The sequence below is a fragment of the Enterobacter sp. 342 genome (assembly GCF_036663495.1).
Lineage (GTDB): Bacteria > Pseudomonadota > Gammaproteobacteria > Enterobacterales > Enterobacteriaceae > Enterobacter.
In genome coordinates this window covers 171,510-214,618 of sequence record NZ_JAWUEI010000005.1, presented here as the reverse complement: position 1 = coordinate 214,618, position 43,109 = coordinate 171,510, and the positions used below count along the sequence as shown (strand labels likewise).

The 43,109-nt window shown below is 52.7% G+C and carries 44 protein-coding genes, 3 tRNA genes, 1 rRNA gene and 1 pseudogene (1 of these 49 only partly in view); 34 read left to right on the top strand and 15 right to left on the bottom strand.

What is annotated here, in order from left to right; genetic code table 11:
• The 3 genes from rrf to dkgB form a co-directional block, all read left to right on the top strand.
• A 5S ribosomal RNA gene (gene rrf / locus V6E55_RS25775) occupies nt 1-78 on the top strand; the annotation flags it as partial.
• 56 nt (nt 79-134) lie between these two features.
• Nucleotides 135-211, top strand: a tRNA-Asp gene (locus V6E55_RS06585).
• A gap of 160 nt (nt 212-371) precedes the next feature.
• Nucleotides 372-1,175 (top strand): 2,5-didehydrogluconate reductase DkgB, encoded by an 804-nt coding sequence (dkgB, locus tag V6E55_RS06580; protein WP_236920961.1) that lies wholly within the window; start codon nt 372-374, stop codon nt 1,173-1,175.
• Nucleotides 1,176-1,206: 31 nt separating this feature from the next.
• Here the strand turns inward: dkgB and yafC are convergent, their stop codons facing one another.
• The gene (yafC, locus tag V6E55_RS06575) at nt 1,207-2,112 is read right to left on the bottom strand and encodes a DNA-binding transcriptional regulator YafC (RefSeq protein WP_236920960.1); all 906 of its coding nucleotides are present in this window, start codon (nt 2,110-2,112) and stop codon (nt 1,207-1,209) included.
• A 104-nt stretch (nt 2,113-2,216) separates the two neighbouring features.
• Here yafC and V6E55_RS06570 point away from each other — a divergent pair, with 104 nt between their 5' ends.
• From V6E55_RS06570 to V6E55_RS06560, 3 genes are all read left to right on the top strand, one after another.
• The gene (locus V6E55_RS06570) at nt 2,217-3,392 is read left to right on the top strand and encodes an MFS transporter (protein WP_114977825.1); all 1,176 of its coding nucleotides are present in this window, start codon (nt 2,217-2,219) and stop codon (nt 3,390-3,392) included.
• Nucleotides 3,393-3,528: 136 nt separating this feature from the next.
• Nucleotides 3,529-4,326 (top strand): endonuclease/exonuclease/phosphatase family protein, encoded by a 798-nt coding sequence (locus tag V6E55_RS06565; RefSeq protein WP_114978085.1) that lies wholly within the window; start codon nt 3,529-3,531, stop codon nt 4,324-4,326.
• A 78-nt stretch (nt 4,327-4,404) separates the two neighbouring features.
• Nucleotides 4,405-5,178, top strand: a complete 774-nt coding sequence (locus tag V6E55_RS06560) for a class I SAM-dependent methyltransferase (RefSeq protein ID WP_236920959.1) — start codon at nt 4,405-4,407, stop codon at nt 5,176-5,178.
• 51 nt (nt 5,179-5,229) lie between these two features.
• Here the strand turns inward: V6E55_RS06560 and mltD are convergent, their stop codons facing one another.
• A complete protein-coding gene (gene mltD, locus V6E55_RS06555) occupies nt 5,230-6,594 on the bottom strand; it encodes a murein transglycosylase D (RefSeq protein WP_129996636.1) in 1,365 nt (454 codons plus the stop codon).
• Nucleotides 6,595-6,662: 68 nt separating this feature from the next.
• Nucleotides 6,663-7,421 (bottom strand): hydroxyacylglutathione hydrolase, encoded by a 759-nt coding sequence (gene gloB, locus V6E55_RS06550; RefSeq protein WP_129996635.1) that lies wholly within the window; start codon nt 7,419-7,421, stop codon nt 6,663-6,665.
• A 32-nt stretch (nt 7,422-7,453) separates the two neighbouring features.
• On the opposite strand from gloB, the gene V6E55_RS06545 reads away from it, so the two are divergent.
• The gene (locus tag V6E55_RS06545) at nt 7,454-8,185 is read left to right on the top strand and encodes a class I SAM-dependent methyltransferase (protein WP_114978086.1); all 732 of its coding nucleotides are present in this window, start codon (nt 7,454-7,456) and stop codon (nt 8,183-8,185) included.
• Here V6E55_RS06545 and rnhA read toward each other — a convergent pair.
• The gene (rnhA, locus tag V6E55_RS06540; protein WP_014882660.1) at nt 8,170-8,637 is read right to left on the bottom strand and encodes a ribonuclease HI; all 468 of its coding nucleotides are present in this window, start codon (nt 8,635-8,637) and stop codon (nt 8,170-8,172) included. The two genes, V6E55_RS06545 and rnhA, sit on opposite strands and share 16 nt — an antisense overlap.
• Nucleotides 8,638-8,701: 64 nt before the next feature.
• Between rnhA and dnaQ the strand changes: the two genes are divergently transcribed.
• The 9 genes from dnaQ (at nt 8,702) to V6E55_RS06495 (ending at nt 17,792) form a co-directional block, all read left to right on the top strand.
• A complete protein-coding gene (gene dnaQ / locus V6E55_RS06535; RefSeq protein ID WP_207220708.1) occupies nt 8,702-9,433 on the top strand; it encodes a DNA polymerase III subunit epsilon in 732 nt (243 codons plus the stop codon).
• A 131-nt stretch (nt 9,434-9,564) separates the two neighbouring features.
• Nucleotides 9,565-9,641, top strand: a tRNA-Asp gene (locus tag V6E55_RS06530).
• Nucleotides 9,642-10,017: 376 nt separating this feature from the next.
• A complete protein-coding gene (locus V6E55_RS06525; protein WP_114977830.1) occupies nt 10,018-10,737 on the top strand; it encodes a FadR/GntR family transcriptional regulator in 720 nt (239 codons plus the stop codon).
• Nucleotides 10,734-11,747: an ABC transporter ATP-binding protein gene (locus V6E55_RS06520; RefSeq protein WP_316942409.1), complete on the top strand. Its 1,014-nt coding sequence runs from the start codon at nt 10,734-10,736 to the stop codon at nt 11,745-11,747. Before V6E55_RS06525 ends, V6E55_RS06520 begins: the two co-directional genes overlap by 4 nt.
• A complete protein-coding gene (locus V6E55_RS06515) occupies nt 11,744-12,826 on the top strand; it encodes an ABC transporter ATP-binding protein (RefSeq protein ID WP_316942408.1) in 1,083 nt (360 codons plus the stop codon). The genes V6E55_RS06520 and V6E55_RS06515 overlap by 4 nt, the downstream gene beginning before the upstream one ends.
• Nucleotides 12,827-12,828: 2 nt before the next feature.
• Nucleotides 12,829-14,343 (top strand): ABC transporter substrate-binding protein, encoded by a 1,515-nt coding sequence (locus V6E55_RS06510; RefSeq protein WP_316942407.1) that lies wholly within the window; start codon nt 12,829-12,831, stop codon nt 14,341-14,343.
• A gap of 18 nt (nt 14,344-14,361) precedes the next feature.
• The gene (locus V6E55_RS06505; protein WP_028017733.1) at nt 14,362-15,303 is read left to right on the top strand and encodes an ABC transporter permease; all 942 of its coding nucleotides are present in this window, start codon (nt 14,362-14,364) and stop codon (nt 15,301-15,303) included.
• A gap of 2 nt (nt 15,304-15,305) precedes the next feature.
• Entirely contained in the window at nt 15,306-16,181 is an 876-nt protein-coding gene (locus V6E55_RS06500; RefSeq protein ID WP_114978088.1) for an ABC transporter permease, read from the top strand.
• Between the two features lie 9 nt (nt 16,182-16,190).
• Nucleotides 16,191-17,792, top strand: a complete 1,602-nt coding sequence (locus V6E55_RS06495; protein WP_316942411.1) for a gamma-glutamyltransferase family protein — start codon at nt 16,191-16,193, stop codon at nt 17,790-17,792.
• 40 nt (nt 17,793-17,832) lie between these two features.
• Here the strand turns inward: V6E55_RS06495 and V6E55_RS06490 are convergent, their stop codons facing one another.
• Both V6E55_RS06490 and fadE read right to left on the bottom strand, forming a co-directional pair.
• Nucleotides 17,833-18,603 carry an amidohydrolase gene (locus V6E55_RS06490; RefSeq protein ID WP_049007181.1) on the bottom strand — a complete coding sequence of 257 codons (771 nt, stop codon included), beginning with the start codon at nt 18,601-18,603 and terminating at the stop codon, nt 17,833-17,835.
• 108 nt (nt 18,604-18,711) lie between these two features.
• A complete protein-coding gene (fadE, locus tag V6E55_RS06485; protein ID WP_316942406.1) occupies nt 18,712-21,156 on the bottom strand; it encodes an acyl-CoA dehydrogenase FadE in 2,445 nt (814 codons plus the stop codon).
• Nucleotides 21,157-21,395: 239 nt separating this feature from the next.
• Here fadE and lpcA point away from each other — a divergent pair, with 239 nt between their 5' ends.
• Together lpcA and V6E55_RS06475 are read left to right on the top strand one after the other, a co-directional pair.
• Nucleotides 21,396-21,974, top strand: coding sequence for a D-sedoheptulose 7-phosphate isomerase (gene lpcA, locus V6E55_RS06480; RefSeq protein WP_010427884.1), 579 nt, complete (start codon nt 21,396-21,398; stop codon nt 21,972-21,974).
• A gap of 46 nt (nt 21,975-22,020) precedes the next feature.
• Nucleotides 22,021-22,788, top strand: coding sequence for a class II glutamine amidotransferase (locus tag V6E55_RS06475; protein WP_114977837.1), 768 nt, complete (start codon nt 22,021-22,023; stop codon nt 22,786-22,788).
• Here V6E55_RS06475 and dpaA read toward each other — a convergent pair.
• The gene (gene dpaA / locus V6E55_RS06470) at nt 22,759-23,499 is read right to left on the bottom strand and encodes a peptidoglycan meso-diaminopimelic acid protein amidase (protein ID WP_114977838.1); all 741 of its coding nucleotides are present in this window, start codon (nt 23,497-23,499) and stop codon (nt 22,759-22,761) included. The two genes, V6E55_RS06475 and dpaA, sit on opposite strands and share 30 nt — an antisense overlap.
• A 298-nt stretch (nt 23,500-23,797) precedes the next feature.
• Between dpaA and V6E55_RS06465 the strand changes: the two genes are divergently transcribed.
• From V6E55_RS06465 to dinB, 8 genes are all read left to right on the top strand, one after another.
• A complete protein-coding gene (locus V6E55_RS06465) occupies nt 23,798-25,141 on the top strand; it encodes a Na(+)-translocating NADH-quinone reductase subunit A (RefSeq protein WP_129996629.1) in 1,344 nt (447 codons plus the stop codon).
• 3 nt (nt 25,142-25,144) lie between these two features.
• A complete protein-coding gene (locus V6E55_RS06460; protein WP_316942405.1) occupies nt 25,145-26,380 on the top strand; it encodes an NADH:ubiquinone reductase (Na(+)-transporting) subunit B in 1,236 nt (411 codons plus the stop codon).
• Nucleotides 26,373-27,167 (top strand): Na(+)-translocating NADH-quinone reductase subunit C, encoded by a 795-nt coding sequence (locus V6E55_RS06455; protein ID WP_129996627.1) that lies wholly within the window; start codon nt 26,373-26,375, stop codon nt 27,165-27,167. Before V6E55_RS06460 ends, V6E55_RS06455 begins: the two co-directional genes overlap by 8 nt.
• Nucleotides 27,160-27,798 carry an NADH:ubiquinone reductase (Na(+)-transporting) subunit D gene (locus tag V6E55_RS06450; RefSeq protein WP_114977842.1) on the top strand — a complete coding sequence of 213 codons (639 nt, stop codon included), beginning with the start codon at nt 27,160-27,162 and terminating at the stop codon, nt 27,796-27,798. Before V6E55_RS06455 ends, V6E55_RS06450 begins: the two co-directional genes overlap by 8 nt.
• A gap of 6 nt (nt 27,799-27,804) precedes the next feature.
• Entirely contained in the window at nt 27,805-28,401 is a 597-nt protein-coding gene (gene nqrE / locus V6E55_RS06445; protein WP_114977843.1) for an NADH:ubiquinone reductase (Na(+)-transporting) subunit E, read from the top strand.
• Nucleotides 28,402-28,411: 10 nt separating this feature from the next.
• A complete protein-coding gene (gene nqrF / locus V6E55_RS06440) occupies nt 28,412-29,635 on the top strand; it encodes an NADH:ubiquinone reductase (Na(+)-transporting) subunit F (protein ID WP_114977844.1) in 1,224 nt (407 codons plus the stop codon).
• Nucleotides 29,636-29,637: 2 nt separating this feature from the next.
• Nucleotides 29,638-29,838: a (Na+)-NQR maturation NqrM gene (nqrM, locus tag V6E55_RS06435; protein ID WP_114978089.1), complete on the top strand. Its 201-nt coding sequence runs from the start codon at nt 29,638-29,640 to the stop codon at nt 29,836-29,838.
• Between the two features lie 108 nt (nt 29,839-29,946).
• Entirely contained in the window at nt 29,947-31,005 is a 1,059-nt protein-coding gene (dinB, locus tag V6E55_RS06430; RefSeq protein ID WP_316942404.1) for a DNA polymerase IV, read from the top strand.
• 54 nt (nt 31,006-31,059) lie between these two features.
• On the opposite strand, the gene pepD is transcribed toward dinB, so the two are convergent.
• Nucleotides 31,060-32,517 carry a cytosol nonspecific dipeptidase gene (gene pepD / locus V6E55_RS06425; protein WP_114977846.1) on the bottom strand — a complete coding sequence of 486 codons (1,458 nt, stop codon included), beginning with the start codon at nt 32,515-32,517 and terminating at the stop codon, nt 31,060-31,062.
• Between the two features lie 260 nt (nt 32,518-32,777).
• Here pepD and gpt point away from each other — a divergent pair, with 260 nt between their 5' ends.
• From gpt to crl, 3 genes are all read left to right on the top strand, one after another.
• Entirely contained in the window at nt 32,778-33,236 is a 459-nt protein-coding gene (gene gpt / locus V6E55_RS06420; RefSeq protein WP_003863205.1) for a xanthine phosphoribosyltransferase, read from the top strand.
• Between the two features lie 106 nt (nt 33,237-33,342).
• Nucleotides 33,343-34,587, top strand: a complete 1,245-nt coding sequence (gene frsA, locus V6E55_RS06415) for an esterase FrsA (protein WP_114977847.1) — start codon at nt 33,343-33,345, stop codon at nt 34,585-34,587.
• 57 nt (nt 34,588-34,644) lie between these two features.
• Nucleotides 34,645-35,046: a sigma factor-binding protein Crl gene (crl, locus tag V6E55_RS06410; protein ID WP_114977848.1), complete on the top strand. Its 402-nt coding sequence runs from the start codon at nt 34,645-34,647 to the stop codon at nt 35,044-35,046.
• 95 nt (nt 35,047-35,141) lie between these two features.
• Here the strand turns inward: crl and phoE are convergent, their stop codons facing one another.
• Nucleotides 35,142-36,194: a phosphoporin PhoE gene (gene phoE / locus V6E55_RS06405; protein WP_316942403.1), complete on the bottom strand. Its 1,053-nt coding sequence runs from the start codon at nt 36,192-36,194 to the stop codon at nt 35,142-35,144.
• 304 nt (nt 36,195-36,498) lie between these two features.
• Between phoE and proB the strand changes: the two genes are divergently transcribed.
• The 4 genes from proB (at nt 36,499) to V6E55_RS06385 (ending at nt 39,779) form a co-directional block, all read left to right on the top strand.
• Complete coding sequence (gene proB, locus V6E55_RS06400; protein ID WP_023334621.1) at nt 36,499-37,602, top strand: glutamate 5-kinase; 1,104 nt, start codon at nt 36,499-36,501, stop codon at nt 37,600-37,602.
• An 11-nt stretch (nt 37,603-37,613) separates the two neighbouring features.
• The gene (proA, locus tag V6E55_RS06395; protein WP_129996623.1) at nt 37,614-38,867 is read left to right on the top strand and encodes a glutamate-5-semialdehyde dehydrogenase; all 1,254 of its coding nucleotides are present in this window, start codon (nt 37,614-37,616) and stop codon (nt 38,865-38,867) included.
• 111 nt (nt 38,868-38,978) lie between these two features.
• Nucleotides 38,979-39,054: transfer RNA gene (locus V6E55_RS06390), tRNA-Thr, on the top strand.
• Nucleotides 39,055-39,620: 566 nt separating this feature from the next.
• A complete protein-coding gene (locus V6E55_RS06385) occupies nt 39,621-39,779 on the top strand; it encodes a hypothetical protein (RefSeq protein ID WP_316942402.1) in 159 nt (52 codons plus the stop codon).
• 42 nt (nt 39,780-39,821) lie between these two features.
• Here V6E55_RS06385 and V6E55_RS06380 read toward each other — a convergent pair whose 3' ends face one another.
• The 5 genes from V6E55_RS06380 to V6E55_RS25770 form a co-directional block, all read right to left on the bottom strand.
• Complete coding sequence (locus V6E55_RS06380) at nt 39,822-40,202, bottom strand: hypothetical protein (protein ID WP_129996616.1); 381 nt, start codon at nt 40,200-40,202, stop codon at nt 39,822-39,824.
• 139 nt (nt 40,203-40,341) lie between these two features.
• On the bottom strand, nt 40,342-40,476 hold the full coding sequence (yecR, locus tag V6E55_RS06375; RefSeq protein ID WP_316942401.1) for a YecR family lipoprotein: 135 nt from the start codon (nt 40,474-40,476) through the stop codon (nt 40,342-40,344).
• Between the two features lie 18 nt (nt 40,477-40,494).
• The gene (locus V6E55_RS06370; RefSeq protein WP_236921692.1) at nt 40,495-40,662 is read right to left on the bottom strand and encodes a YecR-like lipofamily protein; all 168 of its coding nucleotides are present in this window, start codon (nt 40,660-40,662) and stop codon (nt 40,495-40,497) included.
• A gap of 282 nt (nt 40,663-40,944) precedes the next feature.
• Nucleotides 40,945-41,616 (bottom strand): hypothetical protein, encoded by a 672-nt coding sequence (locus V6E55_RS06365; protein WP_129996615.1) that lies wholly within the window; start codon nt 41,614-41,616, stop codon nt 40,945-40,947.
• 287 nt (nt 41,617-41,903) lie between these two features.
• Nucleotides 41,904-42,086, bottom strand: a complete 183-nt coding sequence (locus V6E55_RS25770) for a hypothetical protein (protein WP_410493437.1) — start codon at nt 42,084-42,086, stop codon at nt 41,904-41,906.
• Here V6E55_RS25770 and V6E55_RS06360 point away from each other — a divergent pair.
• Nucleotides 42,000-42,365: pseudogene (locus V6E55_RS06360) on the top strand (radical SAM family heme chaperone HemW); the annotation flags it as partial. The gene V6E55_RS25770 and the pseudogene V6E55_RS06360 overlap by 87 nt on opposite strands.
• Before the next feature lie 105 nt (nt 42,366-42,470).
• Here the strand turns inward: V6E55_RS06360 and ansB are convergent.
• Nucleotides 42,471-43,109 carry the 3' portion of an L-asparaginase 2 gene (gene ansB / locus V6E55_RS06355; protein WP_129996613.1) on the bottom strand. The gene runs 408 nt beyond the window's last position, so only the last 639 of its 1,047 coding nucleotides appear in the window; its start codon lies beyond the right edge, outside the window; the stop codon is at nt 42,471-42,473.

Here is a 43,109-nt window from a genome sequence, read left to right as displayed (position 1 = left end):
GCCGAACTCAGAAGTGAAACGCCGTAGCGCCGATGGTAGTGTGGGGTCTCCCCATGTGAGAGTAGGGAACTGCCAGGTATCAAATTAAGTAGTAAGCCGGTGCATTAATCCGGTGGTTACAAGCAGTCTTCGGTGGAGCGGTAGTTCAGTCGGTTAGAATACCTGCCTGTCACGCAGGGGGTCGCGGGTTCGAGTCCCGTCCGTTCCGCCACTTATTAAAAGCCCTGAGTTAATGCTCAGGGCTTTTTTCTTATCTGACGTTTAATTATTGCTAAATCAGCAAAAATCCTCTGCATTTTGCGATCTTTTTCTCTATAACCCCGCCAGCGATAATCGTCCTCAGTCTACGAACATAACGATTGAGGAATATTATGACTATCCCTGCATTTGGTCTCGGCACTTTCCGCCTGAAAGACGACGTTGTTATCGCATCTGTAAAAACTGCTCTTGAACTTGGCTATCGCACCGTCGATACGGCACAAATTTATGAAAATGAAGCTGCTGTTGGTCAGGCTCTCGAAGAGAGTGGTGTACCGCGTAATGAACTGTTTATCACCACGAAAATCTGGATTGAGAATCTCAGCAAAGACAAGCTGATCCCCAGCCTGAAAGAGAGCCTGAAAAAACTGCGCACTGATTACGTCGATCTGACGCTGATCCACTGGCCTTCACCGAATGATGCTGTTTCAGTGGAAGAATTCATGCAGGCATTGCTGGAAGCGAAAAAGCAGGGCTTAACCTGTGAAATTGGTATTTCTAACTTCACTATTCCGCTGATGGAAAAAGCAATTGCGGCCGTTGGCGCAGAAAATATTGCGACTAACCAGATTGAACTGTCACCTTACCTGCAAAACCGCAAAGTGGTTGACTGGGCAAAACAGCATGGCATTCATATTACGTCTTATATGACGCTGGCTTATGGCAAAGCATTGAAAGATGAAGTGATTGCACGCATCGCAGCAAAACATAATGTGACTGCAGCGCAGGTCATCCTGGCGTGGGCAATGGGGGAAGGTTATGCCGTTATCCCTTCTTCAACCAAACGTGAAAACCTGGCCAGTAACCTGTTAGCACGGGATCTCCAGCTCGACGACGAAGACAAAAAAGCGATCGCCGCACTGGATTGCAACGATCGCCTGGTCAGCCCGGAAGGGTTAGCCCCTCACTGGGATTAAGTTTGACCCCACCCTTTGTATCCTGAAACCCTCACACAGCTCCTTTGGGAGCTGTTTTTACATGCTCGCTCAGAAAGTCGATAAAGGCACGAATGCGCGTACTCACCGCTCTGTCGCTGTAATATACCGCACTAAATGGCATTTCGACCGGCAGACGTTTATCTGCCATCAGTTCCACCAGTTCGCCACGCGCAATCTCCTTATCAATCATATAGTCAGACAAGCAAGCGATTCCATTCCCTTCGAGACACAACTGCTTTAGCGTTTCCCCACTGTTGGATGACAACCCACAAGCGATTTCATGCAACTGGCCATCATGACAAGCAACAGGCCAGGTGTTCAGCGACACAGGCTCCGTGAAGCCCAGACACAGATGCTGCTTTAACTCTTCAACTGTCTCAGGTTTGCCATGCTCTGCAATATACTGCGGTGACGCGATAATTTTGCGGTAGCTGGCAAACAGTGGGCGGGCACGCAGGCTTGAATCTGTGAGGGTTCCCGCCCGGATAGCCACATCCACTTTCCGTTCGATAAGATTGATAAACGTCTCTGAGGAGACCAGAGAGAGGGTCATCTCCGGATAGCGTTCGCGGAAAGGTTTGATCAGCGGCATCAGAAAATGAAGCACAACCGGTGTTGCTGCATCAATGCGCAGTAATCCACGTGGTGTGCTACGGGTTTCCATAATCTCCGTCTCGGCAGCGGCCATTTCTTGCAGGATGGATTGCACGCGGCGGAAATAACGCTCTCCTTCTTCCGTCAGGCTGAGCTGCCGAGTCGTTCGGTTGAGCAGACTGACTCCAAGTTTCATCTCCAGTTTTTTCACCGAGCGGCTAATGGCCGAGTTAGCCTGCCCTAACTGTTCAGCCGCACGGCTAAAACTGCCACTTTCGACGACGGCGACAAAGATTGCCAGCTCTTCCGATGTTGCTTTCATTGTTGCACCACCCGCAAAATTCTATTGATATTTTGACCATTTTTGTTATTTAAGCACTGGCGCATACTCTTTGTCATCTTAATCCTGAAGAGACGGAGTATTTTATGCCACTGGCGCTACTTGCCCTTACGATCAGTGCCTTTGCAATTGGCACGACCGAATTTGTTATCGTAGGACTGGTTCCTACCATCGCCGACCAGCTTGCGATTTCGCTGCCATCTGCCGGACTGCTGGTATCTATTTATGCACTGGGTGTTGCTGTCGGTGCGCCTGTATTGACGGCACTCACCGGACGATTCCCTCGCAAGCAACTGTTGGTGGCGCTAATGGTGTTGTTCACCGCGGGTAACGTTCTGGCCTGGCAATCCCCGGATTACACCACACTGGTGATTGCCCGCCTGCTGACCGGCCTTGCTCATGGTGTCTTTTTCTCAATTGGTTCTACTATTGCCACAAGTCTGGTACCCAAAGAGAAAGCGGCATCAGCCATAGCGATTATGTTTGGCGGACTGACTGTCGCGCTTGTTACAGGCGTACCGCTGGGGACATTTATCGGCCAACACTTCGGCTGGCGTGAAACCTTCCTGGCAGTTTCTTTACTGGGTGTGATTGCTCTGGTAGCTAGTCTTCTGCTTGTGCCATCGAATATACCTGGTCGTGCGAGCGCCAGCCTGCGCGATCAGCTAAAGGTTCTGACGCATCCGCGCCTGTTGATCATTTATGCCGTGACCGCACTGGGCTATGGTGGTGTATTCACTGCTTTTACTTTCCTTGCGCCGATGATGCAGGATCTTGCCGGCTTCTCCCCGAATGCGGTGAGCTGGATTTTACTTGGCTACGGCATCTCCGTCGCAATAGGTAACATCTGGGGCGGCAAACTGGCAGATAAACATGGTGCGGTTCCCGCTCTCAAATTCATCTTTGCAGCACTGGTTGTTTTGCTGCTGGTGTTCCAGTTCACTGCATCAATGCAATACGCCGCACTGGCCACGGTCCTGGTCATGGGGATCTTTGCCTTCGGTAACGTGCCGGGCCTTCAGGTTTATGTGGTACAGAAAGCAGAACTGTATACGCCGAACGCGGTGGATGTAGCATCCGGCCTGAACATTGCCGCTTTTAATATCGGCATTGCTATTGGCTCCATTGTGGGCGGGCAGACGGTTGAACATTTCGGGCTGGCGCAAACGCCATGGATTGGTGCTGCGATCGTGCTTGTCGCCTTCCTGTTGATTGGTCTGAGTGGACGCCTTGATAGACCAGCTCGGGTAGCACTGGGTTAACATCAGTAAGTGCTTGCTTACAAAACTGGAAAGCGGTTTCTCAGAAATTGCGTTGAAAGTATAACCTAAAGTCCCTATAACATTAGAACCAGTCCGTTTTCAGGGCTGGTTCATGTTACAGAGGCTGTTTCCAAAAGTGCGAAAAAATACCTATGCCATGCGTTATGTTGCCGGAATGCCAGCGGAGAGGATCTTGCCTCCGGGGTCGTTTGCGAGCATAAGCCAGGCTTTACCTGCCGGAACCCCGTTAAGCAGTGATGAAAAAATTCGGGTGCTGGTGTGGAATATTTTTAAGCAGCAACGTGCGGAATGGTTATCGGTACTCAAGAATTTTGGCAAAGATGCCCATCTGGTTCTGCTCCAGGAGGCGCAAACCACCCCTGAGCTGGTGCGGTTTGCCACCACAAACTATCTTGCCGCTGATCAGGTTCCCGCGTTTGTCCTGCCGCAACATCCCTCAGGTGTGATGACTCTCTCTTCTGCGCATCCGGTCTATTGCTGCCCACTGCGCGAACGTGAGCCCATCCTTCGTCTGGCGAAATCGGCGCTGGTAACGGTCTACCCGTTGCCGGACACCCGAATGCTGATGGTCGTGAATATCCATGCGGTAAACTTCAGCCTGGGTGTGGATGTGTATAGTAAGCAGTTACTTCCAATTGGCGATCAGATTGCTCATCACAGCGGACCTATCATCATGGCAGGCGATTTCAATGCCTGGAGTCGTCCGCGCATGAATGCCCTGTATCGCTTTGCGCGCGAGATGTCGTTGCGTGAAGTTCGTTTTAGCGATGACCAACGCAAGAAAGCCTTTGGTCGTCCTCTCGATTTTGTCTTCTATCGCGGTTTGAGCGTGCATGACGCCTCCGTTCTGGTGACGCGCGCCTCCGATCACAATCCTCTACTAGTGGAATTCAGTCCCGGCAAACCTGATTAAACATGGTGAGTCAGGTCTGCCGTGGGGCAGGCCTGTTCGGGTGCTGCCCTTTATTTTTTACCAACAAAGGACAGTACGATGACAACAACACACTCCCATCATGACAACGTAGAAAAACAGTTTGGCTCGCAGGCAAATGCGTATCTGAGCAGCGCCGTACATGCTTCTGGCCGCGATCTGGTGCGTCTCGGTGAGCGTCTTGCTGCGTTCCCGCAGGCACATGTGCTGGATTTAGGCTGCGGGGCAGGGCATGCCAGTTTTACGGCTGCACAACAGGTCGCTCATGTCACCGCGTACGACTTATCCAGCCAGATGCTGGCGGTTGTTGCAGAGGCGGCGAAGGTAAAAGGGTTGAACAATATTGATACGCGCCAGGGTTATGCCGAATCCTTACCTTTTGATGATGCATCTTTTGAGGTGGTTATCAGCCGTTATTCCGCACATCACTGGCATGATGTTGGCCAGGCATTACGTGAAGTAAAACGTGTCCTGAAGCCGGGTGGTGTTTTTATCATTATGGATGTGATGTCTCCGGGACACCCGGTACGCAACATCTGGCTGCAAACAGTGGAAGCATTGCGCGATACCTCGCATGTGCAAAACTACTCCAGTGGAGAGTGGTTATCGCTCATTACCGAGGCGGGGTTGATTTCTCGCTCATTAATAACCGATCGCTTACCGCTGGAATTCAGCTCATGGATCGCCCGTATGCGCACTCCGGACGCATTAAGTCACGCTATTCGGTTGTACCAGCAGAGTGCGTCGGCAGAGGTGAAGGCTTACTTTGAATTACAGGAGGATGGTTCGTTTACCAGCGATACCATCATGGCTGAAGCGCAAAAAGTGGGATAAACAAAAAGGCACCGAGGGGAATCGGTGCCTTTTTATCTTTCCATCGTGTTCTCAGGAGTCTGGCGTGGCGCTGTTCTTCACAAACAGCGTCAACTGGTCGCCTGGTTTCAGATTGTCAGTATCATTATTCCAGCGCATCACATCTTTGATGTTCACACCGTGTCGTTTTGCGATACTGGACAGTGAATCGCCTTTACGCACGCGATAGGTAATGCTATCGCTGTTGTTGGCGAGACGCTGTGCGCTGCTACCTGCACCCACCGTCAGAGTCTGACCCACTTTAAGACCTGAACTGCGCAGGTTATTCCACTGCTGCAGATCGTTTGCTGTCACGCCAAGGCGTGATGCAATGCCCGAAAGCGTATCACCTGAACGAACCTTATAACTGCGGCTGTTGACTGATGAAGCGTCCGCGATCAGCGTTGACTGGACGGCTGCAATTTCACCAGAAGCTAAAGACTCACGTAGCTGTTCGGCATGTTTCTGCGGAACCATTACGTACTGCGGGCCACTCGCCCCCAGCGTTGAGCCTTTAACGCCAGCATTAAAGGTTTTCAATTTACTTACCGACATACCCGTCATATCAGCAACTTGTTGAATATCAACTGGGTTGCTGAGGCGAACGCGCGCCAGTGCACGACTTTCGTCTGGTGTTGGCAGTTGTACACCGTAACGCTTGCTGTTCTTGAGAATATCGCTCAATGCCAGCATCTTCGGTACGTAAATCTTTGTTTCCTGTGGCAGTGAGAGCGACCAAAAATCGGTGGATTTACCCCGTGCTTTATTCGCTTTCATTGCCTTCAGTACACGACCTTCGCCGCTATTGTACGCTGCGACCGTTAACAGCCAGTCGCCGTCAAACATCTTGTTCAGACGTTGCATCATGTCGAGAGCGGCTGTCGTTGAAGCGACAACATCACGACGCGCATCATAGCTGCGAGTCTGTTTCAGACCATAGTTTCGCCCGGTGCTCGGAATGATCTGCCAAATGCCTGCGGCATTGGCGCCAGACGTTGCGTGTGGGTCAAAAGCGCTCTCCACTATGGGTAGGAGTACCAGCTCCATAGGCATGTTACGTTTCTTAACTTGCCCGGCTATCCAGTACATATACGGCTCTGCCCGTAACGTTACATCGTGGAGATAGCTCTTATTTCTTAAATACTTCTGTTTCTGTTCGCGAATCCGGCTGTTTTCCGGAATTCCCATCTTTAGCTCGTCGCCAATAGAGGTCCACAAGTCTTGATCCTGCGCGAATGATGTTCCATCGTCCATCCATCGCGCCGAACTTGTAAACTTCCCTGCTTCCCCTTGACCAGCTGCAGAAAGGCTCTGTGCGTGCTGTTGTACGTTGCTGCCGTTCTGCGACTGGCAACCTACAAGCAGGACAGAGGCGAGTAATATCGCTTTTGCCTTCATGTGTGTGTCAATAGTTGCTTAAAAGACGAGCGATAATAACGGCGAAATTTTGAAAAGGCAACCCGCAATTATCTGAAGTTATCTTTCTTTGACCTTAACCATGCAAATCGCTGCTCTGGTTGTTGCAAATTTGTTTCTTGGTTAATTTTATTAATTAAATCAATATCATCTGTTCGTAAAAATAAATTAATCTTGCGCTCATTTTTCAGAGTTACGGGGAGTGTATTTTGGTTTTTTACACGTAACTCCTTCACTTTGTGATAATAATCCTGAATCGCGCGATCCTCGGGTAAGATGTTAACGGAAAACTTCATATTTCCTAATGTATATTCATGTGCGCAACAAATGAGCGTCTCATCGGGTAGGGCATTAATTTTCTGTAAAGACTGGTACATCTGGCTTGCTGTGCCTTCGAAAAGTCTTCCGCAGCCTCCAGAGAACAGTGTGTCGCCACAAAAAAGATAAGGTTTGCTGTAGAAACACAGATGTCCCAAAGTGTGACCGGGTGTGGCAAATACGGAAAATTCCCACCCGTGTATGAGTATCTTTTCGCCTTCTTTGACTACCCGGGTTGTTCCCTTATCTTGTGTCTCTGCCGGTCCGTAAACCACAAGATGGGGAAAATGGGCCCGAAGTTCGGGAACGCCGCCTGTGTGATCGTGATGGTGATGCGTCAAGAGAATGGCTTCTGGCTGCCAGTTATTCTCTTTTATTGCACGTAATACAGGGGCGGCTTCTCCGGGATCAACAATGACGCATCGACGATCATCGTCAACCAAAACCCAGATGTAATTGTCCTCAAAAGCAGGAATACTGATAAGATTCATATATTACCTCTTATAGCGTGGCGGGTGTTTTGATGAAACCGGCAAGGATACCTCAGACTGTCGCAGCACCGGAACGTTGGGCGGAATTGCCCTGGGGTGAATACTATCGCGAGGCCTTAGAGCAACAACTGAAGCCATGGCTTGCGAAAATGTATGGTTTTCACCTGCTTAAGATTGGCAATCTCAGCGCGGAAATCAATACCGAAAGCTGCGCTATCTCACATCAGGTCAATGTCTCACTCGGCGGATCGCCGGTTCAGGTGAAAGCAGACCCATTGCATCTGCCATTTGCGGAAAAGTCCGTTGATGCGTGTCTGCTTGCCCATACACTGCCCTGGTGTAGTGATCCCCATCGCTTGCTGCGTGAAGCCGACCGTGTTTTGATTGATGATGGCTGGCTGGTACTCAGCGGGTTTAATCCTCTGAGTTTGATGGGTCTGCGTAAGCTGGTACCAGTACTACGCAAGACTCCACCTTACAACAGCCGGATGTTCACGATGATGCGCCAGCTCGACTGGCTTTCACTGCTAAACTTTGAGGTGCTCTGCTACGGCGGTTTTCAGGTGCTCCCCTGGGCGAGGCAGGGAGGTGTGCTGTTGAGCACGCATTTGCCCGCTTTAGGCTGTATGCAGTTCATCGTTGCGCGTAAGCGCACTATCCCTCTTACGCTTAATCCAATGAAGCAGAGCAAAACGAAAACGCATATCCGTCAAACTGTCGGTGCAACGCGGCAGTACAAAAAAACGAATCAGGATTCGGGTTGATACCCTGTATCTTCATGCGCAGGGTTTGATGCGGCTGCACGCGCCAGCTCGTCGCAGCGTTCGTTTTCCGGGTGACCGGCGTGGCCTTTTACCCACTCCCATTTAATCTCGTGCTGGCCCAGCGCTGCATCAAGACGTTTCCAGAGATCAACATTCTTGACCGGCTTCTTATCAGCGGTCTTCCAGCCGCGTTTTTTCCAGTTATGGATCCACTGGGTTATCCCCTGACGCACGTACTGGCTATCGGTGCTTAACACCACGTCACAATGCTCTTTTAACGCCTCCAGTGCCACTATGGCCGCCATCAACTCCATTCGGTTGTTGGTGGTCAGAAAATAGCCTTCGCTAAAAGTTTTTTCGTGCTGGCGATAGCGCATAATCGCGCCATAGCCGCCAGGCCCTGGGTTGCCGAGACAAGATCCATCGGTGAAAATTTCTACCTGTTTACGCATCTCTGGTAGACTTCCTGTAATTGAAACGTTCAGTTAAACGATAAGTCTGACATAAATGACCGCTATGAGCACTGCAATTACTCGCCAGATTGTCCTCGATACCGAAACCACCGGTATGAACCAGATCGGCGCGCACTACGAAGGGCACAAGATTATCGAGATCGGTGCCGTTGAAGTGGTGAACCGTCGTCTTACGGGGAACAACTTCCACGTCTACCTCAAACCTGATCGGCTGGTGGATCCAGAAGCGTTTGGCGTTCACGGTATTGCCGATGAGTTCTTGCTGGATAAGCCGACTTTTGCGGATGTCGCTGACGAGTTCCTGGAATACATCAAGGGCGCCGAACTTGTCATCCATAACGCCTCGTTCGATATCGGCTTTATGGATTATGAATTCAGTAAGCTTAATCGTGATATCCCGAAGACAAACACCTTCTGTAAGGTAACAGACAGCCTGGCGCTGGCGAGGAAAATGTTCCCCGGCAAGCGTAACAGCCTTGATGCACTCTGTTCCCGCTATGAAATAGACAATACCAAGCGAACGCTGCACGGGGCATTACTCGATGCCCAGATCCTGGCCGATGTCTATCTGACGATGACCGGTGGACAGACGTCAATGAAGTTCAGCATGGAAAATGAATCTCAGCAGACGCAAGGTGAGGCGGGAATTCAGCGTGTTGTCCGCCAGGCAAGTCGGTTGCGGGTTGTTTTAGCCAGTGATGAAGAGCTGCTTAATCACGAATCCCGACTCGATCTGGTGCTGAAAAAAGGTGGAAGTTGTATGTGGCGCGCCTGAAAAGCGCCGGAATGCTTGTAAAATCATCGTTTGGGCGATTTTTGCAGCAAACGATTCAAAACGTGAGAAAAAGCGTTGACGAGATCAGAGGCACACCGTAATATGCGCCTCGTTCCCCAAACGGGAACAGTGGAGCGGTAGTTCAGTCGGTTAGAATACCTGCCTGTCACGCAGGGGGTCGCGGGTTCGAGTCCCGTCCGTTCCGCCACTATTCAGAAGGCCTGAATCAGAAATGATTCAGGCCTTCGTCGTTTCTACTTTCTGAATTTCCTTTCCTTCTTTTATTAACAAAAAGTTAATTTTAGCGGTGCAATTAATTAACATATGCACAACATTAGTGCATTATTTGCACTGGTAGTGTGCATTTAACCTCCTGTTGTCTCTTCTGGCATCTGACGGGGTGTGTCACTTTGTAAATATAAATCACGAAAAATCATCCTCTTATCACTCACTTTCCAAAAATTACCTGAACCAATTGAATATTGGTTTGGTTATTGCTTAATCATTAGCACGATAAGCTTCATTCCATATCAATAACTTATCGTTAATAAAAATAAAGTAATGATGAAAGCGAGCGAACCAATATGGAAAAACCGTCACGGTTTCTGGCAAATTCCAGCACCGCGCTTGAACAACTGCGCGGGCTAATCAACCAGCACGAGTCAACACCAGGCACTCCGCTGCCCACAGAACGTGAGCTATCGGAAACTCTCGGCGTAGGACGACGTGAAGTGCGTCGTGCGCTGGATGTGCTGGAAGAAGAGGGGCGCATCTGGCGTAAACAGGGCAAAGGGACCTTTATCGGTCCGGCTGCCCCGGTTGAACCGCTGGCCCTTCAGGGATTGGTTCAGCAAACTAACCTTCTGGAAGTGATGGAAGCTCGTCTGCAGCTCGAACCCGGCCTTGCCCGGCTTGCGGCACTGCGTGCCACCAGGGAAAACCTCGCGCTGATGCAGCGCATGCTGGAACGCATTGATAAGGTCAACCCGGATGACCGTGATCTCAACGAACTGTGGGATAGCGCATTTCACCGGGCGATTGCAGAGGCTGCGGGCAATCGCCTGATGCTCGGTCTGTTTGATGCCATTGATGCCGTCAGACGTGAACCGGGCTGGCAGCATCTGCGTGAATTAGCCCGCACACCCGAACGTGTCGATAGTTACAACGACCATCATCACAAGATCATGTCCGCGATTATCCATCGCCAGCCAAATGAAGCAGCGGCGGCCATGCGCGAGCATCTGCTTTGCCTGCAAACCGCTCTGATTCAGGCGATCCACCTTGAGGACGACTTCACGCTATGACGACGATCCCGTTTAAGGACACTGCGCCTGTACTGAACTTGCATAATCTCAACGTTAAATTCGCCGGCTCGCCGGTGAGCGTACTTGATGGTATTTCACTGACGATTAAAGCGGGCGAAACTCTGGCGCTGGTGGGGGAGTCTGGCTGCGGCAAAAGTATCACCTCACTGGCGTTAATGGGTTTACTCCCCTCCAGCGCGCAGATCGTCAGCGGGGAGATGCAGTTTCGCCGTCATGATCTCCGCAAGCTTTCGCCACGGGAATACGCCAATCTGCGTGGTAGCGAACTGGCGATGATTTTCCAGGAGCCGATGACTTCGCTCAATCCGGCGTTTACGCTGGGCGATCAACTCAGCGAAGCAGTGATACGCCATCAGAACGTGCCGCGTACAGAAGCGATGAACGTTGCGCTGAAAATCCTGGAAAAGGTTCAGATCCCGGCGCCAGAGATGCGGCTCAAGGCATATCCCCACCAGCTTTCCGGCGGTATGCGCCAGCGCGTGATGATTGCCATGGCGTTGATTAACCATCCCAAACTGCTGATTGCCGATGAGCCGACCACGGCGTTGGATGTCACCATTCAGGCGCAAATCCTCGCCTTGCTCAACACCTTAAAAGCAGATACGGGTACCGCGGTGTTGATGATCACCCACGATTTAGGTGTGGTGGCAGAAGTCGCTCAGCAGGTGGCGGTGATGTATGCCGGTCAGGTGGTGGAGCAGGGAAGCGTTGAGGCGATCTTTGCCGATCCGCAGCATCCGTACACCATCGGTCTGATGGGGTCGATTCCTTCTCTTGGGGCACGTAAGGGGCAGCTTTCCACCATTCCTGGCTCGGTGCCACTGCCAGAATCCATGCCGAAAGGCTGCCGTTTCGCTACCCGTTGCCCGTTTGCGCAGCCGCGCTGCCATGATGAAAAACCTTCGCTCAATACACTCGGCGCGGGTCATCAGGTTGCCTGTTTCCGTGTGCCGCTGGAGCAACACATTGCCCTGGGAGAAATTGCATGACTACGCCCATCCTCGAAGCCCGTGACCTGAGCAAGATCTTCCCCGGCCCGAAAAAACTGTTTACCCCGGCGAGGTTTGTCACGGCGGTCGATCGCGTTTCGCTTGCCGTTATGCCGGGGGAAACGCTGGCGATTGTGGGGGAGTCAGGTTCCGGAAAATCCACCTTGGGTCGTCTGCTTCTGCGTTTGCTTGCCGCCAGCGAAGGGCGCGTGTTTTATCAGGGCGAGGAGATCACCCACGCATCGGGGGCACGCCTGAATCAGCTCCGGCGCGAGCTGCAAATTATTTTCCAGGATCCCTTCGCTTCGCTGAACCCGCGTATGACGGTCGAGCAGATTGTCGGTGAACCACTGTGGTTGCACCAGAACATGAAAAAAGTCGATCGTCAGTACCGTGTTGCCGAGTTGCTTAAAACCGTTGGCCTCCCTGCCGCCTGGGCCGGGCGCTACCCACATGAGTTTTCGGGAGGACAGCGTCAGCGTATTGGCATTGCACGAGCGCTGGCTTCGGGGCCGAAACTGCTGTTGGGCGACGAACCCGTCTCGGCGCTGGATGTCTCGGTGCAGGCGCAGGTAGTGAACCTGCTCGAAAGCCTGAAGCACCAACTGGGGCTGACGATGGTGATTGTCGCCCACGGCCTGGCCGTTATCCGCCACATGAGTGACCGCGTGGCGGTGATGTATCTTGGGCAAATTGTTGAGCTTGCGACGGTTGACGAAATTTTTGATGCGCCGCTACACCCTTATACCCAGGCATTGATCGCCTCTGCGCCCCAGATGCAGCCAGGTGTTGAACGTGACGCGCCGCTGCTACAGGGGGATTTGCCCAACCCGGCCAACCCGCCGTCCGGCTGTCGCTTCCACACCCGTTGCCCATACGTCACCGACGAATGCCGCCAGGTTGAGCCGATTAATCAGGTGCTTGAAGGCGGACGTCAGGTTGCCTGTCATCGCTGGCAGGACATTAATCGCGATCGCAGTGTAATTCAGATAGCACCGCCATCTGCTGCCTTTCTGCGCCGCCGCGCGCTGTTTGAATACGCGGCATCTCACTCCTCCCTTCCTTCAAGGAACTCATGATAATGACAATGCGTAATTCTCTTTTGACCGTACTGGGAAGTGTAATGTTGCTCGGCGCGGTGCTGCCCGCCCATTCTGAAAGTGTGCTGCGAATTGGTCTGGGGGCCGATCCGGACATGCTCGACCCGCATCTGGCGCGCACTTACTATGGCCGCTTCGTGTTTGCCTCCCTGTGCGACAGGCTGGTGGACGTGGATGAAAATCTGAAGGTTGTCCCCGGTCTGGCTAAAGACTGGGCGTGGAGCGACGACGGTAAAACCCTCACCCTGAATTTGCGCGAGGGCGTCACCTTCCACGACGGTGAGAAATTCGATGCTGCCGCCGCAAAATACAACCTCGACCGTGCCCTGACCTTAAAAGGCTCCCTGCGTAAAAGTGAGATTTCCTCAGTGGAGTCGGTTGAGGTCACGGGCCCGATGCAGATTGCCCTGCACCTGAAAACGCCGGACGCCGCGCTGCTGATGCAACTCACCGACCGCGCGGGCGCGATGATGGCACCCGAAGCGGCAAAAAAACAGGATTTTACCGCGCATCCGGTCTGTTCTGGCCCGTATAAGTTCGACAGCCGTGTCTCTCAGGATCGTATCGTTCTGACGCGTTTCGACAACTACTGGAATAAAGGCGCTTACCACTTCGACAAGATTATCTATCTGCCGATCCCGGATGCCTCTGTGCGTCTGGCGAACCTGCGAGCAGGCGATCTCGATCTGACGGAAGGCATTGCCGCCAGCGACGTGAAGACTGTGGAGGCTGACAGCAAGCTGGCGCTGGCGAAGGTCACCGGTCTGGGTTATCAGGGGATTACCTTCAACATTAATAACGGGAAGGTGCCAGCGAACGATCCGTTCAAAGACGCCCGGGTGCGTGAAGCGTTCTCGCAGGCAATTGACCGCGATGCGCTAAACCAGGTGGTCTTTGAAGGGCTGTATTCGCCAGCCAACCAGGCGTTTTCAACGGTGAGCCCGTATCACGTCAACCTGCCGATACCACCGCGCGATGTCGACAAAGCCAAAGCGCTGCTGAAAGCGGCAGGCGTCACCACGCCGCTGACCGTCAACCTGCTGGTGCCGAACAACCCAACATCGCAGCAGGTCGGTCAGGTGCTGCAGGCGATGGTGGCGGAGGCGGGCTTTAACCTCAATCTGCAAATGACGGAATTCGCCACGCTGCTGGATCGCCAGCAGAGCGGTGACTATCAACTGAGCTTCTCCGGCTGGTCCGGTCGTCCCGATCCGGATGGCAGCATCTTTGGCTTCATTAACAGCAAAGGCACTTTAAACGACGGCCGTTACAGTAATGCTCAGGTAGATGAATGGTTGACTCAGGCGCGTCAGAGCACCGATCAGGCCGCACGCCAGCCGTTGTACGAGAAAGTGGTGAAGCAACTGCAAACCGATATGCCGATTGCCTACCTCTACTTTGAGCCGCGTATTTTTGGTCTGAACAAAAGCGTACAGGGCTTTAAACCTTACCCGGACGGCATCGTGCGTCTGGCCGGTTTGACGCTGGCAAAATAAACGTCCTGAGGAGAACCCATGCTGGAACTGATTTGCAAACGTCTGCTGCTGGCCATCCCGACGCTTCTGTTGGTGAGCATGATGGTCTTTGGCTTGCAAAAGCTGCTGCCTGGTGACCCGCTGATTGCGATGGCCGGGGAGGAACGCGATCCGGCGGTCATCGCTCAACTGCGTGCGGAGTTGAACCTCGATGCGCCGATCCCCGTGCAGTATTTTAACTGGCTGACGCGCGCGCTACAGGGTGATCTGGGCGTCTCCTTACGCACGCATGAGCCGGTGACTCAGCTGATAGCCAGTAAGTTGCCGGTGACGCTGGAGTTGTCTCTGCTGGCGATGATCATTGCGCTGGTGTTTGGCATCAGCATGGGGATCCTCGCAGCGGTAAACAAAAACAGCTGGGTCGATCATGGGGCTAACTTTGTGGCGATCTCAGGGATCTCAATACCGCACTTTTGGCTGGGGATCCTGCTGATTCTGGTCTTTTCGGTGAATCTGCAATGGCTACCCGCGTCCGGCTACGTGCCGTTCAGTGAAGATCCGCTCCAGAACCTGCGCACGTTGCTGCTGCCCGCGTCCGTGCTCGGAACCGGCCTGGCGGCGACGCTGATGCGCCATACCCGTGCGTCGATGATTGCGGTGCTGAAAGCCGATTACATCCGTACCGCACGGGCTAAGGGGCTGCTGCCAAAAGCGGTGATCTTAAAGCATGCGTTTCGCAATGCACTGGTGCCGGTGATCACTCTCACCACGCTGCTGTTTGGCGAGTTACTGGGTGGTGCGGTGCTGACCGAGCAGGTCTTCACTATTCCGGGTTTCGGCAAAATGATCGTCGATTCGGTGTTTAACCGTGACTACGCGGTGGTGCAGGGCGTGGTGCTGATTGTGGCGATTGGCTTCCTGATGCTCAACCTGTTGGCCGATGTGCTCTACGTTCTTATCAACCCGAAAATGCGAGGTTAATGATGGCAGAACTGACGACTCAAACCGTTGTGCCTGCACTGCCGCGTGCGCAAAACCGGGTGCTGAAAAAATTCCTCGCGAACAAAAGTGCGGTGATTGGTGCGGTGATTGTGGGCTTCTTTGTATTGCTCGCGCTGCTGGCGCCGTGGATTGCGCCGTTTGATCCGGTCAAAGCCAACTTCCTGGCGGTGCGCAAAGCACCGTCGGCGATGTACTGGTTCGGCACCGACGAGCTGGGGCGCGACATTTTATCTCGCATTATCTGGGGAGCACGCACCTCGCTGATGGCAGGCTGTATGTCGGTGGTGATTGCCGTTGTCATCGGTGTGCCGCTGGGGCTGGTGGCGGGTTACTTCCAGAAAATGTGGGATGGCGTGATTTCGCGCTTTATCGAAGCGCTGCTGGCCTGTCCGTTCCTGATCATGGCGATCGCGCTGGGGGCATTTTTAGGCCCAAGCCTGACGAATGCAATGATCGCCATTGGTCTCTCGGCGATGCCAATCTTCGCCCGGCTGACACGTGGGCAGGTGATCGCGATTCGCAATGAAGAGTACATCGACGGCGCTCGGGCGATCGGCCTACCGGACCGCTGGATCATCATCAAATACGTCCTGCCGAATGTGATGTCGCCAATCCTGGTGCAGGCTACGCTGGCGATTGCCTCGGCGATTATCGCTGAAGCCAGCCTGTCATTTTTGGGATTGGGACAGCAACCGCCAAATCCGTCATGGGGCTCGATGCTCAATACGGCGAAAGGTTTCCTGGAGCAGGCTCCGTGGATGTCGGTATTCCCCGGCGTGGCGATTTTCCTTGCCGTGCAGGGCTTTAATTTACTCGGCGACGGGCTGCGCGATGCGCTCGATCCGCGCCACGACTAAGGAGTCATGATGACCAAAGCGCTTGATTTCACTTCCGGTTATGATTCACGACGCCCACCGATGATGGGGTATAACGCTGTTGCGACCTCGCAGCCGCTGGCGGCACAGGCGGGCATGAAGATGCTGCAGCTGGGCGGGAATGCCGTTGATGCGGCCGTTGCTACGGCGATGGTGCTGACAGTGGTCGAGCCCACCGGGAATGGTATTGGTAGCGATGCCTTTGCCATTGTCTGGGATGGGGAAAAGCTCCACGGTCTTAATGCATCGGGCCGCTCACCTGCCAGCTGGCATGCCGATCTATTCGCTGGCAAAACCGCGGTACCGGAAATTGGCTGGGATGCAGTGACGGTACCGGGTGCGGTATCCGGCTGGGTCGCACTGGCGGAACGCTTCGGCACACTACCGCTGACCACGCTGGCACAGCCTGCCATTGATTACGCGCGCAACGGTTTCCCAGTCTCCCCGCTGATTGGTCATCTGTGGCAACGCGGCTATAACAAGCTGAAAGATCAGCCGGGCTTTAGCGCCTGCTTCGCCCCGGAAGGTCGTGCACCGCGCGTGGGGGAAATCTTCCGTAACCCGGCGCAGGCAAACTCACTGGAGCTGATTGCCAAAACCAATGGCGAAGCGTTTTATCGTGGCGAGCTGGCGCAGAAAATTGCCGCTTTTGCCAAAGAACATGGCGCACATCTTACTGCCGACGATCTGGCAAACCATCGCGTAGACTGGGTTGAACTGTTGTCGTGCGATTTTGCGGGCGGTTCGGTGCAGGAGCTTCCACCCAATGGCCAGGGGATCGCCACGCTGATTGCGCTCGGCATTCTGGAACAGTGCGGCATTGAGAAATATCACCCGGATTCCGTGCAGTCTCTGCATCTCTCCATCGAGGCGATGAAGCTGGCGCTGGCGGATCTCGACCGCTACGTGGCGGATGAAGAACACATGGAATTCGCTGCCAAAGCGCTGCTGAGCGATAGCTATCTGAAATCGCGGGCTGCGTTGATCGATCAGGATAACGCCTCTGATTTCGTCTATGGATCGCCGACGCAAAGCGGCACGGTCTACATCAGCACCGCGGACGCCAGCGGGATGATGGTCTCGTTTATTCAGTCCAACTATATGGGCTTTGGCTCCGGAATTGTAGTGCCTGACACGGGGATCAGCCTGCAAAACCGGGGCTGTGGTTTTTCGCTGGATCCGAATCACCCGAACGCGCTGGCGGGTGGCAAACGTCCGTTCCACACCATTATTCCTGGCTTTGCGATGGACGGTAATGGAAAACCGCTGATGTCTTTCGGCGTGATGGGCGGGCCAATGCAGGCGCAGGGGCACATGCAAATGGCGTTACGCATCATGCTGCACGGGCAAAACCCGCAGGCGGCAATTGATGCCCCGCGCTGGCGCGTGGTGCAGGGCAGGGAGGTGATCGTTGAGTCGACGTTCGATCGCAATACGATTGCCGCGCTGCGCGAGCGCGGACATCAGATCGTGGTGGAAGATCCGCTTCAGGATTACAACTTCGGCGGTGCGCAGGTGATTTACCGTCTGCCGGAAGGGCACTACGTGGCCGCGACGGAAAGCCGAAAAGACGGGCAGGCGCTGGTGAGTTAATGTTTTATCCTCCCTCTCCCTTTGGGAGAGGGGGAAAATTTCAGCCAATGCTAAACGGATCCGCATCCTGCCATGCCGGAAACTTCTCCCGGTACTCCTGCAACGCCGTCAACGACAGCTCCGCATCAATGCGCGTCGCCTGATGCGGCTCGGCGGTGGCAATGATCTCACCCTGCGGATTCACCACCCGGCTGTCGCCACGGTAGTGATGCCCGTTGCCGTCAGTCCCCACGCGGTTACAGCCCACCACGTATGCCTGGTTTTCAATCGCGCGAGCCACCAGCAGCGACTGCCAGTGCAGGGAGCGTGGCGCAGGCCAGTTGGCGACATACAGTGCTACGTCGTAATCGTTGCGGTTGCGTGACCACACCGGGAAGCGCAGGTCATAGCAGACCAGCGGCAGAATACGCCAGCCGCGCCATTCAAACACCACGCGCTCATTTCCGGCTTCATAGTGATGATGTTCATCCGCCATACGGAACAGATGGCGTTTGTCGTAAAAATGCACTTTCCCTTCTGGCTCAACCAGCAGGAAGCGGTTCACCGGCCCGCGCTCGGTTTGCAGGGCGGCGCTGCCCGCAATCAGCGCGTTGGTCTGCTGCGCTTTGGCATGCATCCAGGCAACCACCTCTTCCTGCGGCATCGACTGTTTAGCCGCTTCCATCGCGAAGCCGGTGGTGAACATCTCCGGCAGGACAATCACATCACGCCCGGTAATACCTTCCAGTTGACGATCAAAGTGACGCAGGTTGGCGGGGCCATCCATCCACACTAACGGTTGCTGCAAAATCGAAATCTTCAGACCAGGCACAATTCAGACTCCTCAAACGACCACTTTTTGACACTGTAGCACGACATAACGAGAAAATGTGGCAATAAAAAACCCCGCGCAGGGCGGGGTTCGTGCAAGCGAAACGCGTTACGCAGCTTCAGGTTTGCTGTGTTTCTCCGGCAACTTTACTGGCTGCGTCGCCAGCTCGTCCGGTTCGAAATCATCCACGTTAATACTGCGCAGACGGCTCTCTTCAGCTTTCACCAGCAGGGCAGCTTCATCTTTATTGATAATGCCACCTTCGAGTGCCTGTTTTGCCAGTTCGTCCAGACGGGTAAACGGCAGGTTTTTGCCCAGCTGTTTGCAGATCTTCTGGTGAATTGGATCGGCAGCCATTACGTCCAGCAGCGCCTCTTCCAGCAGACCCACCGGGTTATGCGGGGTTGGAGCCAGATACTGACCACGACCGATACGTGAACGGGTTGCGCTCGGGACCTGCAGGATCTTCGCTACTTTGTGATCCAGCTTGTCGGATGGTGCCTGGTGATGACGACCGGTCGGGAAGATCACCACGCGCAGGGCCCCAGCCACAAAACGGTTCGGGAAGTTCGCCAGCAAATCGTCAATAGCCTGTTCTGCCTGATACATCGCATCCTGTACGCCCCAGTGGACCAGCGGCAGATCCGCTTCCTGACGACCTTCATCGTCGTAGCGCTTCAGGACCGCAGAGGCCAGGAACACCTGACTCAGCACATCTCCCAGACGAGCAGAGATACGTTCGCGACGCTTCAGGCTACCACCCAACACCGCCATAGAAACGTCAGACAGCAGAGCCAGGTTAGCGCTCAGACGGTTCAGCTGTTGATAGTAACGTTTCGTCGCATCACCGGTTGGCGTAGCGCTGGTACGGCCATTGGTCAGACCGAGCCAGAAGCTGCGCATCTTATTGCTACCCACATGACCGATATGTTTGAACAGCAGCTTATCGAAGGCATCTACGTCGTTGTTCTGCGCAGCGGCCATCTCTTCCAGCACGTATGGATGGCAGCGAATGGCACCCTGACCGAAGATCATCATGCTGCGGGTCAGAATATTCGCCCCTTCAACGGTGATCGCGATAGGCGCACCCTGATAACCACGGGCGAGGAAGTTGCCTTCACCGAGCATAATGCCTTTACCGCCCGCGATATCCATCGCATCAATGATCGACTGCTGCGCACGGTGGGTACAGTGGTACTTCACAATCGCGGACAGTACGGCTGGTTTCTCGCCCAGCATAATGCCGTAGGTAATCAGGGTGGCGGCAGCATCCATCACATAGGCGTTACCCGCGATACGTGCCAGCGGCTCTTCAATACCTTCCATTTTGCCGATGGAGATTTTGAACTGACGGCGGATGTGAGCGTACGCACCAATTCCCATCGCCACAGATTTCAGACCACCGGTGGAGTTTGACGGCAGGGTAATACCGCGACCTACAGACAGACATTCCACCAGCATGCGCCAGCCCTGACCGGCCATTTTCGGACCACCGATGATGTAATCAATCGGTACAAAGATATCCTGGCCGCGCGTTGGACCGTTCTGGAACGGTACGTTCAGCGGGAAGTGACGACGACCAATTTCAACGCCTGGGGTCGAGGTTGGGATCAGGGCACAGGTAATGCCCAGATCTTCTTCGTTGCCCAGCAGTTTTTCCGGGTCAGAGAGTTTAAACGCCAGACCCAGCACGGTGGCAATAGGCGCCAGAGTGATATAGCGCTTGTTCCAGGTCAGGCGCATGCCGAGAACCTGCTCGCCCTGCCACTCACCCATGCAAACCACGCCGGTATCCGGAATCGCGCCCGCATCGGAGCCTGCTTCCGGGCTGGTTAGCGCGAAGCAAGGGATTTCCAGACCACGTGCCAGACGCGGCAGGTAGTGATCTTTCTGCTCTTCCGTACCGTAATGCTGCAGCAGTTCGCCCGGGCCTAAGGAGTTAGGTACGCCGACAGTGATGGCCAGGATCCCAGAGACGCCAGCCAGTTTTTGCAGGACACGAGCCTGAGCGTAAGCGGAGAATTCCAGACCACCGTACTCTTTCTTGATGATCATCGCGAAGAAGCGATGTTCTTTCAGGTACGCCCACAGTTCTGGCGGCAGATCGGCCATTTCATGGGTGATGGCGAAGTCATTTGCCATACGACACGCTTCTTCCACGGGGCCGTCAATAAAGGCCTGTTCTTCAGCAGTCAGACGTGGCTGCGGGTAGTTATGCAGCTTTTTCCAGTCCGGGTTGCCCTGGAACAGGTCGCCTTCCCACCAGGTCGTGCCGGCATCAATCGCTTCTTTTTCAGTACGCGACATTGGCGGCATCACTTTGCGGAAACCTTTGAACACCGGTGCAGAGATCATGGATTTACGCATCGGGGCAAAGTTAAACGGCAGAAGAATGATGGCAAGAGGGACTAAAAGCCAGATATTCCAGAGACCTGCGACGCCAAGCGCAGCCGTCCAGGCCAGAAGAATCAGGCTGCTCAGGAATAAACTTACACGGTGATAGAACAACACACCGAGCAGAACAACGGTTGCGAGAATGCTCAAAATCATCATAAAGAAAAGCTCCCTTGCTTGTAGGAGGTCTGACCACTTGTGATGATATGGTTGTAGTTGATGTTATTTCCTTTAGCAATGTGTTTACAAAATAATTACAACCTGGTTCACATTGTTCGTGTCTTAACGGGCACGAAAACGCAAAACGCCGGGCGATTCGTATGGCTTTAGCTTCTCGCTTTTCCCGCTATCCGGTACACTCCACTGTGTTATTTCATCAATACTGAAGGATTATCCTCATGTACCAGGATCTTATTCGTAACGAACTGAACGAAGCGGCGGAAACGCTGGCTAACTTTCTGAAAGATGATGCCAATATTCACGCTATTCAGCGCGCGGCGGTCCTGCTGGCCGACAGTTTCAAAGCCGGGGGCAAAGTGCTCTCATGCGGTAACGGTGGCTCCCACTGTGACGCCATGCACTTCGCAGAAGAGCTGACCGGGCGTTATCGCGAAAACCGTCCGGGCTACCCGGCGATTGCGATCTCTGATGTGAGCCACATCTCCTGCGTAGGTAACGACTTTGGTTACGACCACATTTTCTCCCGCTACGTTGAAGCGGTCGGTCGTGAAGGCGACGTGCTGCTGGGTATCTCTACCTCTGGTAACTCCGGTAACGTGATCAAAGCGATCGCTGCCGCGCGCGAAAAAGGGATGAAAGTCATCACCCTGACCGGTAAAGATGGCGGTAAGATGGACGGTACGGCGGATGTTGAAATCCGTGTTCCGCACTTCGGTTATGCTGACCGCATTCAGGAAATTCACATCAAAGTGATCCATATCCTGATCCAGCTGATCGAAAAAGAGATGGTTAAGTAAGACTTCGCTGGGGGCTGAAATGCCCCCGCTGTTGTGGAGGTGATGTATGTGCGAATTGCTCGGGATGAGCGCCAATGTGCCAACCGATATCTGCTTTAGTTTCACCGGGCTGGTTCAGCGTGGTGGAGGAACCGGGCCGCATAAAGACGGCTGGGGCATCACTTTTTACGAAGGCAAAGGGTGTCGCACGTTCAAAGATCCACAACCCAGCTTTAACTCACCGATAGCTAAACTGGTGCAGGACTATCCCATTAAATCCTGTTCGGTGATTGCCCACATCCGCCAGGCAAACCGCGGCGAAGTGGCGCTGGAAAATACCCATCCGTTTACCCGGGAACTGTGGGGCCGTAACTGGACCTATGCGCACAACGGTCAACTTACGGGCTATAAGTCACTGGAGACGGGTAATTTCCGCCCGGTCGGCGAAACCGACAGTGAGAAAGCCTTCTGCTGGCTACTGCACAAGCTGACGGAGCGCTATCCCCGCACGCCCGGTAACATGACCGCTGTGTTTAAATACATCGCGACGCTGGCGTCGGAGCTACGCGAAAAAGGCGTGTTTAACATGCTGCTCTCTGACGGGCGTTATGTGATGGCGTTCTGCTCTACAAATCTGTTCTGGATCACCCGTCGTGCACCCTTTGGCGTTGCGACGCTGCTCGATCAGGATGTGGAGATAGACTTTCAGAAGGAGACCACACCGAATGATGTGGTCACTGTTATTGCAACGCAGCCGCTGACGGGCAACGAAACCTGGCAAAAAATTATGCCAGGCGAGTGGGTGCTATTTTGTCTCGGGGACCGTGTAATTTGACGCCAGCTGTGGATGGACGACTTCGTGGCTCAGCGGTTTGCTGACCACGTAACGGCCATCTACGATAGAGACTACCGGCGGCTTGTGGGTTTGCTCAAAGTAGTCGTAACCGGGTTTCAGCTGTTTCCAGAAGTCCGCGTAGTAAGAGTACTTGTGGCGTGCCATGTTGGCATCGGTCATGCGGAACGGATAGATGCTGACCTGAACGTTAGGTTGCCCAAAGACCAGCGCACCCGTCACGAACTGGAAAATCTCATCAATGCCGGAATCGGTCATCGCATAACAGCCGATAGACACGCAGGCACCGTGGATCATCAGGTATTTACCTTCATAACCGTGAGCACGGTCATAGGCATTCGGGAAGCCGATGTTAATGGCTTTATAGAAGCGGCTGTCAGGTTTGAGCTGGTTACGCTGAACGCTGTAAAACCCTTCCGGACTTTTGAAATCGCCCTGACGCTGTTTTGGCCCCAGCCCGCCGGAGTAGTTACAAATTTTGTAGCTATCAAGCAGCTGATAAGTCTCGCCCATTTTTACAAACAGATCGAGAGTGCGCTCTTCCTTGAAGATCTGAATATAAACCGGCGATCCCATTAACTGCTGTTTATATTCTTTGCTGATCGGCGTCGTTGAGCTGTTACTGCTGAGCAGCCCGGCAAACGACATGCACGGCATCAGAAGCATCGCAATGAACAATGCGATTTTACGCATACTACTAGTTCCTTGATAAAACTATGACCAACTTGCCAGGACGGCAAAAGAGACCCGAAATCAGATTATTCTGTTAGGAGCGCTCACATTAGCACCGCCAGAGATTTTCGCAAGAGCCGGGCGGTGAGTTTACAAATTAGTTTTACTTTATAAACCATCACAATCACGTTTGCGCCAGGAACTTTGCGTAATACCTCGCACTTTGGCGTAAGCAAACGCGGATTTCGTCCCCGACAAAAGGCGAAAATGGTACACTCCACCCCTTCTGGATTGTTGTTCATGGAAACCTGCTAACCACATGTTTAAAATCAAAAAAGGACTTGAACTGCCGATTGCAGGCGTGCCAGTGCAGCACGTTTCGACAGGCGCAAGTGTTCGTCATGTCGCCATTTTGGGCGACGACTATCTGGGAATGCGTCCTTCTATGCTGGTACAGGAAGGCGATCGTGTTATCAAAGGCCAGGTGCTCTTTGAGGACAAAAAAAATCCTGGCGTCATGTTCACGGCACCCGCAAGTGGCACCGTGGTGGCGATCAATCGCGGCGAACGCCGTATTCTGCAGTCGGTGGTTATCCGCATTGAAGGCGATGAGCAGTGCGAATTTGCTCATTACGATGCCGCAGACCTCGCATCGCTAAGCCGTGACGCTGTTCAGGCTCAGCTCCTGGCGTCCGGTTTATGGACCGCGCTTCGCACGCGTCCCTTCAGTAAATCACCTGTTCCGGGTACGGAACCGGCCGCTATTTTTGTTACGGCAATCGACACCAACCCGCTCAGCGCAGACCCGCAACCGGTGATTCTGGCTCAGCGAAAAGCCTTTGATGCCGGGCTGACCATTTTAACCCGTCTGACGTCAGGGAAGGTCCATGTCTGCCAGTCTGGTGGCGGTAAGCTCGGTGGGCACCCACAGGGGCAGGTGACATTTAATGAGTTTGCGGGCCCACATCCCGCGGGTCTGGTCGGGACGCATATTCACTTTCTTGAGCCCGTGAGCCTGACGAAACAGGTCTGGCACCTGAATTATCAGGACGTCATTGCCATCGGTAAGCTGTTTACCACGGGTGAACTCTGCGCTGAACGGGTGATCGCCATCGGCGGGCCGCAAGCGGCCAACCCGCGTCTGGTGAAAACGCTGCTGGGTGCAGATATTAATGAACTGCTGGTGGGGGAAATAAAAGAGGGTGAAAACCGCCTGATCTCTGGCTCGGTGCTCAGCGGCCGTCATGCCGTGAATGCGCACGCTTATCTGGGGCGTTTCCATCTGCAGGTCAGCATTGTGCAAGAAGGACGCGAGAAAGAGCTGTTCGGCTGGGTTCTTCCGGGAGCCGATAAGTATTCCGTGACCCGCACAACGCTTGGGCACTTCCTGCGCCACAAACTCTTTAATTTCTCGACCAGCACGAATGGTGGAGAGCGCGCGATGGTACCCATTGGCAACTACGAACGCGTCATGCCACTGGATATTCTGCCGACCATGCTGTTGCGCGATCTGCTCGCCGGAGATACCGACAGCGCGCAGGCATTGGGTTGCCTGGAGCTGGACGAAGAAGATCTGGCGCTTTGTACCTATGTTTGTCCGGGAAAATACGAATACGGACCCGTATTGCGCGAGGTGTTAACCCGCATTGAGCAGGAAGGATAACCGATGGGCTTAAAACACCTCTTTGAAAAAATTGAGCCGCACTTTACTGAAGGGAAGCTCAAAAAGTACTACCCGTTATATGAAGCGACGACGACCATTTTCTACACACCGGGGCTGGTGACGAAGGGGGCGGCGCACGTTCGTGACGCTATCGACCTGAAGCGAATGATGATCCTTGTGTGGTTTGCGGTCTTCCCTGCCATGTTCTGGGGCATGTACAACGTAGGGCTGCAGACCATTCCTGCCCTGCATCATCTGTACGATGCTCAGCAACTGGCGCAGGTGATCCAGTCTGACTGGCACTACCGTCTGGCGCAGTCGCTGGGCGTGAGCTTTGCGCCAGACTCGGGCTGGGTCAGCATGATGACGCTGGGGGCGGTGTTCTTCCTGCCGATCTACATCACGGTATTTATCGTGGGTGGCTTCTGGGAAGTGCTGTTTGCCATCATTCGTAAACATGAGATCAACGAAGGCTTCTTTGTTACTTCCATTCTTTTTGCCCTGATTGTCCCGCCAACGTTACCGCTCTGGCAGGCCGCGTTGGGGATCAGCTTTGGTGTGGTCATTGCGAAAGAGATCTTCGGGGGGACCGGGCGTAACTTCCTCAACCCAGCGCTAGCGGGACGTGCGTTCCTGTTCTTTGCCTATCCCGCGCAAATCTCCGGCGATCTGGTATGGACGGCGGCGGATGGTTTCTCCGGTGCGACACCACTGTCTCAGTGGGCGGCACATGGGGGCGAAACGCTGGTTAACAACGCGACAGGCCAGCCTGTTACCTGGTTTGATGCCTTTATTGGCAACATACCGGGCTCCATTGGGGAAGTCTCTACGCTGATGATTTTGCTGGGTGGTGCGATCATACTTTTCGGTCGCGTGGCCTCCTGGCGGATTGTTGCCGGTGTGATGATCGGCATGGTGCTGACCGCCACGATGTTCAACATGATCGGTTCGACTACCAATCCGATGTTCTCCATGCCCTGGTACTGGCATCTGGTGTTGGGGGGCTTCGCATTCGGCATGATGTTTATGGCGACCGATCCCGTCTCTGCCTCGTTTACTGATAAAGGTAAATGGAGCTATGGCGTGCTCATTGGTGCGATGTGTGTCCTGATTCGTGTGGTCAACCCGGCGTATCCGGAAGGGATGATGTTGGCCATTCTGTTTGCCAACCTGTTTGCGCCACTTTTCGATTATCTGGTCGTGCGCGCCAACATTAAGCGGAGGAAGGCGCGTGGCTGAAATCAAAAATAACGACAGCATCGGTAAAACGCTGCTGGTGGTGCTGGTGTTGTGTCTGGTCTGTTCCATTGTGGTGGCCGGTTCTGCCGTGGGGTTAAAGCCGCGACAGCAGGAGCAGCGCGCACTGGATAAACAGCGCAATATCCTGGCTGTCGCCGGGTTGATGCAGGAAGGAATGAGTGCAGACGATGTCTCTGCAGTCTTTGCTGAGCGCATTACCGCGCGTCTGGTGGATTTAAAAACCGGGCAACTGCTGGATAAAGATCCGGCGAAATACAACCAGTCGCTGGCATTAAAAGACCCGCAGATGAGCCTGACGCTGGACGCCTCACAGGATCCGGCTGGTATCAAGCGTCGCAGTAATCTTGCTGAAGTCTATCTCGTGCGCGATGAACAAAAACGGGTGCAGGAAGTGGTAGTGCCTATCTACGGCAACGGTCTGTGGTCGATGATGTACGCCTTTGTGGCGCTTGATACGGATGGTCGCACTGTGAAAGGCATTACGTACTATGACCAGGGCGAAACGCCGGGGCTCGGCGGTGAAGTAGAGAACCCTAACTGGCGGGCACAGTTTGTCGGCAAGAAAGTGCTCGACGATAACGGTCTGCCTGCGCTGAAGGTAATGAAAGGGGCTGCTCGTCCCGGTGACGACTACGCCGTCGACGGGCTTTCCGGTGCCACGCTCACCTCAAAAGGTGTGCAGCACAGTTTTGATTTCTGGATGGGCGAACTGGGCTTTGGTCCTTTCCTGAAAAACGTACGTGAAGGAGCGCTGAACAATGGCTGATACCGGTGAACTGAAAGAAGTCAAAAAGGTGCTCATTGGCCCGTTGCTCGCCAATAACCCGATCACGCTGCAGGTACTGGGTGTCTGTTCAGCTCTGGCGGTGACGACCAAGCTGGAAACGGCGGTAGTGATGACGTTGGCAGTAACGCTGGTCACCGCGTTTTCCAGCATGTTTATCTCCATGATCCGTCACCACATTCCCAACAGTGTGAGGATCATTGTGCAGATGGCGATCATCGCCTCGCTGGTGATCGTGGTCGATCAGTTACTGCGCGCCTTCGCCTATGAAACCTCAAAACAGCTTTCGGTATTTGTTGGTCTGATTATCACCAACTGTATCGTGATGGGACGTGCAGAAGCCTACGCCATGAAAATGCCGCCGCTGGCGAGCTTTATGGATGGCATCGGCAACGGCCTTGGTTATGGTGTGATCTTGCTGACCGTGGGGTTCCTGCGTGAGTTGATTGGCAGCGGTAAGCTGTTTGGCATCACGGTGCTGGACACGGTGCAGAACGGCGGCTGGTATCAGCCAAACGGCCTGTTCCTGCTGGCACCCAGCGCATTTTTCATTATCGGTTTGCTGATCTGGCTTATTCGTACGCTGAAGCCAGAACAGCAGGAAAAGGAGTAACCGACAATGGCTCATTACCTGAGTTTATTTGTGCGTGCGGTGTTTGTTGAAAACATGGCGCTCGCGTTCTTCCTCGGCATGTGTACGTTCCTTGCCGTGTCCAAAAAGGTGTCGACGGCATTTGGCCTGGGCGTAGCGGTTACCGTGGTGCTCGGCTTATCGGTGCCGATCAACAACCTGGTATACAACTTTGTGCTGCGGGATAGTGCGCTGGTAGAGGGGATCGATCTCAGCTTCCTGAACTTCATCACCTTTATAGGTGTGATTGCGGCGCTGGTGCAAATCCTTGAGATGATCCTCGATAAGTATTTCCCGTCACTCTACAACGCGCTGGGGATCTTCCTGCCGTTGATCGCGGTGAACTGCGCCATCTTCGGCGGCGTCTCGTTTATGGTTCAGCGTGATTACAACTTCAGTGAATCTGTGGTGTACGGTTTCGGTTCTGGCATTGGCTGGATGCTGGCGATTGTCACCATGGCGGGGATCCGCGAAAAAATGAAATATGCCAACGTGCCTGCAGGCCTGCGTGGCTTAGGGATCACCTTTATCACCACCGGACTGATGGCATTGGGGTTTATGTCCTTCTCCGGTGTGCAGCTATAAGGGCTAACTGATGGAAATTATGCTTGGCGTGGCGATGTTCACGCTGATTGTACTGGTGTTATCAGGGCTTATTCTGGTGGCACGTGCGAAGCTGGTGAATTCCGGCGACGTGGTGATTGATATTAACGACGAGCCGCAGAACCAGATCCGCACACCCGCCGGAGATAAACTGTTGAATACGCTCTCCGGCAACGGGATCTTTGTCTCTTCGGCCTGTGGCGGTGGTGGCTCCTGCGGGCAGTGCCGCGTTACGGTGAAAGAGGGCGGAGGAGATATCCTGCCAACCGAACTGGCACATATCACAAAGCGTGAGGCAAAAGAGGGCTGCCGTCTGGCCTGCCAGGTCGCTGTACGTCAGAACATGAAAATAGAGCTGCCGGAAGAGATCTTTGGCGTTAAAAAATGGGAATGTGAGGTTATCTCTAATGATAACAAAGCCACGTTTATCAAAGAGCTGAAGTTGCGGGTGCCTGAAGGCGAGAGCGTTCCGTTCCGGGCGGGGGGCTATATTCAGATTGAGTGCCCGGAACACACCGTGGCATATGCTGACTTCGATGTCCCGCATGAATACCGGGCCGACTGGGACAAGTTCAATCTTTTCCGCTTTGTGTCGGAAGTGAAAGAGCCAGCGCTTCGTGCTTACTCCATGGCTAACTACCCTGAAGAAAAGGGCATCATCATGCTTAACGTGCGTATCGCCACACCGCCTCCGGCGGTACCGCATGCGCCGCCAGGGATCATGTCATCGTATATCTGGTCTTTAAAGCCGGGCGACAAGGTAACTATCTCCGGTCCCTTTGGTGAGTTCTTTGCGAAAGAGACGGAAGCCGAAATGGTGTTTATCGGTGGTGGCGCAGGTATGGCGCCGATGCGTTCGCACATTTTCGACCAGCTCAAGCGGCTTAGCAGTCAGCGTAAAATCAGCTTCTGGTACGGGGCGCGTTCGCTGCGTGAGATGTTCTACGACGATGAGTTCGAACAGCTGGCACGTGAAAACCCAAACTTTACCTTCCATGTGGCGCTCTCCGATCCGCAGCCGGAAGATAACTGGACTGGCTATACGGGCTTCATCCACAACGTGCTGTATGAAAACTACCTCAAACAGCATCCTGCGCCGGAAGACTGCGAGTTTTATATGTGTGGCCCGCCAGTAATGAACGCCGCAGTCATTAAGATGCTTAAAGATCTGGGCGTGGAGGATGAGAACATCCTACTGGACGATTTTGGAGGCTGATGATGCTGACGTTCCTGGCAACCTTTGTGGTTTTCGTGCTTGTTATCCTCGGCATGTCGTTAGGCTGGATCATTAAGCGTAAAAGCATTCAGGGGAGTTGCGGCGGTATTTCTTCCATTGGCATGGAAAAAGTCTGTGATTGCCCGGAGCCATGCGATGCCCGGAAAAAAAGAATGGCCCGCGAACAGCACCGTATTATCTAAATTTTTACAGGCCGGGTAAGGCAAAGTCGCCACCCGGCATTTTTACATCTGCTTCTCAATCCTCATTTATTTACTGTATACTTATCCAGTGATGAGTGAGGACTTACTATGCGCAAAATAATCCATGTTGATATGGACTGCTTTTTTGCCGCAGTGGAGATGCGTGACAATCCGGCGCTGCGGGATATTCCCATAGCCATTGGCGGCAGCCGCGTTCAGCGTGGTGTCATCAGCACCGCCAACTACCCTGCGCGCAAATTTGGCGTGCGTAGCGCCATGCCTACCGCAATGGCCCTGAAGCTTTGTCCTCATCTTATTCTTTTACCTGGTCGCTTCGAGGCTTACAAAGAGGCCTCAATTCATATTCGGGAAATCTTCTCCCGCTACACCTCTCTGATCGAACCGCTGTCGCTGGACGAAGCCTATCTTGATGTGACCGACAGCGTACACTGCCACGGCTCAGCAACCCTGATGGCACAGGAAATCCGTCAGACCATCTTTAAAGAGTTAAATCTTACCGCGTCGGCAGGAGTCGCTCCGGTGAAATTTCTTGCCAAGATAGCCTCTGATTTAAATAAGCCCAATGGCCAGTATGTCATCACGCCTGAAGATGTGCCTGCGTTCTTAAAAACGTTGCCGCTTGGCAAAATACCTGGTGTGGGAAAGGTGTCCGCTGCAAAGCTGGAAAGTATGGGATTACGGACATGTGAAGATGTGCAGCGAAGCGATCTGGCTATGCTACTTAAGCGGTTTGGAAAGTTTGGGCGCGTGCTGTGGGAGCGCAGCCAGGGGATTGACGATCGCGATGTGAACAACGAACGGCTACGGAAATCCGTTGGTGTTGAGCGAACGCTGATTGAAGATATTCATGACTGGTCTGAATGCGAAACCATCATTACGGAACAGCTCTATCCTGAGCTGGAGCGACGCTTGCTCAAGGTGAAACCGGATCTGCTCATTGCCCGTCAGGGTATCAAATTAAAATTCAACGACTTCCAGCAGACCACGCAGGAACATGTCTGGCCGCGTCTGAATAAAGAGGATCTCGTTGCGACGGCGAAAAAGGCATGGGAAGAACGAAGAGGAGGGCGAGGGGTGAGGCTGGTGGGATTGCACGTCACGCTGCTGGATCCGCAGTTAGAGCGACAGCTAGTATTAGGGTTGTAGATTGTTTTAATCGTAGGCCCGGAAGCGAAGCGCCACCGGGCATCAAACGACTAATTACTTAACAGGAATTGCTTTCAGCAGCTCAGTCAGCAGCGTCCAGTAATGACCCACGCTTTCGATATGAACCTGCTCATCCGGAGAGTGTGGCCCGGTAATGGTTGGCCCGATAGAGACCATGTCCATATTCGGATACGGTTTCTTGAACAGACCACATTCCAGACCCGCGTGGATCACCTGAATGTTCGGCGTGCTGTTGAACAGACGCTGATAGGTTTCACGGACCAGTGCCATCACTGGAGAACTTGCATCCGGCTGCCAGCCCGGGTAGCTGCCTTTAGCCGATGTTTTCGCACCGGCCAGCGTGCCCAGAGATTCCAGCATGCTCACCACGTACTCTTTGCCTGTGTCGATAAGCGAACGGATCAGGCAGATGATCTCTGCACTGTCGTCACTCATGGTCACCACGCCCACGTTCAGAGAGGTTTCAACCACGCCTTTGGCCACGTCAGAGTTGCGGATCACACCGTTTGGCGTCGCATTCAGCAACTGAACGAAGGTGTCACGAGACTGGGTCGTCAGTGCAGCTTTATCCGTGGATACGGGTTCCAGCACCACGGTCAGGTTCTTCTCTTTGGCTGACAGTTCGTTTTTCAGGATATCCAGATACACGCTGGAGAGTTTTTTCAGCTCGTCAGCTTTTGCTGCCGGGACTGCCACAGTGGTGAATGCTTCACGCGGGATCGCGTTACGCAGGGTACCGCCGTTGAAATCTACCAGACGCAGATCCAGCTCAGCCGCATGGCCGGCCAGGAAGCGCGCCAGCAATTTATTGGCGTTGCCCAGGCCTAAGTGAATATCACCGCCAGAGTGACCGCCTTTCAGCCCTTTCAGCGTCAGCTTGAACGTCTGGAAACCGGCAGGAATCGCTTCGCGTGACAGCGGCAGGGTAGAGATGAAATCAATCCCGCCCGCGCAACCCATGTAGATCTCACCTTCTTCTTCTGAGTCGGTGTTGATCAGAATATCTGCCTGCAGCCAGTTTGCCTGCAGACCGAATGCACCGTCCATACCCGCTTCTTCGGTCATGGTCAGCAGCACTTCCAACGGACCATGTTCAACGCTGTCGTCTGCCAGCACGGCCAGTGCAGAGGCCATACCGATGCCGTTATCCGCACCAAGAGTGGTGCCGCGTGCTTTCACCCAGTCGCCGTCGATATAGGGCTGAATAGGATCTTTGGTGAAGTCGTGAACGGTGTCGTTGTTCTTCTGCGGCACCATGTCCAGGTGCGCCTGCAGTACAACCGGTTTGCGGTTTTCCATGCCAGCGGTTGCTGGTTTGCGGATCAGAATGTTACCAACCTGGTCACGTTCAGCATGCAGGCCTTTTTCCTTCGCCCAACCCATAATGTGTTCGGCAAGCTGTTCTTCATGGTAGGAAGGGTGTGGAATGGAACAGATTTTGGCAAAAATATCCCACAGTGGCTGCGGAGATAATTGAGACAGTTCAGACACGATAAGTCTCCTTGTCGATGCACTGCAAACAGGGTTGCAGGTCACAGGGTTAGCAGGTTAATAGTTACCACAAGTCAGACTTGCGAGATGAAACCGAGAATACCACTTTCTCCGCTGGCTGGTAGCATAAAGCATGTAAAAACTCGGGCTCAGGGCGCTAAACACTGGTTTTTAGTGCGTCAGATCTCTATAATCTCGCGCAACCTATTTCCCCCTCGAACACTTTTTAAGCCGTATAAAAACAGGCTGGGACACTTCACATGAGCGAAAAATACGTCGTCACCTGGGACATGTTGCAGATTCACGCCCGCAAACTGGCTGCGCGTCTGATGCCTTCCGAACAGTGGAAAGGCATTATTGCCGTTAGCCGCGGCGGTCTGGTACCGGGGGCGCTGCTGGCTCGTGAGCTGGGTATTCGTCATGTCGATACCGTCTGCATCTCCAGCTATGACCATGACAACCAGCGTGAGCTGAAAGTGCTGAAACGCGCGGAAGGCGACGGTGAAGGTTTCATCGTTATTGATGACCTGGTGGATACCGGTGGTACTGCGGTGGCCATTCGCGAAATGTATCCAAAAGCCCACTTCGTCACTATTTTCGCCAAGCCTGCAGGTCGCCCTCTGGTTGACGATTATGTGATCGATATTCCGCAGGACACCTGGATTGAACAGCCATGGGATATGGGCGTGGTCTTTGTACCACCTATCTCCGGTCGTTAATTCCGAACCGACATTATTTTAACGCCCGGTGATACCGGGCGTTGTTTTTTTTAGTCTGGCGCGCGTTACAATAGTCTCTATATGACGATTCATGGAGGCAACGTAAATGACGCAGGCGAATCTCACCGAGACTCTCTTCAAACCCCGTTTCAAACACCCCGAAACGTCGACCCTGGTGCGCCGCTTTAATCCGGGGACCATGCCTGCCATCCAGTCTGCATTAGACGGTAAAAACGTGCCCCACTGGTATCGCATGATTAACCGCCTGATGTGGATCTGGCGGGGTATTGACCCCCGTGAAATTCTCGACGTGCAGGCGCGGATCGTGATGAGTGACGCCGAGCGCACCGACAGCGAACTCTACGATACGGTAGTGGGTTACCGCGGCGGTAACTGGATCTACGAGTGGTCTAAACAGGCGATGCTCTGGCAGCAAAAAGCCAGCCAGGAAGAGGACGCCACGACCAGCGGGAAGCACTGGCTGCATGCTGCAAACCTTTATGGCATTGCCGCGTATCCGCACTTAAAAGGAGACGAGCTGGCTGAACAGGCCCAGGCGCTGGCGAATCGTGCCTATGAAGAGGCTGCTCAACGCTTGCCGGGGCGGATGCGCGAACTGGAATTCACCATTCCTGGCGGGGCGTCCGTTACCGGATTCCTGCATATGCCGGAAGGGGAAGGTCCGTTCCCGACCGTACTCATGTGCGGTGGGCTGGATTCACTGCAGATCGACTATTACAGCCTGTATGAGCGTTACTTCGCACCAAAAGGGATCGCGATGTTGACGCTTGATATGCCCTCAATTGGCTTCTCATCCAAGTGGAAACTGACTCAGGATTCCAGTTTGCTGCACCAGCATGCGCTTAAAGCGCTGGAGAATATTCCGTGGGTGGATCACACCCGTGTTGCTGCATTCGGTTTCCGTTTCGGGGCGAACGTCGCGGTGCGTCTGGCTTACATTGAATCATCCCGCCTTAAAGCCGTTGCGTGCCTTGGCCCGGTGGTTCATGCGCTACTAAGCGATCCCGCACGTCAGGGCAGCGTACCCGAAATGTATCTGGATGTGCTGGCCAGCCGTCTTGGCATGCATGATGCATCAGACGAAGCGCTACGTGTTGAACTCAATCGTTACTCGTTAAAAACGCAAGGTCTGCTGGGGCGTCGGTGTCCAACACCGATGCTATCGGGTTTCTGGAAAAACGATCCGTTTAGCCCGGAAGAAGAATCCCGCTTAATCACTTCGTCATCTGCGGATGGTAAATTACTTGAGGTGCCGTTCAGCCCGGTTTATCAGAATTTTGACAAAGCCTTGAAAGAGATCACGCGCTGGATCGCTCAGAGATTGTGTTAATAGATTGCTAAATTTTTCTGGTTTGGTAAAACAGTGGCTTCACAAAAGGAGATCGCAATGACGTTACCGAGTGGACACCCGAAAAGTAGACTGATTAAGAAATTTATGGCTCTTGGCCCGTATATTCGAGAAGAGCAGTGTGAAGAGAATCGCTTTTTTTTCGACTGTCTGGCTGTATGCGTCAACGTGAAGCCTGCACCCGAAAAACGTGAATTCTGGGGCTGGTGGATGGAAATGGAAGCAGAGGAAAAACGTTTTACATATAGCTACCAGTTTGGCCTGTTTAATAAAGACGGCAAATGGCAGGCTACCTCCATTAAAGATCAGGAAGTGATTGACCGCCTGGAATATACCCTGAAAGAGTTCCAGGACAAGGCAAGTGCACTGCTGGCTACTTTGGATCTCAAGTTCGAGCCAGCGGATGACTTCTCCAGCGAAGCGGTGAAGCTGACTGCCTGATGGCTTTCTCCCTCTCCTTGTGGGGGAGGGCATCATACTGCATTAATCCCGACCCAAAAAAACCGGCATTAAGCCGGTTTTTTTATTTCTCATAATCAGAACTGGTAAGTCATCCCCATGGCAACGATGTCATCGCTGCTCACGCCCAGTTTATTATTGTCATCAATCTGGTTGATTTTATAATCAACAAACGCAGACATATTTTTGTTGAAGTAATAGGTCGCGCCAACATCAATGTATTTCACCAGATCTTCGTCACCAATACCTTCGATATCTTTACCTTTAGACTGGACATAACCCAGGGAAGGACGCAGACCAAAGTCGAACTGATATTGTGCGACAACTTCAAAGTTCTGAGCTTTATTCGCAAAACCACCTGAAATTGGCGTCATATTACGAGTTTCTGAATACATTGCTGCCAGATAAATATCGTTAGCATCATATTTCAGACCGGTTGCCCACGCTTCAGCTTTGTCACCCTGGCCACGAGTCAGCAGGTTCTGAGCATTGGTGCGGTCAGAGTTGGTGTATGCGCCGCTGATGGCGAAATCGCTGCCACCGAAGTCATACGTCAGAGAAGTACCAAAGCCGTCACCATTCTGCTTCTTGGCGTCACGGTTTTCGTTTTTACCCTGGTATTGCAGCGTCATATCCAGACCATCAATCGCACCGAAGAAGTCGGTATTGCGGTATGTGGCGAGACCGCTTGCACGTTTGGTCATGAAGTTATCGGTCTGCGCGGAAGAGTCACCGCCGAACTCAGGGAACATATCGGTCCAGGCTTCCACGTCATACAGGGCACCCAGGTTACGACCGTAATCCAGAGAGCCGAAGTCTTTCAGTTTCAGACCGGCAAACGCCAGACGTGTTTTCTGAGTAGAATCGCTCTCTGCTTTGTTGCCTGAAAACTCAGCTTCCCAACGGCCATAGCCCGTCAGCTGATCGTTAATCTGTGTTTCGCCTTTAAAACCGAAACGAACGTAAGTCTGGTCACCATCTTTGGTGGCATCATCACTGATGTAGTGCATGGCTTTAACTTTGCCGTACACGTCCAGTTTATTACCATCTTTATTATAAACTTCAGCTGCGTGAACAGATGCAGAAGCCACGACGCCCATAACCACTAATGCCAGAGTGCTCTTTTTCATTTTCGATCCTGTCTTATAAACGCGCTAAAAAATTCGCTGGACGATAAGCTCATGCTTAAGTCCCGTGAAAAAACAGGAAGGGTTTTATCGTTCTGGAGTGAAACTTTTATGACAAACTAAGAATAATTTTAAAAAACTGTGATTTATTATTTCAGTAATAAAATTGTCAAACTTTGCCGCTACGCTTCCTGATCCCGAGCAATAAAGTGTTTCGTGATGTGCTATGGCAGTTGGCAACGGGGCTGACTCCTGTTAAAACGTTCGTTTGACATTACTTTCCCTTATCGTTGAACGGCAGAGAATCATGAGTGACAGCCAGACGCTGGTGGTAAAACTCGGTACCAGTGTTTTAACAGGCGGATCGCGCCGCCTAAATCGCGCCCACATTGTTGAGCTTGTACGTCAGTGCGCTCAGTTACATGCCGCAGGGCATCGTATTGTGATTGTAACCTCCGGGGCGATTGCCGCCGGGCGTGAACACCTTGGCTACCCCGAACTCCCCGCGACGATCGCCTCTAAACAGCTGCTGGCCGCCGTGGGACAAAGCCGACTGATTCAACTCTGGGAACAGTTGTTCTCTATTTATGGTATCCACGTCGGGCAGATGTTGCTGACGCGTGCGGATATGGAAGACAGAGAGCGTTTCCTGAACGCCCGCGATACCCTGCGCGCGTTGCTGGACAATAATATTGTTCCCGTCATTAACGAAAACGATGCCGTTGCCACCGCTGAAATCAAAGTGGGTGATAACGACAACCTCTCAGCGCTGGCCGCGATTCTGGCGGGTGCCGATAAATTACTGCTTCTGACCGATCAGCAGGGTCTGTTCACTGCTGACCCGCGTTCTAACCCTGAAGCTGAATTGATTAGCGATGTTCACGGCATTGACGATGCGTTGCGTGCTATCGCTGGCGACAGCGTCTCTGGCCTGGGAACCGGCGGCATGGGTACCAAGCTGCAGGCCGCTGATGTAGCGTGCCGCGCCGGTATCGACACCATTATTGCGGCGGGCAGCCGCCCAGGTGTGATTGGCGACGTGATGGAAGGTATCTCCGTCGGCACCCGTTTCCACGCGCAGGAATCCCCGCTGGAAAACCGTAAACGCTGGATATTTGGTGCGCCTCCTGCTGGTGAACTCGTCGTTGATGAAGGGGCGACAGCCGCGATTCTGGAACGAGGGAGTTCATTACTTCCTAAAGGAATTAAAAGCGTGACAGGCAACTTCTCCCGTGGTGAAGTGATCCGCATCCGTAACCTTGAAGGTCGCGACATTGCCCACGGTGTAAGTCGCTATAACAGTGATGCCTTACGCCGCATTGCCGGTCACCACTCGCAGCAGATCGACGCCATCCTCGGCTATGAGTATGGCCCGGTTGCTGTGCATCGTGATGACATGATTATTCGTTAAGGAGCCAGAAAATGCTGGAACAAATGGGCGCAGCTGCGAAAGCCGCCTCTTACAAACTGGCGCTCCTTTCCAGCCGCGAGAAAAACCGCGTGCTGGAAAAAATCGCTGATTATCTGGAATCGCAATCTGCTGAGATTTTGCGAGCTAATGAACAGGATCTGGCTGAGGCACGTGTAAACGGTCTGAGCGAGGCCATGCTTGACCGCCTGGCACTGACGCCGGCACGTCTTAAAGGCATCGCTGATGATGTCCGTCAGGTTTGCAATCTTGCCGACCCGGTTGGGCAGGTGATTGACGGTGGCCTGCTCGACAGTGGTTTACGTCTTGAGCGTCGCCGTGTGCCGCTTGGCGTAATCGGCGTGATTTATGAAGCTCGCCCAAACGTCACCGTTGATGTCGCCTCTCTGTGTTTGAAAACCGGCAACGCCGCCATTCTGCGCGGCGGGAAAGAGACCTGGCGTACCAATGCTGCGACGGTAAACGTTATTCAGCAGGCGCTGGAAGAGTGTGGTTTACCGGCGGGTGCCGTCCAGGCTATCGAGAGTCCGGACCGCGCGCTGGTGAACGAAATGCTGCGCATGGACAAATACATTGACATGCTGATCCCACGTGGGGGAGCGGGGTTGCACAAGCTCTGCCGCGAGCAGTCGACCATTCCGGTGATTACCGGCGGTATTGGCGTGTGTCATATCGTCGTTGACGACAGTGCTGAGATTGAACCGTCGCTGAAGATTATCGTCAATGCGAAAACCCAGCGTCCAAGCACCTGTAACACCGTGGAAACGCTGCTGGTACATCAGGGCATTGCGAGCACTTTCCTGCCAGCACTAAGCAAACAGATGGCACAAAGCGGCGTGACGCTGCACGCTGATGCCAGCGCTCTGGCGTTGTTGAAGGATGGCCCGGCGACTGCGGTTCCAGTAAAAGCGGAGCAGTATGACGATGAATTCCTGTCTCTGGATCTGAATGTGAAGATTGTTGCCGATCTCGACGACGCGATTGCGCACATCCGGGAACACGGTACGCAGCACTCTGACGCGATCCTGACGCGCACCCTGCGCAATGCCGATCGCTTCGTGAACGAAGTGGATTCCTCAGCGGTATATGTCAATGCCTCAACGCGTTTCACCGATGGTGGTCAGTTCGGACTGGGCGCAGAAGTGGCTGTCAGCACGCAGAAATTGCACGCGCGCGGCCCGATGGGCCTTGAAGCACTGACCACTTACAAGTGGATCGGCTTTGGTGACGATACGATTCGTGCGTAAATAATCACGGGTGATGCAAAAATAGCCGTTTGATTCAAAAGGGCATTGACGCATCACCCGGATAGATCTAACCTTTTGCCCCGTGGTTACACTCGTAACCGGCCTCTCAGGGCCGATATAGCTCAGTTGGTAGAGCAGCGCATTCGTAATGCGAAGGTCGTAGGTTCGACTCCTATTATCGGCACCATCTAAGAAAATCAATCACTTAATGTAAAAGTCTAACGAATTGTATCTTCAATTATCATCCTTGATAACACTTGGTAAACGCCTTTGCGTTGTATCGGCTCAAGGGTTGTACAACGTACTGGCGGGTAGTTACCTGGCTCAAGCCCGAACAGCATTAGAAATTTTGCCATCCCTTGAAGCTGAAAGAGTTGCCGAACTCTCTAAACACATCACTTGAACCCTTAGCGATACGTTCCGCGCTTCGTGCGGCGCTCAATGATGCTACACGTCGAGATGACGTTGCAGAGAATAAACAGGCGTAATGTTGGGAAGACTAACCGGATCGGGAAAGAATCCGGCTCTGCCACGGTTTCGATCACCGGAGTATAACGATCACCTGATAAGAGAACGTGCTAAGGCTTTACCCCCCTGCGAAGGGAGCACACTCTGCGGAAGCGCTACGCGCCGCCTTTTCTTATGTGCCAAACACGGCACGTAATGGTCATCTATTATCTGCACCATTGTAACTTTCGTTGTAATGTCTCTCTGCTGTACGTTGAGCGCTGGCAGATTCAGCGGAGGGATATCATGCCAAAAGCTAACTCAAAAGCAGCCACGAAGCGTAACAACCGAAAGATACACACTCGTAAATTCCTGGCTACGCCGGAGGGTAAATCATGGTTAGAACGCAAGACAATCGAAGAAGCTGAAATGAAGCCGGTTTCAGAGGCGAGGAAATTTATATAAAGGGGTGAGGGCATGTTGTTTGTAGGATGTGCCCCCCATTCCTCAACTTTTTTGTGCTTCCGCCGCGATTCTTACTCCACAAAGGAAATCACCAAGACCAGCCCCAACACTGGTTCCATCAGCCACATAATCACCTTTAAAAGCTAAACTTCCATCCATATAGAAAAATTTTATTTCACCATATCCATTATCACAATCTGTGTTTTTCATACTAATTTTGTAATATTCAACTTTTTTATCTGTTTTTTCATACATGAACAAAGCAGATGAATCACCTTTTACATTTCTGAATGTGCCTTTCTTGACTAAAAAAGCACCGTCTTTATTCGTCGTAACTTCAATCCAATTGGTTGAATTTTCAGCGAAGGCAAGTTGTGTAGCAAAAAGCACCGACAAGCCCAGCAAAGTGATTTTCTTAGCCATATGCGCCACTCCATTTTTTAAGAATTGTCTTAATTTTATCCTTGTTTTAAAGAACGTACAACGATAAGTCAGTATGACATTTAGTCACTGCTGAAAATTCGTATCCCAAAAAATAAGGGGGCAACCCGCCCCCCGAATCTTACTTCTTCAAGTCACCAGTACATTGATATTCCATTGTGACCATTGTTACCATACATCCGCTTGAGGATGGTTGGGAACAAACTGAAGTATAACCGCCGAAAGGCTCAGCACCAGAATAGCCCATGCTGCGCAACGCTGTGCTACTGCTTGATCAGCCTTGCTGAACGTTGACTTTAGGTGATTCAAACATTCCAAAGGAATAACTCATTTTTACAGTCCCATCGGCCTTGCTACCACCAGTTGGAACCAGTTGTTTCTGTACAGCACACCCAGAGAGAAGCAGGGCTGAAACCGCCAACACCAATAAACTTTTAAGCATCTAAATCATCCCGTTTAATTGTTGTATTTAAGAGCGATTGCAATCTTGATCTGCTCCCCGTTGATCAATACACACCGATGTTAGTAATGTCTTCATATTGACCCTTCTGGTGTGTTTTCTCTGGGTATTTTCTGCGCAATCATTCTTGCGGGACGTTAATCTGTTAACTTTTTCTTATCATTGCGGCTATGTAATAATGGATTCTTAATCGACTCGATGAAGGACTCATCGAGTCGTATTAAAAACAAAGTGAGAACACTAAGTCGGGCTCAGTAGCGGGTATTACTGTTTTAGCAAGCGTGGAAGCTGATTATTCAGTTCAAGCAGGCAGCTATTCATATATTTTTCAGTTTCGCTGACAACTTTCTTATAATTGTTTGCATTCCAGTCGCTCAATGGGGCCTCGACAGGTGTTGGGGTACATTCTGCTACTGTAAATGCAGAGAACATATTCCCGCTTTCCGGGCGTTTATAAAACAGAACTTTATATTTTAGCTGATAAAGCGGCGTTGCAGCATTCGCATCTTTATAGATTAATGCCCAGGTCGCCTTACCAATATACAGTGGTTGTTTATAGAGGTGGCCATTCCCTTTTTCATTCATCCACTGAGTAATATTTTGTTTGGCTTTTGGAATAAACCAGTTGTTTGTTGGGTTCTCCAGGGTTTCGACTGTTGTTCCTTTATAGTTCTCTTTATCAAAATCACTACTGTTGATACTTCCGAGTAATGCACCGACCACCGCGATCCCCATACCAGTCGCTACATGACCCGGAGTTACTTCGCGTAAGTGACTATCGGCCACTCGATTGTTATTCAGTTCTGGAATGGCGGACACGCTGTAAATTTCAATTGAGCTACCATTTGCCGCCTTTACGGTGTCTGGTTTTACCGATCCTGCGCAGCCAGCAAGAATTAAAGATGCTGATACCATTGCTAAAAGACGTACTTTCATTTTATCTCCATATAATAATTTAACTTAAGTGGCTGTGTCGATTATCTGTGCCAGATATATCAGCTGATTTAACAAAAGGCTCTTTTCAGCCAGGTAAGATGTGCTGACGTAATTTCATATTGAGTATCGACTTGCCCGTTAATTACTTGAGCCATGTAGTCATATTTCTTTGACGGGCATCAAATTTGCTGGTGATATTAGTAACCACCGCTGTGTCTCAGCAATCCTCCCTGGTACCACCAGTAGAAAACCTTTGGCAAGAGAAGCCAACGGTTGCGGGCTAACGATTACCCCGTCTCCAGCATCGTGAAGCTCACAATACTCGCTTTTCCCAGCTCTTTTGCCTGATACAGGGCCACATCCGCCGCGCGCAGTATATTACTGGCGATCATCCCGGCATCAGCTGCGGCGCGTATGGTAAAGTTACGTTCCCCGATAGCCGCATTCTGCGCACCACCAAAACGCGCCATCCACGTGGCTATATGCAGGAGCGTTATATGAAAAGCCAGCTCAATGTGGAGCAGGTCGATAAACCGTTTGAATTTTTCATGAACCGATTCCGTCTGCCGGAAGCGGCTCCGTGGGCTAAATTTACGCAATATACGGGGTTGTCGGAGACGGTGATTCATCAGCCGCTTGATGAGGCCATTGCTCAGGGGGATCTGACCGAGAGTGAGACGTACTGGCAGATCACCCAGCACGGAAAACTGTTTTTAAACTCGCTGCCTGAACTGTTTCTCACCGGATAAGATCCTAAGTGCATTTGCCTGATAAAGCCATCCGGGAAACTGCCTGATAGCGCTGCGCTTATCATACCTAAAAGTCAAAGTGATAAGCGCAGCCGCCTTCAGCGATTAAAACTGATTAAACATTGTCTGGATCTGTTTCGGATCTTTAGTCTGCGTCAGCGCCAGTTGCAGCAGTACGCGTGCCTTCTGTGGGTTCAGGGAACCAGAGGCAACGAAACCGTACTTCGCATCATCGATTTCAGCATCCTGCGTGGTTGAACCCGTCGGTACGCGGGAAGAACGCACCACAACAGTCCCTTTATGCGCTGCGGTTGCCAGCGTATCGAAGACCGTTTTGTACAGGTTGCCGTTACCCACACCCGCGCTCACTATCCCATCATAACCCGCATCCACCAGCGCTTTTGCCGGCAGATCTGAAGCATTCGCGTAGTTATAAACGATACCGACCTTCGGCAGTTCATTCAGCTTAGAAACGTCGAACGGCGTGGAGGTGGTGTGCTTACGCGCAGGCGTACGCTGGTAGTCGATTTTACCGTTATGAATGTAGCCCAGCGGTCCGTAGTTTACGGATTTGAAGGTCGCCACATCGGTGGTGCTGGTTTTGGTCACGTCGCGCCCGTCAAGCACGGTGTCATTCATTACCACCAGCACGCCACGGCTGGCAGAGGCTTTATCCGCCGCGGTCACCACCGCGTTATAGAGGTTGAACGGACCGTCCGCGCTCATCCCGGTAGAAGGACGCAT

What these genes read in the sequence shown, in the direction of transcription:
- gloB (WP_129996635.1), bottom strand. Translation starts at nt 7,421, where the DNA reads ATGAATCTTATCAGTATTCCTGCTTTTGAGGACAATTACATCTGGGTT.
- V6E55_RS06495 (WP_316942411.1), top strand. Translation starts at nt 16,191, where the DNA reads ATGACCAAAGCGCTTGATTTCACTTCCGGTTATGATTCACGACGCCCA.
- fadE (WP_316942406.1), bottom strand. Translation starts at nt 21,156, where the DNA reads ATGATGATTTTGAGCATTCTCGCAACCGTTGTTCTGCTCGGTGTGTTG.
- dkgB (WP_236920961.1), top strand. Translation starts at nt 372, where the DNA reads ATGACTATCCCTGCATTTGGTCTCGGCACTTTCCGCCTGAAAGACGAC.
- V6E55_RS06380 (WP_129996616.1), bottom strand. Translation starts at nt 40,202, where the DNA reads ATGGCTAAGAAAATCACTTTGCTGGGCTTGTCGGTGCTTTTTGCTACA.
- V6E55_RS06525 (WP_114977830.1), top strand. Translation starts at nt 10,018, where the DNA reads ATGGAAAAACCGTCACGGTTTCTGGCAAATTCCAGCACCGCGCTTGAA.
- V6E55_RS25770 (WP_410493437.1), bottom strand. Translation starts at nt 42,086, where the DNA reads ATGGCGCGTTTTGGTGGTGCGCAGAATGCGGCTATCGGGGAACGTAAC.
- mltD (WP_129996636.1), bottom strand. Translation starts at nt 6,594, where the DNA reads ATGAAGGCAAAAGCGATATTACTCGCCTCTGTCCTGCTTGTAGGTTGC.
- V6E55_RS06475 (WP_114977837.1), top strand. Translation starts at nt 22,021, where the DNA reads ATGTGCGAATTGCTCGGGATGAGCGCCAATGTGCCAACCGATATCTGC.
- dpaA (WP_114977838.1), bottom strand. Translation starts at nt 23,499, where the DNA reads ATGCGTAAAATCGCATTGTTCATTGCGATGCTTCTGATGCCGTGCATG.
- yafC (WP_236920960.1), bottom strand. Translation starts at nt 2,112, where the DNA reads ATGAAAGCAACATCGGAAGAGCTGGCAATCTTTGTCGCCGTCGTCGAA.
- phoE (WP_316942403.1), bottom strand. Translation starts at nt 36,194, where the DNA reads ATGAAAAAGAGCACTCTGGCATTAGTGGTTATGGGCGTCGTGGCTTCT.
- V6E55_RS06465 (WP_129996629.1), top strand. Translation starts at nt 23,798, where the DNA reads ATGTTTAAAATCAAAAAAGGACTTGAACTGCCGATTGCAGGCGTGCCA.
- proB (WP_023334621.1), top strand. Translation starts at nt 36,499, where the DNA reads ATGAGTGACAGCCAGACGCTGGTGGTAAAACTCGGTACCAGTGTTTTA.
- V6E55_RS06460 (WP_316942405.1), top strand. Translation starts at nt 25,145, where the DNA reads ATGGGCTTAAAACACCTCTTTGAAAAAATTGAGCCGCACTTTACTGAA.
- V6E55_RS06370 (WP_236921692.1), bottom strand. Translation starts at nt 40,662, where the DNA reads ATGCTTAAAAGTTTATTGGTGTTGGCGGTTTCAGCCCTGCTTCTCTCT.
- nqrF (WP_114977844.1), top strand. Translation starts at nt 28,412, where the DNA reads ATGGAAATTATGCTTGGCGTGGCGATGTTCACGCTGATTGTACTGGTG.
- V6E55_RS06520 (WP_316942409.1), top strand. Translation starts at nt 10,734, where the DNA reads ATGACGACGATCCCGTTTAAGGACACTGCGCCTGTACTGAACTTGCAT.
- V6E55_RS06500 (WP_114978088.1), top strand. Translation starts at nt 15,306, where the DNA reads ATGGCAGAACTGACGACTCAAACCGTTGTGCCTGCACTGCCGCGTGCG.
- proA (WP_129996623.1), top strand. Translation starts at nt 37,614, where the DNA reads ATGCTGGAACAAATGGGCGCAGCTGCGAAAGCCGCCTCTTACAAACTG.
- V6E55_RS06365 (WP_129996615.1), bottom strand. Translation starts at nt 41,616, where the DNA reads ATGAAAGTACGTCTTTTAGCAATGGTATCAGCATCTTTAATTCTTGCT.
- gpt (WP_003863205.1), top strand. Translation starts at nt 32,778, where the DNA reads ATGAGCGAAAAATACGTCGTCACCTGGGACATGTTGCAGATTCACGCC.
- frsA (WP_114977847.1), top strand. Translation starts at nt 33,343, where the DNA reads ATGACGCAGGCGAATCTCACCGAGACTCTCTTCAAACCCCGTTTCAAA.
- nqrM (WP_114978089.1), top strand. Translation starts at nt 29,638, where the DNA reads ATGCTGACGTTCCTGGCAACCTTTGTGGTTTTCGTGCTTGTTATCCTC.
- nqrE (WP_114977843.1), top strand. Translation starts at nt 27,805, where the DNA reads ATGGCTCATTACCTGAGTTTATTTGTGCGTGCGGTGTTTGTTGAAAAC.
- V6E55_RS06450 (WP_114977842.1), top strand. Translation starts at nt 27,160, where the DNA reads ATGGCTGATACCGGTGAACTGAAAGAAGTCAAAAAGGTGCTCATTGGC.
- V6E55_RS06570 (WP_114977825.1), top strand. Translation starts at nt 2,217, where the DNA reads ATGCCACTGGCGCTACTTGCCCTTACGATCAGTGCCTTTGCAATTGGC.
- dnaQ (WP_207220708.1), top strand. Translation starts at nt 8,702, where the DNA reads ATGAGCACTGCAATTACTCGCCAGATTGTCCTCGATACCGAAACCACC.
- V6E55_RS06505 (WP_028017733.1), top strand. Translation starts at nt 14,362, where the DNA reads ATGCTGGAACTGATTTGCAAACGTCTGCTGCTGGCCATCCCGACGCTT.
- crl (WP_114977848.1), top strand. Translation starts at nt 34,645, where the DNA reads ATGACGTTACCGAGTGGACACCCGAAAAGTAGACTGATTAAGAAATTT.
- rnhA (WP_014882660.1), bottom strand. Translation starts at nt 8,637, where the DNA reads ATGCGTAAACAGGTAGAAATTTTCACCGATGGATCTTGTCTCGGCAAC.
- V6E55_RS06510 (WP_316942407.1), top strand. Translation starts at nt 12,829, where the DNA reads ATGACAATGCGTAATTCTCTTTTGACCGTACTGGGAAGTGTAATGTTG.
- V6E55_RS06515 (WP_316942408.1), top strand. Translation starts at nt 11,744, where the DNA reads ATGACTACGCCCATCCTCGAAGCCCGTGACCTGAGCAAGATCTTCCCC.
- V6E55_RS06385 (WP_316942402.1), top strand. Translation starts at nt 39,621, where the DNA reads ATGCCAAAAGCTAACTCAAAAGCAGCCACGAAGCGTAACAACCGAAAG.
- V6E55_RS06545 (WP_114978086.1), top strand. Translation starts at nt 7,454, where the DNA reads ATGAAACCGGCAAGGATACCTCAGACTGTCGCAGCACCGGAACGTTGG.
- V6E55_RS06560 (WP_236920959.1), top strand. Translation starts at nt 4,405, where the DNA reads ATGACAACAACACACTCCCATCATGACAACGTAGAAAAACAGTTTGGC.
- dinB (WP_316942404.1), top strand. Translation starts at nt 29,947, where the DNA reads ATGCGCAAAATAATCCATGTTGATATGGACTGCTTTTTTGCCGCAGTG.
- lpcA (WP_010427884.1), top strand. Translation starts at nt 21,396, where the DNA reads ATGTACCAGGATCTTATTCGTAACGAACTGAACGAAGCGGCGGAAACG.